Source organism: Actinoallomurus soli, assembly GCF_024055715.1.
Classification (GTDB): Bacteria; Actinomycetota; Actinomycetes; order Streptosporangiales; family Streptosporangiaceae; genus Actinoallomurus; species Actinoallomurus soli.
The window spans coordinates 1-51,561 of record NZ_JAMXMV010000037.1 but is presented as its reverse complement, the minus strand read 5'-3'; the positions used below and the strand labels follow the sequence as shown (position 1 = coordinate 51,561).

Genomic DNA, 51,561 nt, shown 5'->3' with positions numbered 1-51,561 from the left:
AGGTCAAGTCCAAGGCACGCCCTCAAAGGACGGCCAGATCACTGGAGAGTCAACCCAGATCGCCGGGCACCGAGCCTGACAGCACTCCACCCACAAGCGCCACCCAAACACTCACAGATCACTGGCGTTCACTGCTCATAGAGGACAGTGGGCGTCAGTGATCATCCCGCCTGGTGGCCATCTGAACGGTCGCGATGCGGTCACCGATCGTCAGGGGCCGCTCAGGCGGAGCGGGCCAGTCCTGCGCTGCGAAGTCCGTCGCGTACCGCCTCGTACACGACTTTGGACCATGCGGTCAGGATCGGAGCGGGATGAGTTGCCGGCTCGCTCGGACGAGAGCGGCTCATGGCGCTTCAGATCCGCCGCAGCGACGTCCTGGCTCATGTCCGTCGTGTCGTACTGCTCGGCGATCTCGTTCAGCTCCCTGTCTGACCGCCGGTCTGTCAGATGCAGTCCAGCCAGTACTGCTGCAGCCGAATGATGGCCTGCTCCCGGCTCATCTCGGCGACCTCCTTCTCCGAAATGCCGACCCGGGTGATCAAGAGACGCACCATCTCGGCGGGAAGGGAGTCTTTGACCGGTGGAGGAGCTCCTCGGTCGGGTTTTTGGCCGTCGCGAACACAGGCCCAGAACTCCTCATCCGAGACACCGAGCTGGTCACGGAGGATATGCGCCCACAGGCCCTTGCCGTAGCCACTGCGGTCAACCGGGTGAGAGATCCTCGTCCGCAGGATCGAGCCGTCGGGCAGGTCGAGTTCGTAGGTGGCGTGATGTGTTCCAGCGCGTCCACGCGCATCGCGCACCCGGTGCCATCCTTCGGTCACGCAGAAGCACTCATGATCCTTCCGGGTGGGCTGAGGCCAGGTCATGTGCCCTCCCCGGTGAGCCAGTCGCGTAGCTGGTCGTCGCTGCTGAGATCGATCAGCTGGACCAGTCCCCACTGCTGGCGATGATTCGGGGCTTCACGCAGCCGCTCCTGCCAGTCGGCGGCATACTCACGGAGGGCATCGACCATCTCGGCGATCGCCTCGTCGAACGTGGCGCCATCGGCGGAGATGGGCAACCCGGGGAGGAAGACCGACCAGCCGCCGTCCTCGGCCACGACCTGCGCCCGAACCGGACTCACAACGGCGAGGAAATGCCGCAGCCGATCAGCGTCGACGACGGCCGCCCTGGAGGACTCACGACGTACGGTCGCCGTGCATCCGAGCTCCGCTGCGTCCAGGAGATCCTTCAGATGCGCGCGCGCCTCCGTGTAACTGTTGAAGTGCACAGACGACATGATGCCACTCCCTGTCACCGGTCATGCCGTTTTTGTGACGACGGCAGGTACGTCAAGTACTTAACGTACCTCGCTGGGTGGCGATCCTTGCCTGTAGCGACGCCGAGAGGTCTCCGGGCCTGGCGGCCCGGAGACCTTCCCGGTCAGGACCAGGCGAGCATGCGCATGGGGTCTTCGAGCATGGCGCCGATCTCGCGGAGGACGGCGGAGCCGAGTTCGCCGTCGACGATGCGGTGGTCGAACGACAGTGCCAGCGTCGTCACCTTGCGGATCTTGATCTCGCCCTCGTGCACCCAGGGCATGTCCCGGATCTGGCCGAAGGCGAGGATGGCCGACTCGCCAGGGGTCAGGATCGGGGTGCCCGCGTCGACGCCGAAGACGCCGACGTTGGTGATGGTGATCGTGCCGTCGGACAGGTCGGCCGGGGTGGCCTTGCCGGCCCGCGCCGTGGCGGCGAGGTCGGCGAGCGCCCGGGCCAGGTCGGGCAGCGACAGGTCGTGGGCGTCGCGTACCTTCGGCACGATCAGCCCGCGCTCGGTCGCGGCGGCGATGCCCAGGTTCACGTAGTGCTTGACCACGATCTCCTGTGCGTCCTCGTCCCAGACCGAGTTGATCAGCGGGTTGCGGCGGACCGCCAGCAGCACCGCCTTGGCGACCAGCAGCAGCGGCGAGACCTTGACGCCCTCGAAGTCCGGCAGCTCGCGCAGCCGCTTCACGGCGTTCATCGTCTCGGTCACGTCGACCTGCAGCCACTCGGTGACGTGCGGCGCGGTGAACGCCGACTGCACCATGGCCGCCGCCGTGTGCTTGCGCACCCCGCGGATCGGGATGCGCTCCTCCCGCCGCTCGCCCGCCGTACGGACCGGGGCCGTGGGTGCCTCGACGGCCTGGCGCACGTCGTCGCGGGTGATCGACCCCTGCGGGCCGGTGCCGGTGACGGCGGTCAGGTCGACGCCGAGGTCCTTGGCCAGCTTGCGGACCGGCGGCTTGGCCAGCACCGCGACCCGCGACCCGGCGGGCCGGGAGGCGGGGACGGCCTGCGCCGCGGGAACAGCCTGCGCCGGAGCGGCGGGCTCCGCCCGTACGGCCGCTGCGGCGGGCTCGGCCGGTGCGGACGCGGCCGGGACCGGTCCACCGGTGGCCGGCGTCTTGCGCGGGCGGCGTTTGGTCGAGCCGGCCTTCACGCCGTAGCCGACCAGGACCGGGACGCGCTTCTGCTCCGGAGCGGACGGGTCGACCGCCGGGGCGGGGCTGCCGACCATGCCCGGCTCCTGCGCGCCCTCCGGCGGAGCGGCGGTCTCCTCGGCGGGCGGGACGTCGCCGCCGACCGCGACCGAGATGATCGGGACGCCGACGTCGACGGTCGTGCCCTCCTCGACGAGGAGCTCGGCGACCGTCCCCTCGTACGGGCAGGGGAGCTCGACGACGGCCTTGGCCGTCTCGATCTCCACGATCGTCTGGTTCACCTCGACGGGGTCGCCGGCCCGTACGTGCCACTTGACGATGTCGGCCTCGGTCAGGCCCTCGCCGACGTCCGGCAGTTTGAACTGCTTCAGCTCGCCCATGCTCACCACGCGAAGGTCCGGTCGACGGCGTCGAGGACGCGGTCGAGGTCGGGCAGGTAGTGGTCCTCGAGTCGGGACGGCGGGTACGGCGTGGAGAACCCGCCGACCCGCAGCACCGGTGCCTCCAGGTTGTAGAAGCACTTCTCGGTGATCCGGGCGGCGAGCTCGCCGCCGTACCCGTTGAAGACCGGCGCCTCGTGGACGACGACGCACCGGCCGGTCCGGCGTACGGACTCCAGGACCGTCTCCTCGTCGAGCGGGTTCAGCGAGCGGACGTCGACGACCTCGATCGAGTGCTGCTCGTCGGCCTGCGCGGCCTCCAGCGCCGTCTTGACCATCGGCCCGTACGCGAGCACGGTGACGTCCTCGCCGGGGCGCGCGACGACGGCCTTGTCGAACGGCACGGCCTTGGACAGGTCGCGGTCGACGGGGGCCTTGTCCCAGTAGCGGCGCTTCGGCTCGAAGAAGATGACCGGGTCGGGGCACTCGATGGCCTGCTGGATCATCGTGTACGCGTCGGCCGGGTTCGAGCAGGCCACGACGCGCAGGCCACCGGTGTGGGTGAAGTACGCCTCGGGCGACTCGCTGTGGTGCTCGACCGCGCCGATGCCGCCGCCGCACGGGATCCGGATGACGACCGGGAGTTCGAGCGTGCCGAGCGAGCGCATCCGCATCTTGGCGAGCTGCGTGGTGATCTGGTTGAACGCGGGGAACACGAACCCGTCGAACTGGATCTCGCACACCGGCCGGTAGCCGCGCAGTGCGAGGCCGATGGCCGTGCCGACGATGCCGGACTCGGCCAGCGGCGTGTCGATGACGCGCGCCTCGCCGAAGTCCTTCTGCAGACCGTCGGTCACCCGGAAGACGCCGCCGAGCTTGCCGACGTCCTCTCCCATGATGAGGACCTTCGGGTCGTTCTCCATGGCCTTGCGAAGGCCCTCGTTCATCGCCCTGGAAAGAGTCAGCGTCTCAGCGCTCACCGTCGCACTCCCCTCCGCGCGTACCCCCGGCCGGAACCGGCCGCCCCCTCATCGGGACACATCCTCGAACGATGCCAGGTACGAGGTGAACTGGCCGCGTTCCTCCGCGAGCAGCGAGTGCTCGGTCGCATAGACGTTCTCCCAGATCGCCGTCGGCTCCGGGTCGGGCAATTCTAGACACCGTCTCCGCAGGTCCGAGCCGACCTCTTTGGCCTCGGCGTCGATCGCGTCGAAGAATTCGCGATCGGCCAGCTGGTTCTTGACGAGGTACGCCTTGAGGCGCTCGATCGGGTCCTTGAGCTTCCAGGACTCCAGTTCGGCCTGGAGCCGGTAGCGCGTCGGGTCGTCGGTGGTGGTGTGCGCGCCCATCCGGTAGGTGAACGCCTCGATGAGCGTGGGGCCCTGCCCGCTGCGGGCGTTGTCGAGGGCCTTCTGCGTGACGGCGTGCACGGCGAAGACGTCGTTTCCGTCGACGCGGATGCCGGGGAAGCCGAAGCCCTCGGCGCGGCGGTACAGCGGAATGCGGGACTGCTTCTCCAGCGGCTCGGAGATGGCCCACTGGTTGTTCTGGCAGAAGAAGACGATGGGGGCGTTCTGCGCGGCCGACCAGACGAACGCCTCGTTGACGTCGCCCTGGCTGGTCGCGCCGTCGCCGAAGTAGACGATGGCGGCGTTCTCGGCGCCGTCGCGCTGGATGCCCATGGCGTAGCCGGTGGCGTGCAGGGTGTGGCTGCCGATGACGATCGTGTAGAGGTGGAAGTTGTGCGCCTTCGGGTCCCATCCGGCGTGGTTGACGCCGCGGAAGAGGCCCAGGAGGTCGAGCGGGTCGACGCCACGGCACCAGGCCACACCGTGTTCCCGGTAGCTCGGGAAGGCCATGTCGTCCTGCTTGAGGGCGTGCGCCGAGCCGATCTGCGCGGCCTCCTGGCCGAGCAGTGAGGCCCAGATGCCGAGCTCGCCCTGACGGGTCAGCGCGACGGCCTCGGTGTCGATCCGGCGGACGATCACCAGGTCGCGGTACAGACCCTTGATCTCCTCGGGGGTCAGGTTCACGTCGTACTCGGGATGCTCGACGCGCTCGCCCTCGGGGGTGAGCAGCTGGACGAGTTCCGGTGGGGGAGACTGTGCGTCGGTGCCCAGGGGCGCACCGCGCGCGGCGTCGACGATCACGTGCCACTCCTCGTGCGTTCAGGGCCGTCCGCGGGATCGCCGCGGTCGGCCTGGTTGCGCGTCGCCCTTCCCGCGGATCCCGGCGAGTACGGGAGACGTAGTCGTCATCGTGACAGAGGCCACGTACCCGGGCGCAAGCCTTTGCTCCTACGGAAACGTACCCGGAAGGTTGTGCCCTGCCACCAACGCGAATCACGCCGTGATTCGCTAGGAGTGGATCACTCTCGGGATAGGACGCGGGTCGCGCCGGCGGCGACGGTCAAGCCGAGAATGAAGCCCGCGGCGACGAGCGCGTCGGATATCCACAGGTAGATGCCGTGCGGCGCGAACTCACCCTCCTGACCCAGCGAGCCGACCGGCAGCAGCAGGTCCAGGGTGTACAGGAACGGGTTGAACTGCGTGTTGTGCCCCGGCTCCTGGATCCGCGGATGGTGGTGCTGGAAGACCGCCGTGCCGATCGCCAGCAGCGCCACGAGCCACGCGGCGGCCAGGAACGGCCGGTACCCGTAGCCGACCGTCCAGTCCTGGGCGTACCCCCAGATGCGGCGCGTCACCGGCTGGGTGTCCCGGCGCGCCCGCTGCTTGGCCAGGAGGACGCTGCGCCGCTCGCCGTCGTGCCCGAGGGCGCGGTAGGTCTCCGCCAGCTTCTCGTACGGCTGGGGGATGTAGCCGTCCGTGTCGCGGGCCACCCACTTGAGCCGCTCCTTGGCGGTCAGCGGCGGGTCGATCATCTCGTACGTGAGGCCGTCGAGCTGGTACCTCGGCGCCCAGGACAGCGGGTCGTCGCGCATGAGCTTGATCCGCGCGTAGCTCAGGTCGACGACGCCCTTGATCGGCTCGGCGGGTCGCAGCATCACCTCCTCGGCCTGGGCGCGCTGGAGGTTCAGCGCGACACCGGCCGGGTTGGCGAGCCGCCCGCCGCGCAGGTTGAACAGGCCGCCGATGTGCACGCCCGCCAGGCTGACCACGCCGTCGGAGCGGAAGCCGTCCGAGCAGTAGATGTCGGTCTCGATGCTCATGTCGTCGCAGTTGAGCGCGGTACGGGCCGGGTTGGACACGGTCGCGCCGACCATCGAGAGGTACCCGCCGATCCGCGCGCCGCGCAGCCGGATCTCCCCTTCGGCGCTGAACCCGCCGTCGCAGAACATGTTGGCCGCGACCGTGAGCCGGCTCGCGTACAGCGCCTGGCCCTTGGGGTTGCGCAGCCGCGCGCCGCGCAGGTTGAGCAGGCCGCCGATGTTCGCGCCGGGCAGGCGCACCTCGCCCTCGGCGGTGAAGCCCTGGTCGCAGTAGACGTTGTTGTCGACGATGAGACGGTCGGCCAGCAGCGGCGAGTCGCCGTTCGGGTGCGAGAGGTACGCGCCGGTCAGGTTCAGGATGCCGGTGATGTGGGCGCTGTCGAGCCACACGCCGCCGTAGATGTGGCTGCCCTCCAGCCACAGGTGCCCGTCGATGCGCACGCCCGAGGCGACCAGGCCGGGCAGCCGGCAGCGCATGAGGTGGACGCTGCGCAGCCGCGCCCAGTACAGGTGCGGCGCGTCGGTGAGCTGGCAGCCGGTCAGCGCGAGCGGGACACTGACGTGGGCGTGCCCGAGGTTGAGGGTGCCGGTGATCCGCGCGCCGGTCAGGCGCACGGCGGCGACCTGGCCGGGCTCGGTCTCCCGCGCGCCGAGCAGCAGCGCCGAGATCACCTCGGCCCGGATCGTACGCTCGGGGCCCCAGGCGTTCGTGGCGTCGAAGTCCTGGTCACCGCCGGACAGGTCCACGGTCTCCCCGCGCGGGAACGCGTCCCAGAGCACCCGCTCGGGCTTGGTCAGGTCATCGATCAGCATCCACGGCTCCGGGGCGACGACAGAACTCTCATGTATAGCGCGCCGGCGACCCGCTCGGTGTGATGGCTTACACGGAAACGAGACGCACCCGATCACCGCAGAGTTTCGCCATGTCGTCGATATCCGAGGGGAGAAGGACGACCGGACGTCGCCGCCGTACGGCCATCTCGGCCACGGCCGCGTCGATCGCGTACTTGTGGCCGTGCAACCCGGCGTCGATCGCCCCGGCTCCGGCGGCGCGCGCCTGAGAGCAGTGCCGCGATCACCTCGGCCCGTACCTCGCCCCGGCCGCCGAGGTCGACGGTCCGCGCGGCGGGGAACGCGTCCCACAGTGCCGACTCGGGCTCGGTCAGTTCCTCGGCGCGCATGACGATTCCTCCGGGGGGATGATCGGGCCCTACGATCCCACCGGAGGAGGCGTCGCGTCATCGGCCGCCGGCCGTGCCGTACGCTTCGATGCCGTAGCTGCAGATCAGAGGGGGTCAACCATGGCGCGTTTCATCGTCGAGGTCATGCTCAAGCCGGAAATTCTCGATTCCCAGGGCCAGGCGGTCGCTCGGGCGCTGCCGCGGCTCGGTTTCGAGGGTGTCACGCAGGTGCGGCAAGGCAAGCGGTTCGAGATCGAAGTCGAAGGACCGGCCGACGAAGCGGCCACGGAACGTGTCCGGAAGATGGCCGAGACGCTGTTGGCCAACCCGGTCATCGAGACGTTCGAACTCCGCGCCGAATAGTCGCTCAAAGTTAGCTCGGTCGAGCGATTACGCCAGTTTCCACCGGGGAAGCCTTAGCTTCGTTGAAAGAATCGCGAAGACGGGGTCGACCCCCAGGTCAGGGGTCAAAGATGACACGAGGTGACCGGTGGATATGAAGTTCTCACTCGACTTGCCGCGTGAGACTCTCAGCATCCCGGTGATCCGCCGGGTCCTGGGCGATACGCTGCGCGGACTGGGGGTTTCGGAAGCCTGTATCGCCGACCTTCTCGTGGCCGCATCCGAAGCCTGCACGAATGTGGTGCAGCATGTCGATTCGGCGAGTCACTATGAGGTGATCGCCAGTATCGCCGGAGATCACTGCGTCCTGAAGGTCGCGGACACGGGCCACGGCTTCACGGGCGACGCGGAGAAGAACGCGGGCCTCGATTCGGAGTCCGGGCGCGGAATCAAGATCATGCGGGCGCTCGTCGACGACGTGACGTTCGACAGCCGCCCGGACACCGGGACCGTCGTCTACCTCCAGAAGCGGCTGAGCTGGCAGGAGGAGTCGCCCATGCGGCTCCTGGAGCCCCAACTTCTGAAAACCGCAGGCTGAACGCCGGATAAGCTAGGGCACGTCCCGAGTCCGTTCTTGTATCGGAGTGTGCCCATGTCAGCCCGTGTGGGCGTGATCACCTTCCCCGGGTCGCTGGACGACCGGGACGCCGCACGAGCGGTGCGCCTCGCGGACGCCGAGCCGGTGTCCCTCTGGCACGCCGAAGGTGACCTGCTCGGTGTCGACGCCGTCATCCTCCCCGGCGGTTTCTCCTACGGCGACTACCTCCGCGCGGGGGCGATCGCGCGGTTCGCGCCGCTCATGGAGAAGCTGGTCGCCGCCGCCCGCGACGGCCTTCCCGTCCTGGGCATCTGCAACGGCTTCCAGGTGCTGTGCGAGTCGCACCTCCTGCCCGGAGCCCTGACCCGCAACGTCGGTCTCCACTTCGTCTGCCGCGCCCAGCGGCTGCGCATCGAGAACGTCGAGACCGCCTGGACCTCCGATTACGAGGAGGGGCAGGAGGTCGTCATTCCGGTCAAGAACATGGACGGCTGCTACGTCGCCGACGAGGAGACCCTCGAGGAGCTGGAGTCCTCCGGCCGGATCGTGGCCCGCTACCTCGACGTCAATCCCAACGGTTCGCTGAACGACATCGCCGGCATCTGCAACGAGGCCGGGAACGTCGTCGGCCTGATGCCGCACCCGGAGCACGCTGTCGAGGCCCTGACCGGTACGTCCACCGAGGGCCTCGGCTTCTTCACCTCGGTCGTCAAGAAGTTGGTCCACGCATGAGCGAGCGGAGCGAGCGAATCAGCAGCACAGCGCCTCTGGTCACTCCCCCGACGGAGGAGGGCGCATGAGCGAGCAGAACATCGACGAGAAGGGCCTGGAGCCGACCGGCGCCGGGTCCGCGGAGGCGGCGACCGAGCCCACGCCGGTCCGGCCGGTGGAGGTGGACTCCGTCGCGCGCGCCGCGCAGACGCCCGAGCTCCCGCTCCCGTACGCCGAGCTCGGCATGAAGGACGACGAGTACGCCCGCGTGCGCGAGATCCTGGGCCGGCGGCCGACCTCCGCCGAGCTGGCGATCTACTCCGTCATGTGGAGCGAGCACTGCTCGTACAAGAGCTCGCGCGTCCACCTGCGGCAGTTCGGCGACAAGGCCCCGCAGAGCGACGCGCTCCTCGTCGGCATGGGCGAGAACGCCGGCGTCGTCGACGTCGGCAACGGCTGGGCCGTCACCTTCAAGATCGAGTCGCACAACCACCCGTCGTACGTCGAGCCGTACCAGGGCGCCGCCACCGGCGTCGGCGGCATCGTCCGCGACATCCTGTCGATGGGCGCCCGCCCGGTCGCCGTCATGGACTCCCTGCGGTTCGGCCCGCCGGACGCCCCGGACACGCGCCGGGTGCTGGACGGCGTCGTCAGCGGCGTCGGCGGCTACGGCAACTGCCTCGGCCTGCCGAACATCGGCGGCGAGGTCGTCTTCGACGACTGTTACGCCGCGAACCCTCTGGTCAACGCCCTGTGCGTCGGTGTGCTCAAGCCCGAGGACATCAAGCGGGCGATCGCGCCGGGGCCGGGCAACAAGGTCATCCTGTTCGGCGCGGGCACCGGTCCGGACGGCATCGGCGGCGCGTCCGTGCTGGCCAGCGCGACCTTCGACGAGGAGTCGCAGGCGAAGCGCCCGTCGGTGCAGGTCGGCGACCCCTTCATGGAGAAGCTCCTCACCGAGTGCTGCATGGAGATCTTCGCCGAGGATCTCGTCGTCGGCATCCAGGATCTCGGCGCGGCGGGCGTCTCCTGCGCCACCACCGAGCTGTCCGCGGCCGGCACCGGCGGCATGGACATCGACCTGAACAAGGTCCCGCTGCGCGACGCGACGCTGCGGCCCGAAGAGATCCTGATGAGCGAGTCTCAGGAGCGCATGATGGCCGTGGTCGAGCCGGCCAAGGTCGAGCGCTTCCTCGAGGTCTGCGCCAAGTGGGACGTCCCGGCCACGGTGATCGGCGAGGTCACCGACACCGGGCGGCTGCGGATGACCTGGCACGGCGAGACGATCGTCGACATCCCGCCGGGCACCGCCGCCGACGAGGGCCCGGTGTACGAGCGGCCGTACGAGGTGCCGGCCGACCTGGCGCAGCTGCAGGCCGACGGCCCCGGCCGCCTGCCGCGCCCGGCCACCGCCGAAGATCTGCGCAACACGGTCCTGTGGCTGGTGGGCTCGCCCAACCTCGCGGACAAGTCGTTCGTCACCTCGCAGTACGACCGGTTCGTGCTCGGCAACACGGTGCTGGCCACGCCGGAGGACGCCGGGCTGATCCGCATCGGCGACGGGCCGCAGGGCATCGCGCTGGCCACCGACGGCAACGGCCGGTACGCCCGGCTCGACCCGTACGCCGGTGCGCAGCTCGCACTGTCCGAGGCCTACCGCAACGTCGCGACGACGGGTGCCCGGCCGCTCGCGGTGACCAACTGCCTCAACTTCGGCTCCCCGGAGGACCCGGGCGTCATGTGGCAGTTCGCGCGCGCCGTCGAGGGCCTCGCGGACGCCTGCCAGGTGCTGGGTGTCCCGGTGACCGGCGGGAACGTCAGCTTCTACAACCAGACCGGCACCACGCCGATCAACCCGACCCCGGTGATCGGCGTCCTCGGCGTCCACGACGACGTGAACCGCCGGGTGCCGATGTCGTTCATCGTCGAGGGCACCACGCTGCTGCTGCTCGGCGAGACCCGGCCGGAGTTCGGCGGCTCCGAGTGGGCGCACGTCGTGTTCCAGCACCTCGGGGGCCTGCCGCCGCGCGTGGACCTGGCCGCCGAGGCGGCGCTCGCGTCGGTGCTCGTGGCCGGAGCGCACGAGGGCGTGCTGAACGCCGCGCACGACCTGTCCGACGGTGGCCTGTCGCAGTCGCTGGTCGAGTCCTGCCTGCGGGGCGGTCTCGGCTGCGTGATCGATCTGCCGGACGACCCGTTCACCGAGCTGTTCAGCGAGTCCGTGGCCCGCGCCGTCGTGGCCGTCTACCCCGAGCACGAGGAGCGGGTCACCGCGCTCGCGCAGGCGGCCGGGGTCCCCGTGCGCCGGCTGGGCACGGTCGGCGGCGACGCGTTCGAGGTCCAGGGACTGTTCTCGATCCCGCTGAGCGAGCTGCGCGAGGTGCACCAGGGCGCCCTGCCCGCCCTGTTCGGCTGATCGATCCGCCGCGCCGGGTCCCACGACCCGGCGCGGCGCACGGCCTGAGCCGTTTCAGTAGGCGAGTTCTCCGATGCCGCCATCAACGCGCAGGACGGTGCCGGCGGTGTAGGCGGACTCGTCAGAGGCGAGGTAGACGGCCGCCTTCGCCAGCTCGGTGGCGGTGCCGATGCGATGGAGGGGCACGGTCCGCCGGAGTTCCTCGTAGATGGCGGCCTGGCGCTCCGGGCCGAGCGGTTTGAACGTGTCCGTGACGGTCGGCCCCGGGCTCAGCCCGTTGACCCGGACGCCCCGCTCTTTCAACTCATAGGTCAGCCCTCGGGAGAAGGACAGCAGGCCGGCCTTGGCGGCACCGTAGACCGCCGCGTTCTCGTGCCCGATGAAAGCGGAGACAGAACCGACGAGGATGACCGAGGCCTGCCGCGAGAAGAGCGGCAGCAGGGCCTTGATCAGGAAGAACGGTCCCTTGAGATTGGTGGCGACCAGCCTGTCGAATGCCTCCTCGGTCCATTCTTCGATCGGGAGATGGGTGACGTCGGCGGCGTTGCTCATCACGATGTCGAGCTTCGGCCACTCCTCCTGCAGCCGCGCCGCGAGCGCCGCCTGGCCGGGCACGTCGCCGGCATCGCTGAGGATGGGCAGCAGCGGGCCGTCCAACTGCCGGGCGGCCTCATCCAGCCGTTCCTGCGAGCGGCCGGTGATCGCGACGGTCGCTCCCTCGGCGAGGAACTCGCGGGCGGTCGCGAGCCCGATGCCGCCCGTCCCGCCCGTGATCAGTGCGTGTTTTCCCGTAAGACGATCCATCGAAGTCGATCTCCTCACTCGCGCCAAGGCGCATGGTTCTGGTAGCAGTGGTTCTGGCACCGATGACGGGCCATCCCCGCCATCTCGGAGAGCGCCGCACCGCCTTCACCGTGTCGGCGGCAGGCGTGTCCCGGGTCAGATGGCGGTCCGGCCGCCGTCGGCGGCGACGACGGCGCCGGTCACGTAGCTGGCCTGGTCGCCGGCGATGAAGGCGATCACGTGGGCGACCTCGGCCGGGTCGGCGGTGCGCTTCAGTGCGGTCGTCAATCCCATGCCGCCGAGGTCGGGGCCCATGGCCGCCACCACCTTGGAGGTGGTCATCGGACCGGGCGACACGGCGTTGACGCGCACGTTCGACGCGGCGAACTCGGCCGCCCAGGTGCGGGTCAGGGACTCGAGTGCCGCCTTGGTGGCGCCGTAGACCGCCATCGGCGGCATGCCGAGGCCGGCGGCGGTGGAGCTGACGTTGACGATGCTCCCGCCCCCGCGCGCGGCCATCTTCGGCGCGAGGTGGGCGACCAGGATGAATGGCGCGCGCACGTTGACCGCGAAGGCGGCGTCGTAGGCGGCGAGGTCCTGGTCGGCGGTCGTGCTGAACGGGACGACGCCCGCGTTGTTGACGAGGATGTCCACAGCCCCGGCATCCTCGGCCAGCCGCTGCACGGCCTGTGGGTCGGCCAGGTCGGCGGGAATGAAGCGCGCGGAGCCGGCCGCGCCTCCCCGCACGTCGTCGACGACCTGGGCGCCGCGGTCCGGGTCGGTGCCGGTGATGATCACGTTGGCCCCGCCGGCGGCGAGGATCCTCGCTGTCGCGTGCCCGAGCCCGCCGATGGCGCCCGATCCGGTGATCAGCGCCGTCTTTCCCTCGAAGTCCATGTGGTCCTGCCTCTCGTCCGCAACCCGATCGACTTCTGTGTCAACGTTCAAGAAGTCGTTGGTCGTCACCGTACGGCCTTTTGTGCATGCGGTCAAAAAGTCGTACCGTGGCGTCATGGCACGGACAGGACGCCCCCGGGAATTCGACAAGGACCAGGCCCTGGAGCGCGCGCTCCTCCTGTTCTGGTCTCGGGGCTTCGGAGCGACCTCCGTCCAGGACCTCGTCGAGGCGCTGGCCTTGGAGCGGGGCAGCCTGTACGGCGCCTTCGGCGACAAGCGGAGCTTCTACCTGGCGGCGGTCCGGCTGTACTGGGAGACCTACGAGCGTCAGCTGGTGACGGCGCTGGAGGCCGGGCCGGTGCTGCCGGCGCTGCGCGAGGTGCTCGCCAATCCGGCCCGGGCGCAGGAGTACGCCTCCGACGTCGGCGTTCCGCAAGGGTGCATGATCGGCAACGCCACCGCCGAACTTGTCCCGCAGGATGCCGAGGCGCGCGAGATCGTGGCCCGCGCGCACGCCCGCTTCATCCAGATCGTCGCCACCGGCCTGCGGCGCGCGCAGGCCGACGGCGAGGTCAGCCGGGACGCCACCCCCGAGGCCCAGGCGCAGCTCCTGCTGTTCACCGTCCAGGGCCTTTCCCTGGTCTCCCGCGCAGGACTCGACACGGCCTCCGCGCTCGCCGCCGTCGATGCCCTGATCGACGCCCTTCGCGCTTAAGGACCTGGGCGACCGGCTGCGGGAAACGGGTCGGCAGGGCCGGCCGGGGCACTGGCGACGCACTCCCCGTGGCGGGTCCTGCCGGCTGTGGCGAGGGTGCTCACAGTGGGCGCGCTCAGGCCGTGCCCCGCGCGGCGGCCGCCGCTGCCGCCGTGGCGAGCGCCGTTGTGATGGCCGCGCCCGGGACCGTACGCGGTGGTCAGCTGTGGGGGGCCAGGGCCCGGACGCCCGCCACGAACAGGTCGACCCCGAGGGCGACGTCGGCGTCGGACTCGTCGATGGAGGCGAGCGCGGTCGCCGCCTTCACCAGGTGGCCGTACCGCTCGGGGGACAGCGTCTCGAACATGACGCGTTTGCGCCGGAGGGCGTCCGCCATCTCCTCGGAGGTCATCTTCGGCGGCATCTTCGGGTCGCCGACCGCCAGCATGGTCGCCGTGCGCAGGCCGTAGCGGCTGATGGCGGCCGCCTGCTCGGCGGTGAACCCGCCCTCGGCGAGGAGCGCCAGGGCCACCTCCATCGAGTCGTAACAGTACGGGGCGGCCTCGAGGTTCGCGGTCATCATCAGCTGGGCCGCACTGGGATGCGTGCGCAGCACGAACACCACGGACGTCATCAGGACGTGCAGCCGGGCGTGCCACGGCGCCTCCGGGTCGACGTCCGGGTCGACCAGTGACCACAGCCGGTTGACGAGCGCGGTCTGCAGCTCGTCCTTGTTCTTGAAATGCCAGTACAGCGCCATCGGTGTGACGCCGAGCCGCTGGGCGAGCCGCCGGATGGTCAGCCCGTCCAGGCCCTCCTCGTCGACGAGCGCGAGCGCGCCGTCCACCACCGTCTCCCGGCTGAGCCGGGTTCGTTCGTCTGTCGCGGCCACTTGACAACTATACGCCGTACAAGCAGGCTTCCCTATACGGCGTACATGTACGCCGTACAAGAACGATGTACAGGAGCGGGAAGCGATGGAATCGAGTCGACGCTGGTGGACCCTGACCGGGGTCGCGCTGGCCACCTTCATGACCTTTCTGGACAACAACGTCGTCAACGTGGCGCTGCCGTCGATCCAGCGCGACCTGCACCTGACGCTGTCCGGGCTGGAATGGATCGTCAGCAGCTACATCCTGGTCTTCTCCGGCCTGATGCTCGTCGGCGGCAGGCTCGGCGACGTGTACGGCCGCCGCCGGCTCTTCATCACCGGGCTGGCGCTGTTCACCGGCGCGTCACTGCTCGCCGGGCTCGCGAACAGCGAGAGCATCCTGATCACGGCCCGCGTCCTGCAGGGCGTCGGAGCATCGTTGTCGGTGCCGTCGACGCTGGCGATCATCTCCTCGACCTTCCCCGACGCGCGGGAGCGGAGCAGGGCGGTCGGCGTGTGGAGCGCCGTCAGCGCGCTCGCCCTGGCGCTCGGGCCGCTCACCGGCGGCTTCATCAGCGACCACTGGCACTGGGGCTGGATCTTCCTCATCAACGTGCCGGTGGGCGTGGCGACGATCGCCATCATCGCGGTCTCGATGCGCGAGACCACCGAGGACGTACGCCGCCGCCTGGACCTCCCGGGCCTGCTGACCTCCGCGGTGACCCTGCTGTCCGTCACCTACGCGCTGATCGAGGGATCGGACCGCGGCTGGACGTCCGCGCTCATCCTGGGGGCCTTCGCCCTCGCCGCGGTCACGGGGGCTCTGTTCATCGTGCTCGAGACCCGCGCCGCCGACCCGATGGTGGACCTGTCGCTGTTCCGGAACCGGGTCTTCAGCGGCGGCGTCGGCGCCATGGTCCTGTGGGGCTTCGGCGTGATGGGCGTCTACCTGTTCACGGCCATGTTCCTGCAGAACATCCTGGGCTTCTCCCCGACCAAGGCGGGTGCGTCGATCATCCCGATGGCGCTGATGATGATCGTCATCGCGCCGTTCGCCGGGTCCGTCGCGCGCCGCCTGGGCACGCACCTCACCGTCGCCGCCGGCCTCACCCTCAACGTCGCCGGCCTGGTCATGGTGTCCTTCGTCGGCGAGGGCGCCCACTTCCTCGATCTGATGCCGTCCTTCGTCCTCTTCGGGATCGGCTCCGGCCTGACGATGATGCCGCTCACCGACGCGGTGATCGGGGTGCTCCCGTCCGACCGGGCCGGCGCCGCCTCCGGCGTGCTCAACGCCACCCGTGAGGTGGCCGGCCTTCTGGGCGTGACGATCATCGGCGCGATCCTGACCTCCCGCCAGTCCGCGGTACTGCGCGGCGGCTCCACGCCGACCCACGCGTTCCTGGCGGGCTACCAACTCGCCCTGCTCGTCGGCGCCGCGATCGTCTCCATCGGCGTCCCGCTCAGCCTGTACGCCCTCCGCACCGGCCGGAGCGCGCCGCGAGAGACGGAGCCGGTGCTGGAGCCGGTGGCCTGACCCCTTGTTCCACGATCCCTGGTGTCCGCAGCCCTCTACGGGCTGAGCCAGTCGATGGCCGTGTCGATGTCCGGAGCGGTCTGGGTGAGGTCCAGGACGGTGTCCTCGACGCGCGTGCGCGGCGGCGACCGCACGGGATGCCGCCGGTCGGCCAAGTGCATCGAGAAGTGCACGTGGATCCCCGGTGCCGCCACCGGGCGACGCCGTCCGTCCGGAACCGTCACGTGGACGACCGCGGAAGGCCGGTCGGTCAGGCCGTACAGCTCGGCGGCGGTCTCATGACTGAGGACGGCGTCGGGGCAGTGCCGGACACCGGGTTCGAGGCGGGGCCTGCGGCTGCACGCCAGGACCGCCGCCCACAGCTCCGCGGTACGTCCGAGGTCGCCGCTGAAGGTCGCGTGAACGCCCGGATGCCGGACCGTCCACCGGCCGGAGTCGAGGAGGGTGCGTATGGCGCTGTCCGGCACTCCGTGCTCGCGGAACTGCCACCGCGCCACCACCCCGGCCTGCGCTCGAATGAGCGCGACGAGGTCGGGCCCCATCGGCGGACGACGTCTCGGCATGCCCACCACATTGAACCCACTGGCGATCCAGGTCGGCATGGCCCGGAAACCCGAGGATGCTGTACGGGCCGAGCATGCCGGGGTGCGCGCCCCGCTGATATGGCATCACCTGAGGCCGATGTAGATCTCGTACTGGTGTGGGACGACGTCTCGGTAGGCGTACCACCATCCCCGTTTTCGGGCGTCCTTGGCGAGTTGGACGAGCCCGTCCCGCCGGCCGGGTTCGGTGACGCCGTACAACTCCACCATCAGGCGGACGTCGTTCGGGTGCGGGGCCGTGCGGCCGGTCTCGATGCGGAAGACCTTCGTCTGGTGCCAGTCCAGGCTTTCGGCCACCTGTTCCTGAGTGAGTTGCGCGGTTTCGCGGAGGCGCTTCAACTCGGCGATGAGCTGACGGCCCCGGATGCTCGGGCTGTGACCTGCGGGCATGAACGAGAGAAATCGGAGGGTGCGCGATGACGGCTGACGCGACGCGTTATCGGCTGCTGACCGCACTCGCCTGGCACCTCGCGGCGCTGAAACGGACATCGCTGATCGTCGTACCGAGCCACGGAGAGCCGGTCCTGTACCTGCCGAGGCGAGACGGGACCAAGCTCGGCATCGCGGCGGGGCAACGGGACGACGGCGTGTGGGACTTCCTCTGGGGCCGCACCGGCCGGGCGGGAGCCGAGCCCGTCATCGCCGCCGCCTACCTGATCGCCAAGGCGGCCGCGTGATGGCTGCGGGCATGCTGGGAGCGATCACCATCCAGGGCCGTCCCGAAGCCGCGCGCGGCGGCACGTACTGGTTCGAGCTGTGAATCAGGCTCCCGTGTTCATCCTCCTGGCGATCGCCGCGCTCTAGCCGCACTGTTCGCCAGGGATCTCGTCGTTCCGCAGTCCCCGCCGGCAACATGCATTCGCCGCGGCGACGTTTCTGTCGGTGACCTCGGGTAACGTCGCGCGGACGCGCAGCCGAGGAGCGGAGGACCATGGCCGACCGCAAGCATGGGCGGCCCGCGCCGCCCATCGAGAGCACCATCCGCTCCGAGGACTGGGACGGCCGGGACCTGTCCGGGCAAGAGCACACGCGCGTGGAGTTCGTCGACGTGGACCTGACCGAGACGTCGGGTCAGGGCGTGGCGTTCACCGAGTGCGTGTTCCGGGGCGTCCGGTTCAACGTCTCCTCGTACACCGACGCGGCCTTCATCAACTGCACGTTCGTCCGGTGCTCGTTCTTCGACGCCACCCTCACGGGATGCAAGCTGGTCGGCAGCGTGTTCGACGGCTGCACCTACGGCCTGTTCACGGTGGAGGGCGGCGACTGGTCCTTCACCGCCCTGCCGGGAGCCGACCTGCGGGGGTCCTCGTTCCGCAGGGTACGGATGCGGGAGGCCGATCTCACGGGCGCGCGGCTGCAGAAGGCGTCGTTCCGCGACGTGGACCTCTCCGGCGCGTCGCTGCAGAAGGCGGACCTGTCCGAATGCGACCTGCGGGGCAGCGACCTGTCGTCGCTGAACCCGCACGTCACCTCCCTGACGCGCGCGGTGATCGACCCCTACCAGGCGATCGTCATCGCGCAGGCCCTCGACCTCGAAGTGAAAGAGCCCTGAGTCGGGCGTCAACCGCTCACGGGGCGCAGCGCCTTGGTCGTCGCGACCCTGAGCAGCCGCTGCGCCGTTGAGTACGTGCCGGCGGTCGGGCGGATCGTGGCGGCCGGACGGTACTCCACGTCGAGCAGTACGTTTCCGCACAGCAGCACGATGCTCTCCCAGTGGTTGGCATCCGCTTCCGAGGGCACCAACCCGACCCGCTCGTGGCGCCAGTCACAGGGCCGGGCGGCGGGGTCGACGTCTGGGTGGCCGCCCGGGTCGTTCATCTCCCCGGCGAAGTCCTGGACGGCTACATCGGAGGCGTTGAGAGAAGGGGTGGACGCCGCGGTCAGCGTGGCCAGCCCCAAACGTGAGCCGTTGGCCGTGTGCCAGCTGCACCACGTAAGGGCCCTGTCCGCGGTGTGGGTGTCGAACATCCCACCGTCCACGGGCGGGTCGAGGTCCCGCGTCGGGACACCACCCAGCGCGGCGGTCAGGGCCGGTGCGTCCAGCAGCGAGCAGGCGGAGGGCGTCGGCAGGTAAGGCCCCGAAGGGCGCGCCATACGGCCGATGGTCCCGGTCAGACTCACGGCCGCCGCCGCCAGCACCGCACCCGCCAGCAGCGGGGCCGGCCACTGGGCCGGCAGCGCAGAAGACCAGGACGAGGCTTCTACGGGAGACGCCCCGGGGCCGGCCAGGTGGTCGAGCAGCCGGGCGTGACGAAAACGGTATGCGCCCCCGGAAAGGCGCAGTACCCCGCGGTTCCTGGCATCCTCGAGGAAGCTCAGGCTCCGCCACGGCAGCCGCCGGGTCGCGACCAGCAGCACGCGCGCGATGGTGAAGCGGCCCCATGCGGAGGCGGTGAGGCCGTAGAGGAAGGTGAGGGCGGCTGCGGCGCCGCCGGCGGCGGCCCACGCGGCCGCCCCGTTCCTGCCTGCGCCCGCATGGTCCTGCCACGTGACCAAGAGCGGGATCGGCAGGAGGACCAGTGCCTCCAGACACCAACGGCGCGGTCCGGCCACCGCCAGGTTGAAAGCGGTCGTCAGCGCCGAGGCCCGGTCAGTGCGCAGCAGCGCCCGCGGCGTGCCCGCAGTCACGTCGGTGGCGGCCGTCGGTGTCGCCCGGACCACGAAGAACACCGCGAGCACGAGCGCGAAGGGCACCGGGAAGCCCGCCGGATATGGATCCTTCGAGGTCGGCATGGTAGACAACCAGGCCAAGCCCACCCCGGCCGCGCCGGCCACGGTGCGCGCCGTGATCCCAGGCAGGCGTGACCTGAGGCTCAGCCGCACCGGCGCGGGTTCCGCGAGGTGGACGTCCGTCAGGGCAACGGCCAGCGGCAGGGCGCCCGCCAGTGCCAGGGCGACCCAGAACGGGCAGCTGACGCCTAGCCACCGCACCTTGCCGTGCAAGGGCAGCGCGGCGGTGAGCGCGACTGCCGCAGCGTAGACGATCACGACAGCGCCGGCCGTCGCGGCGGCCGTCTGCCGTCGATACACCCGCCACCAGGCCAGCTCTCCACCGGGGGCGTCGCCGCGGACCGCGTCCCCGGCAAGGCCGCGAAGCCATCTCTCCGCGTCCTTCGCTCGCCAGCGCGGCGGCGGCCCCACGTCCGGCGGCGGGCTGTAGGCCGCTGGGACGAGCCGTCCTAGTAGGTGACCCTCGATCCGCGCGCGGGTGGGCAGGGCGGCCGCGTCCAGGAGTTCGTCCGGGTTCGTGTCCGCTGACGCGTAGACCGACCGCGCCAGGCCCAGCATCAGCGGCGAGACGAGCACGGCGCGCAGCCGCTGCGCGTGCGCACTGGTTCCGTCCTGCAGACACGCGATCACCCTCGACCACAGGCCGGAACCGTCCTGTGTCGTACGCCGGGTGCTGGTGCGCAGGTACTCGACCACCTCGGGAACCGACAGCGGGCGCAGTTCCACGGCAGGCGCGGCGCGCAGCACGTCGACCGCGTGCACCGCCCGCCGGTACTCCTCGGTACGGCTGGTCAGCACGAAGTGACTGTGTTCGTCGACTCCTTCGTTCAGGGCCGTGAGCGCGGCGGGCCGCCGGGGTCCGGGGATCTCGTCGAAGCCGTCCAGCACCAGCAGCAGTCGTTCGGGCCGGGCCACCTCGTCCGCCAGTGTGGTGCCCGCACCCGTTGATGCCGCGAGTTCGGGGTGTTCGGTGGTGAGCCGCTCAGCCACCCACCGCCACAGGCCCGTCTTCCGCGCGTCCCAGGACGCGACGGGCAGGACCACCGGTAGCCGGTCGTGGGCATCGCGCTCTTCCAACAGGCGTAGTGCCAGCCGCAGCGCGGCGACGCTCTTCCCCGCCCCGGGCGTGCCGAGGATGACCAGCCGGCGGGACGACACTCGGGTGAGGACTTGGTCGAGATCGACCACGTCACCGTCGAGATCCAGCGGGGCATCGTCGGCCGGGCCGCGAATGTTGGCCCAGTGGTCGAACAGGTCGGGCTGCGCGGCCCGGCACGTCACCGGCAGCAGCAGGCGGCCCTGCACGCGGCGCATCACCAGTTCCTCACGCCACTGCCGCATCTGTTCACGGGCCAAGCCTTCCAAGACGGCCTCGACCCGACTGTGAACGTCGTGGTGACGTTGGTCGTCGGCCCGAGCCCGGTCGGCGACGAGGCCGTAGGCGGTGAGGGCCAAGCCGGCCACGGCGACGAACAACCCCAGCACGCTGGCCAGCTTGTCGGCCTTGTCCAGCCCGGCCCGGACCAGATAGACACCGAGCCCCGCTGCGGCCACCACCGTCACCGCAAGGCCGATTCCGATCAGCGCACGCCTCGCCATAGCGACATCATCGCCTCACCAGACGGCGAACCCACGCCATGCCGGGGGAAGTGTCCACTCCCTGCCACGAGGCGGCGTGCGGAATCCTCCGCCACCATGAGCGCTCGGTCGTCACTAGTCCAGCGTTCGGGCCGCGGCCCGTTCTCGGCCGCCCGCTCCCCAGTAGCAGGGCCCGGACGTGGAGTGGACCTCGATCCGCCACCCGAGTCGTTCGAGTCGTCGTTCGAGGTCGGCGGGCTCGTAGGGAACTTTGACGATCCGGTAGGCGGTGCCGTCGTCGAGCCGGCGCCGGATGGTCGCGGACCGCTCGCCCTCGACGAGTTCGTCGGTGGTGCGGTACGCGTCGTCGACGAAGAACACCCGCCCCTCCGGCTTGAGGCAATCGGCCACCAGCGACCAGAAGGACTCGAAGCGCTCTGGCGGGACGTGGGACAGCCAGAAGCCGAAGAAGACGACGTCGTAGCGGCGGTCCGGCCGCCAGCGGAACAGGTCGGCCGATAGGAAGCGCACCCGTTCGGCGCCCACCCGCGCCGAGGCGAGGGCGAGCATCTCCGGCGACGCGTCGACCGCGGTGACGTCCGTGGCGTGACGGATCAGCCGAGTGGTCCAGATGCCGGGGCCGCAGGCGAGTTCGAGCACGCTCCCCGCCGGGCGGAAGGCGTCCAGCGCCTCCGGCAGCTCAGGGCCGAGGGGCCACAGGGCACCCGCCTCGTACTCCGGAGCCCTCGCCCGGTAGTAGGCGACCTGCTCGGCGAGCACGTCCTCCGGGCTTTCCTCAGCGGCCGACCCCATGCCTTGATCATCACCGAGCCCTCACCACCCCGCAACCCCACGCGGCCACCGCCACGTCCGGAGGCCTCGTACGCGAAGAGGCCGCCGTCCCGTCGGGGCGGCGGCCTCTTCGCGTGATCAGGTCAGAGGGTGCTCTTGTAGAGCAGGCGGTTGTGGGTGCTCGTCTTGTTGTGGATGATGACGTTGTTGGTGGCGTGGTCGTGCATCCACGTCTGGATGGTGCCGAAGGACTTCTGGCCGTACGCCGACTTGTACAGCGCCGCGACGCCGGCGACGAACGGCGACGCCATGGAGGTGCCGTCCATGAACGCCGTGCCGCCGGGGTAGGTCGACTTGATGCCGTAGCCGGGGGCGTAGATGTCGACGCACTTGCCGTAGTTGCTGAACGTCGCGCGCTTGTCCTTCGACGTGCTCGCCGCGGCGGCCTCGACGCTCGCCGCGCTGGCCGGGGAGTACTTGCAGGAGTCGGCGCTGTCGTTCCCGGCGGCCACCGCGACGAACACGCCGGACTTCGAGAGCGCCGTCACCGCGTTGTTCAGGGCCGTGGACTTCGGCCCGGCCAGCGAGAGGTTGGCCACCGACAGCTTGGCGTGGTGCTTGGTCACCCACTTGACGCCCGCGATCACGTCGGAGTACTCGCCATCACCGTTGCAGTCCAGCACCTGCACGGCGTGCAGCCTGACGCCCTTGGCCACCCCGTAGGTCTTCGACCCGATGATCCCCGCCACGTGCGTGCCGTGGCCTTCACAGTCCCCCTTGCGGCCGTACACCGAGTCCGCGCGCCCCTGGAACTGGCTGAGGGTCGTGTCGATGCCCGTGTCGATGACGTAGGCGTCGACGCCGGCACCCGTGTGCGTGTAGGTGTACGAGTGCGACAGCGGAAGCTTGTGCTGGTCGATGCGGTCCGGGCCCCAGTTCGGGTTCGTCTGGGTGGTCGACTTGGGGGGCGGCGGAGTCGTCGGGGGCGGGGTGGTCGAGGGGGTCGGCGAAGGGGTGGGCGAGGTGGCCTGGATGTGGACCTTCTGGTCCTGCTCGATGGCGGCGACGTTCGGGTCGCTCTGCACCTTCTTGAGCTGAGCCGGCGTGAGCTTCGCGGCGAAGCCGTCGCCGTAGTCGTGGATGCGCTTGAAACCGGACAGCTTCGACGAGTGCACGCCCGTGTGCTTCAGCGTGACGATGTACTGCCCGGGAACCGCGGCGGCGGAGACGGAGGCGGAGGCCACGGCGACGTGCGGCGTCGGCTCGTTGATGGCGGCGTACGCCGGGACCGCGGCCGCGGCCAGCACGACGACGGAGGATGTGATCACGAGTCTTCTGGCTCGGACCCTCACAGGGGGGCTCTCCTTAGATCGGGGGGCATGCGCCGGGAGGGGGCACCGGCTGCGCAAAGCCAAACTGCCACAAGACCGTACTCCTGTGGCATATGAGATTAAGTGGCATATGGGTGACTAGGGCAATTTAGCGGGTCGAACGGGGGGGAAGGGGTGTCGTTCGAACCCGGTAGCGTCTGTCCCGTCATGGCCAAACCCACAGCCGAGCGGCTGCGCGCCGCGCTCGACGACCAGCTCGCCGCACTCGGCGAGGAGCCCTACGCCGGTCCGGCCACTCGCCTCGCGGACGCCCTCGTCGACGCGGTCGTCACCGCGTACGCCGCCGGTGCCGAGCCCGAGCGCGCCGCCGCGCGCCTGGCCGTGAAGCTGCTGCTGGAGCGCCTCGCCGGGCAGGCGCCGGGCAAGTCGGTGGAGGTGCGCGTGCCCCCGTACGCCGCCGTGCAGTGCGTGGAGGGTCCTCGCCACACGCGCGGCACGCCCCCGAACGTCATCGAGACCGACCCGAGGACCTGGATCCTGCTCGCGACCGGCCGGCTCGCCTGGGCGGACGCCGTCGACCGGATCTCCGCGAGCGGTTCGCGGGCCGACCTGTCGCCGTACCTGCCGGTCGACCCGTACGGACGCCGGTAGGGGCGCGCAGCCTCCTGCGGCGGGTTCCGGACACCGGTAGGGCCCGCAGCCCCTGCGGCGGGCCCTGACCCGGGTCAGTTCCGGTCGAGCAGCTCCAGCCGCTCGGCCATCGCGGCGAAGAGCGCCTCGTCCTCGTCGGGGACGGTCGAGCCGCACCCCAGGCAGAACGTCACGGCGTCCTCGACGACGAAGTACTCGCTCACGTGCCAGCTCCGGCCGGCGTCATGCCGTACGCAGTCCAGCCGCGTTCCCGCCCGCCCGGCGACGGTCACCTCGCTGACCGCGAAGTCGACGAAGCGCAGGTGCGCGAGCGAGTGCCGCGCACCCTCGGCGATCTCTGCGGCGGAGCGCCCGGGCCGGGTCGGCTGCCGGAAGACGATCAGGCTGTGCCGCCGGTCCTGAGGGTCGACGAACCGGGCGGTCTCCCAGGGGCTGTTCCTGAGATTCGGCTCCCGTTCCTGCCAGTCCCGGGGGACCTGGACGGCGTAGCCGAAGTCGGGTTTCTCGATGCGCTGGGCGCTGGATCGGCGCCCGCCGTCATGCTCGCCCCACGGACCTACCTTGTCAAGGAACGCCCGGTTCCGTGCCCTCGTCAGGGGGTCGGGCGGGGCTTCAGGAAGGGGACCCGCTCCTGGAGGCACCGGTCGCGGTCCGCCTTCGTCGGGTAGCGGGTCCGGTCCGCGCAGGGCTCGATGCGGCCGTAGAACCACACGGCGAAGCCGATCGCGATGATGAGCGTGACCGCCGACAGGACGATGCCCGCGACCGCCATGCCGCGGCCGTTCCGCTGGACGACCGCGACGATGCCGATGACCAGGCCGGCGATGGCCAGAATCACGCCGATCCCGCACAGCAGCAGCGTCAGCAGCCCCGCGATCCCGAGCACCAGCGCGGCGATGCCCAGCCCCCTGCGCTGCGGCTGCGTCTCGCGCATCGGCGGATACATTCCGTGATCACCCCCGTGCTCATCGTGCTCGATCGGCGGGCGGCCGGTCGCCGCGGCGCGCCGGTCATCGTGGCGTCGGCGGATTCCGGCAGGACCGGTGATCGGGCGAAGTCCCGTCCGGTATGGGCGGGAGCTCGGCGAATGCCGCACTACACTGGGCGTGTGCCGCATGGAGACGGACGTCTGAGTCACGACCTCGACCCCCGTGATCGAAGCCCCCAGGACGCCTGCGGGGTCTTCGGCGTGTGGGCGCCCGACGAAGAGGTCAGCAAGCTCGCCTACTTCGGGTTGTACGCCCTTCAGCACCGCGGCCAGGAGTCGGCCGGCATCGCGGTCAGCGACGGCGCCCGGATCGTCGTGTTCAAGGACATGGGGCTGGTGTCCCAGGTCTTCGAGGAACCCGTGCTGAACACCCTGCGCGGGCACATCGCGGTCGGTCACTGCCGCTACTCGACGACCGGGTCCAGCGTCTGGGAGAACGCCCAGCCGACGTTCCGCTCGACCGAGACCGGCAGCCTGGCCCTGGGCCACAACGGCAACCTGATCAACACGCCGGAGCTGGCCGCGCGCGTGCCGGCGGGTGAGCTGACCGCCACGACCGACACCGAGGTGCTCACCGCCCTGCTGGCCGACGGGGAGGGCACCGTCGAGGAGACCGCGTTGAAGGTGCTGCCGCTGGCCCGCGGCGCCTACTCCCTGGTCTTCATGAACGAGCGCACGCTGTACGCCGCGCGCGATCCGCAGGGCATCCGCCCCCTCGTGCTCGGCCGCCTGGACCACGGCTGGGTGGTCGCCAGCGAGACCGCGGCCCTGGACATCGTCGGCGCGACGTTCGTCCGCGAGGTCGAGCCCGGCGAGCTGATCGCCATCGACGAGGCGGGCGTGCGGTCCACGCGGTTCGCCGTCGCCGAGCCGAAGGGCTGCCTGTTCGAGTACGTCTACGTGGCCCGGCCCGACACCTCGATCGCCGGCCGCAGCATCCAGGCCACCCGCGTCGACGTGGGTCGCCGCCTGGCCCGTGAGCACCCGGTCGAGGCCGACCTGGTGATCCCGACGCCGGAGTCCGGCACGCCCGCCGCGATCGGGTACGCCGAGGAGTCCGGCATCCCGTACGGCCAGGGCTTCGTCAAGAACTCCTACGTCGGCCGGACGTTCATCCAGCCGTCGCAGACGATCCGCCAGCTCGGCATCCGGCTCAAGCTGAACCCGCTGCGCGAGGCGATCGCGGGCAAGCGCCTGATCGTCGTCGACGACTCGATCGTGCGCGGCAACACCCAGCGGGCGATCGTGAAGATGCTCCGGGAGGCCGGGGCCGAGGAGGTGCACGTCCGCATCTCCAGCCCGCCGGTCGCCTGGCCCTGCTTCTACGGCATCGACTTCGCGACCCGCGCCGAGCTGATCGCCGGGAACCTCTCGGTCGAGGAGATCCGGCAGTCCCTCGGCGCCGACTCGCTCGGCTACATCTCCCTCGACGAGCTGATCGCCGCGACACAGCAGGACAAGAGCACGCTCTGCCGTGCCTGCTTCGACGGCGTCTACCCGATCGACGTCGCCGACGACGCCCGCGGCAAGCACCTGCTCGAAGAGGCCCGCCGGTGACCGACGAGTCCACCGGGACGTCCTACGCCGCCGCCGGCGTGGACATCGCGGCCGGCGAGCGCGCGGTCGAGCTGATGAAGTCCCGCGTCGCCGCGTCCCACCGGCCGGAGGTCGTCGAGGACGTCAGCGGCTTCGCGGGCCTGTTCGACGTCTCGGCGCTGAAGCGGTTCGAGCGGCCCCTGCTGGCCACCTCCACCGACGGCGTCGGCACCAAGGTCGACCTCGCCCGGCGCCTCGGGGTGTACGACACGATCGGGCACGACCTCGTCGGCATGGTCATCGACGACCTGGTCGTGTGCGGCGCCGAGCCGCTGTTCATGACCGACTACATCGCCTGCGGGAAGGTCGTCCCCGAGCGGATCGCCGCGATCGTCGGCGGCATCGCGGAGGGCTGCGCGCTGGCGGGTTGCGCCCTGGTGGGCGGCGAGACCGCCGAGCACCCGGGGCTGCTGGGGCCGGACGAGTTCGACGTGGCCGGGGCGGGCACCGGCGCCGTCGAGGCGTCCAAGGTCCTCGGCCCGCACCGGGTGCGCCCCGGTGACGTGGTCCTGGGCCTGGCCTCGTCCGGGATCCACTCCAACGGCTACTCCCTGGTCCGGCACATCCTGCGCGAGACCGGCCTGGAGCTGGAGGCGACGCCGCCGGAGCTGGGCCGGACGCTGGGTGAGGAGCTGCTCACCCCGACCCGCATCTACGCCAAGGACTGCCTGGCCCTGATCGACGCCGCCGAGGTGCACGCGTTCGCGCACATCACCGGCGGCGGGCTCGCCGCCAACCTCGCCCGGTCGCTGCCGAGCGGGTGCGACGCGGTCCTGCGGCGCTCTTCCTGGACGCCGCCGCCGATCTTCGGGCTGCTGGAGGCGTACGGCCGGGTGCCGCGGGCGGAGATGGACAAGACGTTCAACATGGGCGTCGGCATGGCCGCCGTCGTGGCCGCGTCGGACGCCGACGCCGCGCTGCGGACCGCGGCCGAGCGCGCTCTGCCAGCCTGGGTCATCGGCGAGATCGTCGAAGGCACCGGCCAGGCCCGCCTCATCTGACCGATGGGACCGGCCACGCGCGCCTGATTCGATGGTTCTGGCTCAGTCTCCGTGCCGCGCGGAGCCGGACGGAATGGTCCCCGCTCACCAGCCCACGCAAGCCGTCCCCTTCTCCGCCGCTCTTTGCTCTGCTCACGCGGAGTATGCACTGGTCCGGTCCAGTGCATACTCCAGGTGAGCAGAGCAAAGACCCTGCGAGAACGTGCGGGCTTGGCCGAGCCCGGACACCCCCCGGACACCCCCCGGACGCCCCCGGGACGACCGCCGTCGCGACCATCATGGAATCTGAGCCAGAACCGATCGAAGTGATCGGTCACGTTCGGCTGGTCTGACCGATGGGACCGGCTAGCGGATCCGGACGCCGCGCGAACTCGGCGGCCGATTCGGGCATCTTCTCTGGTATGAGGCGGTTCTGGAGTGGCGTCTGGCGCTGCAGGGCGCCGCTGGCCGTCCTCGGCGCGCTCGGAGGGTACGCGCTGTACCTGCCCGGCGCGTGGATGTACGCCGAGGCGGGCCACTACCGGACGGACCTCGCGCACGCTCCCCGGACCACCGTCGGGATGATCTTCGGGGCGGGTGCCGAGAACGGTAAGCCGTCCCGGATGCTGTACGAGCGGCTGAAGCTGGGCGCGGCGCTGTACCGCGCGGGCAAGGTCCGGGTCCTGCTCGTCACCGGCGACAACAGCCGCAAGGACTATGACGAGCCGTCGGTCATGCGCGACACCCTGATCGCTCAGGGCGTGCCGCAGACGCGGATCGTGCTGGACTACGCGGGCTTCAGCACCTGGGACTCCTGCGCCCGCGCCAAGCAGATCTTCGGCGTGGACCGCGCGATCCTCGTCACCCAGAACTTCCACCTGCCGCGCGCCCTCACCCTGTGCCGCGCCGCGGGCATCGACGCCTGGGGCGTCGGCGACGACAGCGGCCGGTACGCCGCCACGGCCACCGAGTCCCTGTACGTGCGGGAGATCCCGGCCGTCCTCAAGGCGACGTACGAGGTCGCGCTGCGTCCCCGGCCGTACTACCTCGGCCCGCGCGAGGCCGGGATCCGCCGGGCGCTCGACGCGGCGGGAGGAGACTGAGCAGGCCGGTCAGGGCCCATGGGGAGCCCTGACCGGCCAGATCTCATCCGGTGCCGGCCGGTTCCGCGATCCGTACGGAGGAGGCCTCGTCCCGCTCGCGGTGCTGGGCGGCCCAGGACTCCAGTGCCGTACGGCAGGCGTGGTCGAGGTGGCGCAGGCCGGACAGGTCGAGGTCGACCGCCCGGCCGTGCGGGATCCTCTCCAGGGCGTCGAGCACCTTGGGCAGGCGCAGGAACGTCGCGTTCCCGGTGAGCCGGATGACGAGCGGGTCGGCCCGGTCGTCCACATGGATGTGGATATCCGAGACGTCCCACGCCGTCTTCACCACGGCCAGCAGCAGGCCGATGAGGACGCCTTCGAACAGGTTGGTGACGACGATCGCCACCGCCGTGCCGGTCAGGACGATCGCCTCGCCGCGCTCGGTCCGCCAGAGCCGGCCGACCTCCCGCAGCGACAGCAGCTTCCACCCCGCGTGCACGAGGATGGCGGCCAGGGCGGTCACCGGGATGTAGCCCAGCGCCACCGGGAAGATCGCCGTGAAGGCCAGGAGCCAGACCCCGTGCAGGATGCGGGACGCCTTCGTGCGGGCGCCGGCCTGCACGTTCGCGGCGCTTCGTACGATGACGGCGGTCATGGGCAGGGCGCCCAGCAGCCCGCAGACCGTGTTGCCGGCGCCCTGCGCCATCAGCTCCCGGTCGTAGTGGGTGCGGGGGCCGTGGTGCATCCGGTCGACGGCCGCCGCGCTGAACAGGCTCTCCGCCGAGGCGATCAGCGCGAACGCCACCACGGTGCCGACCGCGCCGACCGACAGCAGCCCGCCGAGGTCGGCCGGGTTCGGCGGCTGGATCGAGCCGAGCAGGCCCTTGACCTCGATGCGCTTGACCGGCAGGTCGAAGGCGGCCGTGACCAAGGTCGCGAGCGCCACCGCGACCAGCGCGCCCGGGATCACCCGCAGCCGCTTCGGTGCGTACTTCCAGCAGACGAGGATGACGAGCGTGCCGATGCCGATCCCGCCGGCGGCGAGGGCGGCGGGTTCGTTCGCCGAGTCGGTGAGCAGGTTCGGCAGCCCGGCGAGGTTCGCCATCGCCGCGCCGGGCGACCTGTTGTCGAACAGGCCGTGCACCTGACCGGTCACCAGGACGAGCCCGATGCCGGCCAGCATGCCGTGCACGACCGAGATCGAGATCGCGCGGAACCAGCGGCCCAGCCGCAGCGCGCCCATCCCGAGCTGGATGAGGCCCGCCGCGAGCACGATCAGCCCGAGGGACCGCAGGCCGTACTCCCGCACGGCCTCGAACACGAGCACGGTCAGACCGGCGGCCGGGCCGCTGACCTGCAGGCTGCTGCCCGGCAGGGCGCCGGCGACCAGGCCGCCGACGATCCCGGTGATCAGGCCGAGCTCGGCCGGGACGCCGGAGGCGACCGCGACGCCGATGCACAGCGGCAGGGCGACGAGGAAGACGACGATCGATGAGAGAAGGTCCTGCCGGACGTGACGGAAGGCGCCACGTCCGGTGAAGGGCGGTGCCATGTTCACCTCGTTCCAGGGTCGGGAGGGTCAGAGCGGCAGGAAGACGCCGGTGTCCGGGCGGTGGGCGCTGACGACGCCGGTGTCGATGGCGTAGAACCAGGCGTGCAGCGCGAGCCGGCCGTCCGCCATCCGCGTCGCGACGCTCGGGTGGGTACGGAGCCGGTCGAGCTGGGTCAGCACATGCCGCTGGACGGCAGAGGTGATCGCGGGTCCGTCCGCGTCGGTCACCGCGTCCCGTACGGGGTCGTGCGGCTCGGTGTGGGTGAGCCAGCGCCGGACCGTCGGAAGGGCCGTCAGGTCGTCGGCGCGCAGGAGCGCGCCCACGGCTCCGCAGTGCGAGTGCCCGCAGACGATGACGTTGGCGACCTCGAGCACCTCGATCGCGTACTCGATGGTGGCGGCCTCGGCGGTCCCCCGTTCGGCGTCGTGGACCGGGACGATGTTCCCGGCGGTGCGGAGTTCGAAGAGCTCACCCGGACCGGCGCCGGTGATGAGCGTGGGGACCACACGGGAGTCGGAGCAGGTGACGAAGAGCGCCTCGGGGCGCTGGCCCTCGGCGAGCCGACCGAGGTCCGTACGCCGGTCGGCGGCCCGCTCCGGGAAGAGACGGGCGTTGTCGATCAGCGACTGCATGGCACAGCCCTTTCTGTGGTCGCCGGCACGGAACCGGCGAGAACGGACGGGTACTGGCGAGCGTTCACGCGCACGCGAGGCACGGCGCCGGGCCGTCGCGGGCGGCGTCGATGAGATGGCGTCGATGAGATGACCGGTCAGATGACGTCGGTCAGATGACGTCGATCAAGGCGTCGATCAGGTGGCGTCGGCGACGACGCCGTCTGCGGCGAAAAGGGAGATTCCGGGCGGCGCTGGGTCGCCCTGGGCGGCGTCGATCAGCAGCGGAAGACCTGTAGCGACGCGGGAGTGCGTTCGAGCGGGTGCCAGGCGAGGCCGCGATCGCTGGTCGCGACGGCCGATCCGGCGGCCGGACCGGCGGCCATGCCGGCGGTCGGTGCGGCCTGGCGGGTGTCCTGGTCGGGCGGCAGGCCCGGCATCCGGCGACGGCCGAGCGCGACGTGGGCGGTGACGGAGGCGGGGTCGGCCGACTCCTCGCCGGCGAGGTCATCCTGCCCGGCCGCCGACGTGGCGGCCGCGGCGGGCGCCTGCGCGTGGCCGGCGGTCAGGAGATCCGGACCGCCGAGGAACGCCAGCGCGATCAGCAGCACAGCTGCGATCAAGCCTCCGCGTGCCCTCAGCACGATGCCCCCCGACTCGGATCCTGACTGAATTGACCAAGGCCAGCCTAACCCGAGACCCTCCGTGATGAGGAGACCGCGTATGGTGCTGATTTGCCCGATGGCCAGCGACTTCTCGGTACGTTCTACCCCAATCTGGGACGGATCCCCCTGCTCGGCCAGGACAATTAACCGGGAAGTTACAGATCTTCCACGGACGGTGATCGCCGCGAGAAGGCGTACGGGCCGCGGGGAGACCCGCGGCCCGTACGCCTCATCTCGTGACCGGTTCACCGGTCGGGGCGGATCCGCTCAGCCGCAGGCGTGATCCGGTCTGAGCGCGAAGTCGGCCGTCGTGGACGCCAGCTTCACGATCTTCACGGACCTGGTCTGCGGCGCCCAGCCGTCCTTGGCCGCGATCAGGGTGAGCGGGTTGTTGCGGACGTCGAGCCAGAGCACGTACTGGCCGTTCTTGTCGGTCTTGAGCGTGTAGCCCGCCGTCCAGCTGTCGATCTGCACGGTCGCCCCGGCCAGCGGCGCCGGTGAGCCGGTGCAGCCGGCGCCCGTCACCGTCCCGGTGATCTTCCCCCAGGTCGAGGGCGGGTTCACCGTCAGCGTCACGGGCACGGAGGTCCCGCCGTACGGCGTCTTGGCGTCGACCGTCAGCTGGGCGGTGAACGTCCCCGGCTGGGTGATCGCGGCGACGCTCGCGTCGAACTTCACCGTGACCTTGGCGCTCTTGCCCGGCTGGATCGTCACCTCGGTCGGGTCCTCCGACAGCCACGGAACGTCCGCCGTCGCGACGCACTGGTCGTATCCGGGCAGGGTCTCGGCGCTCTTGACGGCGTTGAACCCGCCGGTGGAGCCTCCGACCTTGTACAGGCCGCAGGCGGCGCCGCCGCGGTACAGGGTGTTGTTGGAGTTCGGCAGGGCCGTCCACGCGTCGGAGTCGGGGTGGTAGGCGAAGCCCTGGTTGGTCAGCGTGCTCGTGCCGTCGGTCACGCCGCCGGACACCAGCAGCTGGCCGCCGGCCGTGGCGTAGCCCATCGCCCACAGGTCGATCGGCAGGTCGGCGATGGCCGACCAGGTCCCGCTCGACGGGTCGTAGGCGAAGGCGTGCCTACTGCTGACGCTGGCCGACGAACCGCCCGCGCAGTACAGCTTCCCGCCGATGCCGCCGCAGGCGAGCCAGGCGGTCTTCTCCGGGTAGGCCGCCGCCGAGCTCCAGGAGTTCGCCGCCGGGTCGTACACCTGCACGTCGGTCGCGCCGCAGGCGTCCAGGCAGCCGCCCACGACATAGATCTTGCCGCCGAGGACGCCGACGCCGGCCCCGGCGTACGGCTTGGGGTTGTCCGCCCCGGCCGACCAGGCGCCGGTCGCCGGGTCGAAGACCTCCGTCTTGGCGACCGCGTCACCGGTGGAGCCCCAGCCGCCGAGGACGTAGATCTTCCCGCCGACCGTCGCCGCCTGCGGGGCCTCCCGCGCGGTGCCGAGGTTCGCGATGGGTGACCACGCCTGGCCGGCCGGGTCGTAGACGTACGCCTTGTTCAGGACGGACGTGGCGTCGACGCCCGCCAGCGAGTAGACCTTGCCGCCGGCGTTCACGACCGCGTTGTCCATGATCGTCGACGGGTAGTCGGCGATGCTCGTCCACGGCGGCGCGTACGGCGCCGCGGCGGCCCTGGCGGCGGCCTTCGTACGGGCCGTGGCGCTCTTGTCCGCGCGGAACCGGCCCGCCGCGTAGTCTCCCTTCACCTTCTGCAGCGGCGCGCCCTGGGCCGCCGGGTGATAGTCGCCGCTCTGCTCGCCGACCTTGGCGGTCACGGGCGCCGAGCCGGTGTTCTTCAGGGTCAGGGTCGCGCTGCCCTGCCCCTGCCAGGCCACCGTCTTCTTCAACTCGGTCGGCGTCACCGCGAGCCGGGCCGCGGGCAGCGCGAAATCGGCCGCCGTCGCCCAGCCGGCCGCCACGTTCACGGTGGCCTCCTTGGCGGAGTAGCCGCTCGCCGACGCGGTGAACCGGTGGCTCCCGGTCACCGAGGAGAACAGCCAGTAGAAGCCGTCGCCGAGGTTCGGGTCGTCCGGCGTCGCCGCCGAGGTCGCCTTCTCCGCCGGCCGGTCGGCCGACGTCACGGTGGCGCCGTTCACACCCGCCCCGGTGTTGCCGTCGAGGACCTGGCCGACGACGAGGGCGCCGGAGACCGGGTCGCACGTGCGCTCGCCGAGGAACACGTCGTCGACCTGCCACCAGTACCCGAACTTCCCGGTGAAGTGGAAGCGCACCTGGACCGCGCTCTTGCCGGCCGCCGCCGACAGGTCCACCGTCTCCGTCCGCGGACCGCGGGCGCTGGCCGCGTGGTGCGAGACCGTCGTCCACGTCTGACCGCCGTCGGCGCTGAGGTCGACGTCGCCGGCCTGGCCGGAGTAGTGGTAGTAGTCGCTGCGGAAGGACACGATCGGGTGCGTCGTGCCGCTGAAGTCGAGGACCGGGCTGACCAGCGACGTGTCCTGGGTGTTGCCTGATCCGTACTTGTCGCTGTCGACGATGGCGAAGCCGCCGGACCCGCCGGTCTTGTTGCCGCGCGCGCCCGGGTCGTCGAACACCCACGTCTGGCCCTTGCCGGCCTTGTCGTCGACCGTCCAGCCGGCGGGCGCGGCGGTGCCGTCGAAGCCCTGGGTCGCGCCGGAGTAGGTGAAGCCGTACCCGGGGGCGCTGCACGTCGTCTGGTCCACGAGCGTGCCGACGTCGTGCGTCGTGTCGGCGGAGCCGACGCGCACGTCCTGAGAGTCGGACCGGTAGCCCGGGTACAGCGGATCGACCTGCAGCGTGTACGTGTCGTCCGCGGGCAGGCTCAGGGCGTACCGGCCCGTCTTCGGATCGGTGTAGGTCACCGCGGTCGGCTCGTCCTTGACGCCCACGGTCGCGTACATCGGCCAGCCGTGGCCGGAGCCGTCCCGTACGAGGCCCGTCACGTTGACGCGCGCCTTCGCGGTCAGCGCGAGGTTCTCGGTGACCGTCTGCCCGTCGGCGACCTGCACGCCGCTCACGGTCCTGGCGGTGTAGCCGAACTTGCTCGCCGTCACGTCGTACGTCCCCGGCGGGACGCTGAGCGTGTAGTTCCCCTGCCCGTCCGTCGTGGTCGTGACCTCGCCGGCCGTGACCTTGGCGGCGGCCAGCGGCGCCGCGCCGTCCGTGACCGTTCCGGTGACGATGCCGTGCGGTCCGGACCGGAACGCCCCGACGCCCTTCGGCGTGCCGAGCCCGGTCGGCCCGTCGTACCCGGTCCCCGCCGTGCACAGGTACGCCGGGCTGCAGGTGCCGTTCGACCCGCTGGTCACGTCGTTGAGGTCGCCCGGGTGGGCGTACGGCAGGGCGTTCGGCGAGGAGCCCGCCGCCGGCGTGCCCGCGAGCGCGTAGACCGAGGCGATGATCGGGGCGGACGCGCTCGTGCCGCCGTAGACGTGCCAGCCGCCGTTGTAGACGGCGACGCCGGTGTTCGGGTCGGCCACCGCGGACACGTCGGCGATCGCCCGCCGGGCGCAGCCGCCGTCCTGCTGGAACGACGGCTTGGCCTCATAGGCGGAGCATCCGCTGCCCGCCCCGTCCCACACGCTCTCGGTCCAGCCGCGCGCGGAGGAGTCCTTGACGAGCGACGTGCCGCCGACGGCCGTGACGTTCGGCGACGCCGCCGGATAGCTCGTGCCGTACCCGTCGTCGCCCGTGCTGGCCGTGATCACGACGCCGGGGTGGTCGAAGTAGGCGTCGTCCGCCTGGCCCTCGTCGGAGCCCTCACCGCCGCCGTAGCTGTTGGAGACGAACTTCGCGCCCTGCGCGACCGCCTGGTTCACCGCCGCGCCGAGGTTGTCCATGTAGTTGTCGTCGGCCTCGACCAGCAGGATCTTGCAGCTGGGGCACACCGCGCTGACCATGTCGACGTCGAGCGCGATCTCACCGGACCATCCGGAGTCCGGCGGCGGATAGGTGGTCCCGCCGCGCTGGTCGATCTTCTTGAAGCAGCCGTTGGCGGTCGTGCACGCCGGCAGCCCGTACTGCTGCCGGTACACGGCCAGATCGGCCTCGGCGTTCGGGTTGTCGAACGCGTCGACGATCGCCACCGTCTGCCCCGCCCCGGCGTCCGGAAGGGCGTACGCGTCGACCAGGTCGGCGGGCGCCCATCCGGCCGGGGTGCTGTCCGGCTGCACGCCCTTCGGGCCGACGGCGTCGTCGCGGACGAACGCGAGGCAGGCCATCTCCCCGGCCCGGCTCGGCTTCGCGCACGCCCGGCTGGTCGGATGAAGGCCCGGGGAGGTCGGTCCGGACGCCTTGGTGTGCGGTGCCGGCCGCTTCGCCGGGAGCCCGGACGCGGAGGCCGCCGGAACGGTGATCGCCGTGAGCACGGCCGTCATGAGCGCCACGATGAGGGCGCCCACGCGCCCGCCCACGAGGGGTGGGGGGAGGCGACGAGGCCGCCGCCGGGTGGGAGGTTGGGACATGTACGTCTCTCCTGGCGGGGGTGGCTGGGACCCGGATCGCGGGTCTCGAACACGCCGATCGTCGCCCAAGAGACGGTAAAGATCACGTCCGCATTTGGCCGAGAGTCAAGGCCATTGTCAGCTTGAAAACTCCTGAAAAAACGCTCAAAGCGTTAGGAACTTACGAAGAGTGAGCTTTTTGGCGGTTCGGCACATTCGTCTGGAACGTGCCAGTGAGAACCCCTACAAACCCGGGCCCCCAATCTTGGCCTCGTCCGCCCCGTCCCCGGGCGCGCGGACCGGTCGGGCGGGCGGAGGGGCGGGGCGGGCGGAAGGCTCGGCGAACGCCGCTGGAGTCGCGTCGCGAACGGGGCGGGGTGAGCCGGCCGCTGTGCCGGGGTGGTGCGGACGTTACGAAAAGCGCCCCCGCCGTGTGGCGGGGACGCTTTTCGGTCGTACATCCCGGCATACCCCTCCGGCCTCGGTCGGCCGGGCGACCGGGTGGCTCAGACGCCGAGACGGCACTCAGCTCTTACTCGTGCCGTCCTTCTTCTCGTCGTAGTCCTCGGCGTAGTCCGCATAGCGCGCTGCGAGGTCTTCGTACGACGAGTCGTCGTCGTAGGGGTCATGGTCATCCTGCGAGTTCTGGTTGACGCCCAGCTCGCCGCGCAGGCGATCCAGGTCCGTCCCGCCGCTGTTGTACTTCAGCCGGCGAGCAACCTTAACCTGCTTGGCCTTGGCTCGGCCGCGCCCCATTGGCTCGACCCCCTCGATGGTCGGGGACCCGTCGTATCGGCCCCACTTACGCTCGCTTACGCATCCGCAACCGGGCGCGACAACACGCCACGCACCGGCTACGGATACAACCGTACCCGTTTTGCGCCTAGCTCGGTACGTCGTCTGCACGGCAGCGGCTGGTCTAGAGCTTAACCCACCGATCCGGCGCGCGCTCCGGTGGCCTTCTCCGGCGGGAGGATCCGCAGCGTGCGCCGATCACGGGTTCAGCAGGATGCCGCGCAGGCGGCCGATTTCGGACATCCGGCGCTCGGCGAGTCGATCCGCCGCAACGGCGGGCGGTACGCCCTCGTCTGCGGCGATTGCGAAGATTCGCCGGGTCGTCTCGAAGATGCCGCTCGCCTTCTGCTTCGCCCGATCGAAGTCGAATCCCTCGATCTCGTCGGCGACCTGGATCACCCCGCCGGAGTTCACGACGTAGTCGGGCGCGTAGAGGACGTCACGGTCGTCCAGCTGCTTCTCGATGCCGGGGTGGGCGAGCTGGTTGTTGGCGCCGCCACAGACGACCTTGGCGCCCAGCACGGCCACCGTCTCGTCGTCGAGGGCCGCGCCGAGCGCGCAGGGGGAGTACACGTCGATGTCGGAGGCGATGAGGGCCGCGTGGCCGTCGACCGTGTCGACCTCCGGGTGCCGGGCCCGTACGCGCTCGACGGCGGCCGCGTCGACGTCGGTGATCACCACGTCCGCGCCGTCCTCCCGGAGGTGCTCCACGAGCCGGTGGCCGACCTTGCCGACGCCCTCCACACCCACACGACGGCCGCGCAGCGTCGGCGAGCCCCACACGCGCTCGGCCGCCGCCCGCATGCCCTGGAACACCCCGAACGCGGTGAGGATCGACGAGTCGCCGGCGCCGCCGTGAGCGACCGTACGGCCCGTCACGTACGCGCACTCACGCGCGATGACGTCCATGTCCTCGGAGAACGTGCCCACGTCGCAGGCGGTGAAGTAGCGGCCGCGCAGCGACTGAACGAAGCGCCCGTACGCCCGCAGCAGCGCCTCGGACTTGTCCGTCGCGGGGTCGCCGATGATGACCGCCTTGCCGCCGCCGAGGTCGAGATCGGCGAGGGCGTTCTTGTACGCCATGCCCTTGGAGAGGTTGAGGACGTCGTCGAGGGCCTCGTCCTCGGAGCCGTAAGGGTAGAAGCGGGTGCCGCCGAGCGAGGGACCCAGGGCGGTCGAGTAGATCGCGATGATCGCCTTGAGGCCGCTGGCCTCGTCGTGGCAGAAGACGACCTGCTCGTGGGGTGTGCCGAAGACCTTCGTCACTGTGGTGGCTCCTCTCTGAGCACACGCTGCTCATGACCGGGGTGAGGCATGAGCGGAATACCCGGTGCGGCCGCATCATCGTGGATCGCACGATCGGGACCGGCGCCGGGGCATGAGTCCGACAGGATCAGGGTAGGCGTCTCACGGTCGGCGTGCGGGCAACGGCGCGGTGACGGGCCGAACAGGTCTCAGGAGCGTCTCGGCGGCCCCGGCGACGAGCGTTTTCCGTACGGTCGTGTAACGATGCGATCGTGTTGCCTTACGCCGCCTACCTCCGGGTGTACGAACCGCTGACCGCCTACCCCGAGCCGGAGCGCTCGCGCTGGGAGGCGTACGCCGACTCGCAGGAGCGGCCACGGCGGGTCGGTGCGCTGGGCGTCGAGCATACTCGTGCGCTCTGGCGGATGATCGCGGTTCCGCCCATCGTCGCGCCGACGCGGGAGAGCGGTGACGCGTACGTCCGGCGTGTCGAGGGCGTGACATATGTCTGTCCCTGGGAGACGCGCCTGCGGTCGTGGCTGGCGTTCGACCGCTTCCGCGCGGAGATGCCCGAGGGGCTGGCGGAGATGTTCGTGCCGGCGCGCGTCGCCGCGCAGGCGGACGAGGCGTTCGACGGCTGGAAGCGCGCGTCCGGATCGCTGACCCCGCACATCCTGTCCAGCACGTGGCAGGTGCCGCTCGCCTGGTTCGTGCCGTTCGTGGCCAAGGAGCGCTGGCTCGTGCTCGGCGGCCAGGGGGAGCCCGGATCGGGCGGCCCGACGACCGCCACGCCGACCCGTACGTTGATCTACGTCACGCCGATGGCCCAGGCCCGCCGCCGTGTCGCGCGCGCCCGTGGCGTCCTGCGGCGCCAGGTGGGCGACGAGCTGGACCTCGGGGACATCGAGTCGGTGGGCCGCTGGCTCGAGGAGTTTCATCCGCACTCTTTGGTGGAACTCGACTACGGCGGACTTGTGCACCTGCTCGACGACGCGGCGTTGCGGGCCGATGAGTCGGTCGGAGAGATCGCCGCTGCGATCATGGGACTGGAGACCGGGCAGGCGGAAGTCGCCCTCGCGATGCACAAGCGCGTGACCGCCCGCTGGCGGGTTGTACGAGCTCTTGAATCCGCCAACTGAGCAAAATTAGCCGAATCACCGCGCGATGCGACTATACGTGTCGCTAGAATCACGCAGCGTGACTCGACCACCAAAAATCACAGAGTTGCTATCAGGGACTTGCCTGTTGCGCTCAGTGGTGGCATGGTTACGTCTTGTGATGTCAAAGTGGTCCATCCAGACCATAAGAGACATCAGTGGCACGCGCGAGGTTCAAACGCTGGATCGCTGTCATCGGTCCACGGAGGAGAGGCCGCACAAATGTCAGCTCGTACGCCAGAGGCCGAGCCCCTGCTGACGCCGGCAGAGGTGGCGACGATGTTCCGCGTCGACCCCAAGACCGTCACCCGTTGGGCGAAGGCCGGGAAGTTGACGTCAATCCGGACGCTGGGAGGGCATCGGCGCTACCGCGAGGCCGAGGTCCGCGCTCTGCTGGGGGGGATCCCGCAGCAGCGGTCGGAGTAGTCGGAGGACCCCGATCAGTCGTCGGTGACCGGTACGGACCCGCCGGCGACGTTCAACTGGGGGGCGCACGGCCGGCGGTCGCCGGGCGTGTGCGTGAGCCGCGAAGAGGCGGACGTCCGCCGTTCGCGGGAGGTCGGGGAGCTTCCGTGAGGTTCGACCGGTCCCGCTTCTTCGGGACCGAGCCGGGGGGTTGCACGGACTCCAGGTGATGGATGCCCCGCCCGAGACCGGGCGGGGCATCCACGCTGTCCGGTGTGTCGCCGGACAGTCACGGTGCCGTCAGGGCATCCAGTCGTCCGGTGTGTCGCAGGCCGTCGACTCGTCCGGTGTGTCGCCGGGCGTCAGGCTCGTCCGGTGTGTCGCCGGTGTCCGCGGGCCTGTCGCCGGTGAGCGGGCGGGCTCGTCGGCGTGTCGCCTGTCCAGGGGGGATCAGGTGGCGCGGGACTCGCGGGACAGCCGGTCGATGAGCGCCGCCACCTGCGGATCGTGCCGGGCGGCGACGTCCAGGAGCACGACGTGGTGGTCGATGAGCAGGCGTTCGAGCTCGTCCCGGGGGATGTCGCGGTGTTCGAGCCAGTCGAGGCCGGCGGTCTCCACCGAGGCCATCCACGACCGCAGCGTGATGCGCAGGATGGGGCCCGGGTCGTCCGCGCCGATCGTGGCGATGATGCGGCTCATGACGAAGTTGCGGATGCCCTCGATCACCTCGCCGATCTCGCCCGTCCGGTACGCCGGGCCGCCCCGCAGCAGCGCGACGAACGCCGCGGCGTAGTGCTCGACGAAGTCGAAGTAGCGGTGCAGCGACACGGCCAGCCGCTCCAGCCCCCGGCCCTCCGCCGGCGGGTCGAGCAACTCGCCCAGTTGCTTGGCGGCGCTGTGCAGCGCGGCGAGGTAGAGCTCCTGCTTGCCGCCGAAGTAGTGGTAGACCAGCGCGCGGGAGGCCCCCGCCGCGTCGGCCACGTCATCGATCGAGATCTCCTCGGGCGGCCGGTCGCTGAACAGCTCCAGGGCGGCGGAGATCAGCTCCTCGCGGCGCTCGTCGACGCTCAGCCGGCGTCGGCCCGGTCGCCCGCCCGCCGAACGCCGGGCCTGCTCCGGTTGTTCGTCCGGAGCGGTTGCGCGATCACCCACAGTGGAAGCGTATCGGAGCGGGCTTTCCGGCGGTGGTTCGGTCAATTGCTGGTCAGCGCATGGCCCCGTTGTAGTGACCGGCCCGAAATGCCTCTCGGGCATGCCCATTACTGACTGTCACGGGCGAGAAAGGCGATGGGAGGGCATCATGGCATCTCCTCCCTTGCGGCGGTCCGCCGGTATCTGTCCCTGATTCAGGCGGTCGCTGGGACAGGAGAACCCCCATGCCCGAGGACCCACGCCAGGAGGCGGCCGTGCCCAAGGTGCCGGCGGCGAAGCCGACCATCCGTAATGTGGCGGAGCGCGCCGGCGTGTCGAAGTCGCTCGTCTCGCTCGTCATGCGCGGGTCACCGCACGTCAGCGAGGCGCGCCGGCAGGCGGTGCTGAAGGCGGCCCGCGAGCTCGGCTACCGTCCCAACGCCGTCGCCCGCAGCCTGGTCGAGGGACGCACCCGGCTGATCGGCGCGCTGGTCGCCGACCTGCACAACCCGTTCTTCGCCGAGTTCCTCGACGGACTGCAGGAGAGCCTGCACGGCGCCGGGCTGCGGATGCTCGTCGGCAGCGGCCGGTGGGACCCGCAGTTCGAGGCCGAGGCCGTCGAGGCGTTCCTGGAGATGCGCGTCGACGGCCTCGTGCTGCTCAGCGTCGTGCCGGAGACGCTCAGCGACACGGCCAAGACCGTGCCCGTCGTCGTCGTGGGCGAGCGCGACATCGAGGGCGTGGACATCGTCGTCGACGACGACGAACTCGGCGCGCGGCTCGCGGTCGACCACCTCGTCGAACTCGGCCATCGCCGGATCGCCCACATCGAGGGCGCCCCCTCGACCACGGCGCACTACCGCCGCGCCGGGTACGAATCGGCGATGCGCCGGCACGGCCTGGAGGACCGCATCGTCGTCGAGCCCGGCGACTTCACCGAGGAGGGCGGCTACAGAGCCGCCCGCAAGCTGCTCGCCCACCCCGAGCCGCCGACGGCGATCTTCGCCCCGAACGACCTCGTCGCCACCGGCGTCCTGTCCGCCGCCGACGAGCGCGGCCTGCGCGTCCCGGCCGACATCTCGATCGTCGGATACGACAACACCCACCTGGCCGCCATCCGCCACATCGCGCTGACCAGCGTCGACCAGCCCCGCCGCGACATGGGCCGGGTCGCGGCCGAGCGCCTGTGCGCGCGCATCGACGACCCGTTCCGCGCGCCGGAGCAGACCCTGGTGGTGCCGCACCTGGTGAAGCGCTCGACCACTGGTCCCGCCCCGAGCTGAACCCCGGCCGGACCACCGCCGGACCACCGGTCTCGTTCCGCACCGGGGCCGGCCGGGATTCCTCCGCCCGTACTCGGCCCGCACCCGGCCCGGCGGAGGATCTTCGTACGGCATCGCCGATCTACCTTCGGGCGTCTCGCGTCCCGCCGGGGTCTCCGGTCGGTAAGGGGGTCGTCAAGCTCCACCGAACCCCCGTACCCACGGTCGGTGCGCCCGCCTTAATGGATGCGTGACCGCCGCCCGGCGGTCCATCGCCGGGAGTCGCCGCCGGCCCTGTTCGGGGGGACGGCCGGGGCGCGGACCGGGACCGCCGGGCGGCGGACGGGCGGAGCCGAGAGATGCCAGGGGGCGATCGTGCGTGATCCGGAGCTTGTGTCATCCGCGCAGCGCGCGGCGAGTGAGCTGGAGCGCGCCTGGTCGCAGTGGCGGCACGCACGGGGGCTGATCGAGGAGGTGACGGAGTCCGTCGCCGGATACGTCAGCCACTCGATCGATCATCCGTGGGGACGGCCCCGTGTGGTGCTCGGTCTGGACGCCGACGAGGCCAGAGCCCTCGCCGTCCTCCTCGGCAAGGAGAGCGCGGTGCGCTGACCGCGAGGCCGTCCGACCGCAGGCGTGGCCGCCGCCGCCCGACTCAGCGCGGAGAGAGCGGCGGCGGCCACTCGCCTGTATGGGCCATGGCCTCCACGCGGCCACTCGCCTGCATGCGACCACTGGCCTCCACGCGGCCGGCCGCGTCGATGGTGCCCACTCGCCGTCCCCGCGGCTCTCGCGTCGCGGAAAACCCGGCTGTTTTCGGGGGTGGGACGTCGCACTTGCCGACGTTTGGCAGACTGGTCGTGATGCGTTGTTCGACGGTTCGCTCCGGCAGGGCACTGAGCGCCCTGGTCATGACCGTGCTCGCGGGTGGTCTCACGGCCTGCGGGTCCGGAGGCTCGTCCTCGGCGTCGGCGGCTCCGCCGACGGCGTCGGCCGCCTCCCACCACTCCGCCCCGGCCTCCTCCGGCGCCCCGTCGCCGACGAGTGGATCGAGCGGGCAGGGTCCGCTCGCCGGGAAGGTCATCGTGCTCGACCCGGGGCACAACGGCGGTAACGCCGAGCACCCCGAGGTCATCAACAAGCTCGTCGACATTTACAACGGCAAGAAGCCCTGCAACACGACCGGCACCGCGACGAACGACGACTATCCCGAGCACGCGTTCACGTGGGACGTCGCCAACCGCCTCGCCAAGATCCTGCGGGCGAAGGGCGCCAAGGTGATCCTCACCCGGCACAGCGACACGGGCGTCGGCCCGTGCGTCGACGAGCGCGCCCGGATCGGCAACCGCGCGCACGCGGACGCGGTCCTGGCCATCCACGGCGACGGCGCGCCCGCCAAGGGCCACGGGTTCCACATCATCGAGCCGGCGAAGATCAAGGGCGGCCACAACGACGCGATCCTCGCGCCGTCCCGCACGCTGGGCAAGGACCTGCGTGATGCGTACCACGAGGGCACCGGCATCCCGTACTCCACCTACCTCGGCAAGGACGGCATCGACGTCCGCGGCGACCTCGGCGGTCTGAACGTCTCGACGCGGCCGGCGGTGTTCATCGAGGCGGGCAACATGCGCAACGCGGGTGACGCGGCCAAGATGAAGAGCCCCCAGGAGCGCGAGCGGATGGCCGAGGCCCTCGCGAACGGCTTCGTCAAGTTCCTGGGCTGAGCGTGACCGTCGACCGGGGCGCCGCCGCGCGCGTGCGCGGGCTGTTCGAGCACGCCGACTACACCGTTGCCGGGGTCCGGCACCTCCTCGGGCCGGTCGCCGGGGCCGCGTTGGCCCGCGATGAGATCGTTCCGGCGCTGCGCGCCACGCGGGACGGCACGCCGCTGGAGAGCCTGGTCCGGCTGTTCTGGCTGCAGGTGCCCGTGCCGGAGCCGGCGCTGCCGGCCGACGACCTGGCCGCCCTCGGCCTGGTCGAACGCTCCGGCGGTGAGGTCCGCGCCCTGCTGCACGTCGAACCGGTCGAGTCCGCCTCCGGCGCCGGCGATCCGCCCTCGGCCCGCGGCCACGTCGTCTCCGACCTGAAGGCACGGCCGGGCGGCGTCCCGTTGCGGCCCGACCACGTCGTCGGGCAGGGCGGCGCGTCGAACAACCTGGCCCAGCTGGTCGTACGCGGCCCGGTCGGCGACGTCCTGGACCTCGGGACGGGATCGGGCGTGCAGGCCGTGCATCTGGCGGACCGGGCCCGGAGCGTCACCGCCACCGACGTCAGCGCGCGCGCCCTCGACCTGGCCCGGCTGAGCTTCGCGCTGTCCGGGATCGACGCCAAGCTGCTGAAGGGCTCGCTGTTCGAGCCCGTCGAGGGCCGAACGTTCGACCTGATCGTGTCGAACCCGCCGTTCGTGATCTCACCCGATCTGCGGTTCGAGTACCGCGAGACGGGGCTGCCGGGCGACGAGCTGTGCCGGCGCCTGGTCCGGCGGGCGCCCGCGCACCTGGCGCCGGGCGGCTGGTGCCACCTGCTGGCGAACTGGCTGCACGTCGAGGGCGAGGACTGGCGCGAACGCGTCGCGGACTGGATCGAGGGCGTCGACGGCTGGGTCGTCCAGCGCGACGTGCAGGATCCCGCGGAGTACGCCGAGCTGTGGCTGCGGGACTCCTGCGACGTCGGCTCGCCGGAGTACCGCCGCCGCTACGACGCCTGGCTGGACTACTTCGAGGCGCACAAGGTCACCGGCGTCGGCTTCGGCTGGATCAGCCTGCACGCCTCCGGCGGGGAGGACGTACGGGTCGAGGAGCTGCGGCACGCCGTCGACCAGCCCGTGGGCGCGTACGTCCGGGACGTCGTACGCGCGCGGCCGCGCCTCACCCTGGAGACGACGCTGCGCACCGCGCCGGGGGTCGTCCAGGAGCAGATCGGCCCGCCGGGCGCGGAGGATCCCGAGCGGATCGTGCTGCGGCAGTCGTACGGGCTGCGCCGCGCCGCCCAGGTCGGAACGGTCGAGGCCGCGCTGGCCGGGGCCTGCGACGGCGACCTGCCCCTCGGCCCGCTGCTCGACGCGATCGCCGAGCTGACCGGCGCGGACGCCGGCACCGTACGGGCCCGGGCCCTCGCCCTGCTGCCCGATCTGGTGGCCGACGGGTTCTTTGACATGATTTGAGCCATGGTCCCGATCCGTACGCTCACTCTCGGGGTGCCCGAGCCGCACCCGCTGGCCGCGGACGTCGTCGCGAAGGGCGCGGACGCGCTGCGCCGCGCGGAGGCGGTGTTCCGCGACGCCGGATACGAGGTGCAGACGCTGCGCCTGTCCACCCGTCCCGTGTTCGGCGACATGACGCCGACCGCCGCGTACGCGCGCGACCTGCAGGCCGCGCTCGACGACGCCGGCCTGACGTACTGCTCGCTCGGCCCGGCGACCTCGGGCGTCGAGACGATCCCGGACCTGCTGATCGGCAATGACGCGCTGAACTGCACCGTCCGCCTCGACGGCAACACGGCGGCGGCCCGTCCGGCGGCGGAGGCGATGCTGCGCCTGGCGGAGGAGACGGAGGAGGGCTTCGGCAACTTCCGGTTCGCCGTGCTGGCGTGCGTCCCGCCGGGCGGCCCGTTCTTTCCCGCCGCCTACCACGAGGGACCGGCGAACCTCACGGTCGGTCTGCAGGGCGCGAGCATCGCGGTCGCCGCGGCCACGGGCGGCCTGGACGGCCTGACCGAGCGGGTCGCCGCGGCCGTCACCGAGGAGGCCGCGCCGGTCGTACGGCTCGCCGAGCGGGTGGCGGCCGAGCTGGGGGTGGCGTTCGGCGGGATCGACCTGTCGCCGGCCCCGAACGGTCCGGACTCCATCGGCGCGGCGTTCGAGGAGATCACCGGCGAGTTCGGCGCGCCCGGAACCCTCGCCGTCGCCGCTGCGCTCACCGCCGGCATCCGGAGCACGGACCTGCCGACCTGCGGCTACAACGGGCTGATGCTGCCGGTGATGGAGGACGTCGTGCTCGCCCGGCGCTGGGAGGAGGGCCGGATCGGCCTGCACGACCTGCTGGCGTACTCCTCGGTCTGCGGCACCGGCCTGGACACCGTTCCGCTGCCCGGCGACAGCTCCGCCGACGCCATCGCCCGGCTGCTGCTCGACGTCACCGCCCTGGCCGTACGGCTGCGCAAGCCGCTGTCGGCCCGGCTGTTCCCCGTGCCGGGCACGCGCGACGGCGACCGTACGGCGTTCACCTCCGAGTACCTGACGAACACGACGGTCAGGTGGTGACGCGCCGGATCGCCTCCAGCGTCGTCGCGACGTACGTGCCGGGGTCGGCGAGGAAGACGTCGTGGTCGTCGTCGATCTCGAGCACCTCGGCGTCGAGGCGGCGGGCCATGCCGTACTGGTCGCCGGGCGGCACCGCGCGGTCCCGTGTCGTCACGACGACGGCCGTCGGCAGCCCGGCGAGCTGCGGCGCGTGCCGCCGGAAGTCGAACTCGTACTCCGCCAGCATCGTGTCGATGACCGCGCGGGGATGGGCCCGTACGAGCTCGCGGCGCAGCCAGGGCCAGAGCCGGGCCGTCTCCGGGCTGCGCTTGCGCGTGTCGCTGAAGTAGCGCAGCGGCGCCGTACGGCCGACGTCGAAGCGGGTCAGCGGCCGGAGCGCCTTCAGGAGGGGCCGCGTGACCCGGTCGGCGGGGCTGTCGAAGCGCAGGGCGGTGGACTGCAGCACCAGGCCGGCGACCCGGTCGGGGTGGCGGCGCGCGAGCTCGAGGGCGACCGGGCCGCCCAGGGAGTAGCCGCACACGACGACCTCGTCGATGCCCAGTGCGTCGAGCAGCGCGGCCTGGTCGTCCGCCGCGGACTCGATGCGGAACCGTCCGGGCCGCGTCGGCCCGCGCCCGTGCCCGTGGTGGTCCATGGCCACCATGCCCTGCGACAGGTGCGGCATGAGGTGACAGAAGTTCACGTCCGCGGTCAGGGCCCAGCCGTGCAGGAGAAGGACGGGCGTGGGGCCCTCGACGACCCGCACGGTGACCTCGCCGCGCCGGGGCAGCGTGAGCACACGGGCGGGGGGCAGGTCGGGTTCGACGATGTGTTCGCGTGACCTGCCGACCGGGCGGACGAACGAGAGTCCACGCCGGAGATCCGCCTGCATCGAACTCATGATCCGAATGGTGGCACGCCCGGGTGTCGCCGAGGTATGAGACCGTCGTCACATCTGTGTACTCCGGGCTTGACTACGCTGAATTCGATGGAACGCATCCTCGTCAGCTCCTGTCTCGTCGGCACTCCGGTGCGCTACGACGGCACCGGCAAGCGCAGCGACCACCGTCTCTTCGCGCGGTGGCGGGACGAGGGGCGCCTCGTGCCGGTCTGCCCGGAGGTACGGGGCGGGCTGCCCGTCCCGCGGCCGCCCGCCGAGATCCACGGCGGACTCGGCGGCGACGTGCTGGACGGGCGGGCGCGGGTGCTGACCCCGGACGGCGCCGACGTCACGGCCCACTTCCTCAAGGGCGCGCGGCACGCCCTCGACCAGGCGCGCGCGTACGGCGTGCGGATGGCGATCCTCAAGGAGCGCAGCCCCTCCTGCGGCGTCGCGCGGATCTACGACGGCGGCTTCAGCGGCACGACGGTGCCGGGCGAGGGTGTCACGACGGCCCTGCTGGAGCGCCACGGGATCGCGGTGTTCGCCGAGGACGACGTCGACGCGGCGGCGGCCCACCTGGCCGACCTGGAGCGCCGCCGGTAGAAGCGCCCCCGGCGAAGGCGGCCACGGTAGGGCGCGCGCGGTTGAACGCTTGTGAGAGGTAACGCGATATGTCTTGACCTCTCGACGTCTACGCGATATATCTTCTCTGAAACCGAGCAAAAAGACCAGAGGAGAAGTCATGACCGCGACCGACGAGTCCCGGATGGGCGTCGGCACCTCGGCGGGGTACCGCTGGCGGTGGGTCGCCCTGTTCGTCATCCTGGCCGCCGAGGTCATGGACATGCTCGACGCCATGATCACGAGCATCGCGGCACCGTCGATCCGCGCCGACCTCGGCGGCAGCGCGAGCATCGTGCAGTGGCTGGGCGCCGCCTACACGCTGGCGATGGCGGTCGGCCTGATCACCGGCGGGCGGCTGGGGGACGTCGTCGGCCGCCGGCGGATGTTCGTGATCGGCGCGCTGGGCTTCACGGCCGGCTCGCTGCTGTGCGCCCTCGCGCAGGACCCGGAGATGCTGATCGCCTTCCGCGGCCTCCAGGGGCTCTTCGGAGCCGTCATGCTCCCGCAGGGGCTCGGCATGATCAAGGAGATGTTCGCCGAGGAGGAGATGGGCAAGGCGTTCGGCGCGTTCGGCCCGGTGATGGGCCTGTCCTCGGTCGGCGGCCCGATCCTCGCCGGCTGGCTCATCGACGCCGACCTCTTCGGCACCGGCTGGCGGATGATCTTCATCATCAACCTGCCGCTCGGGCTGCTGGCCGTGCTCGGCGGGCTGCGGTTCCTGCCGGCCTCCCGGTCGCCGGAGGCGGCCAGACTCGACCTCGTCGGCGTACTGCTGGCCGCGCTCGCCTCACTGCTGATGGTCTACCCGCTGGTGCAGGGCCGCGAGCTCGGCTGGCCGGCGTGGACCTTCGCGATGATCGCCGTCGGCGTCGCGGTCTTCGGGCTCTTCGGCTGGTACGAGGCCCGCACGAAGCGCGCGGGCGGCCATCCGCTCGTCGTGCCGAGCCTGTTCCACAAGCGCGGCTTCACGGGCGGGCTGGTCGTCGGCACCGTGTTCTTCTCCGGCATGGCCGGGTTCTCCCTGGTCTTCAGCCTGTTCCTGCAGATCGGCCTCGGATACTCCCCGCTGCGGGCCGGGCTGTCGACGGTGCCCTGGTCGGCTGGCGTGGTCATCGGCTTCGGCGTCGCGCAGGCGGTGCAGAAGTTCGGCCGCCGGGTGATCCACGGCGGGACGCTGGTGATGGCCCTCGGCGTCGCGGCCATCGTCCTCACCCTGCACCTGGCCGGCACGGGCGTCGGCCCGTGGGACTTCGTCCCCGCGCTCACGCTCACCGGCATCGGCATGGGCCTGCTGATGGCGCCGTTCTTCGACACCGTGCTGGCGGCGGTCGAGCCCCACGAGACGGGTTCGGCGTCCGGCACGCTCACCGCCGTCCAGCAGTTCGGCAGCGCCCTCGGGGTCGCCGTCCTCGGCACCATCTTCTTCGGGGTCCTCGGCGGCCAGGTCGCGTCGGCCACGGACGCGGCGGCGCCCAAGGCGTTCGCCGCGGCCGGGGTGTCCGGACCGGCCCGGGACCGGCTCGTCGCCGGGCTGCGCGACTGCGGCCACGACCGGGCGGTGGCCAAGGACGCCGAGGCGGTCCCCGCCTCCTGCCTGCGCGCCGAGGGAGAGGTGCGCGCCGCGGGCGTCCCGGCCCAGCGCGCGGCCGCCGACGTCGGCCGTACGGCGGTGAAGAGCGGGTTCGTCGAGACGATGAAGATCGTGCTCTGGGTGGAGGTGGGCCTGCTCGGCCTGACGTTCCTCGCGGCGTTCCTGCTCCCGAGACACGCCCGCGACCCGAAGTGAGACGCGAGGGGTGCTAACCCTCGAGCCTCCGGCGCCGTGCCTCGGCGTCGGAGGCTCTGCGCTGCACCCCGACCCCGCCCCAGAACGCGAAACCGGTGACGATGATCTTCGGCGCCCCCGCCGCGCCCACGCCGCTCGCGCGGTGGTCGAAGCCGCCCATGATGCCGATCCCGTTCACGTGGACCTCAGCGTCCTCGGGAACGATGATCTCCACGCCGCCCATGACGGCGAACGCCCGGATGGTCACCACGGGCGCCTCGAACGTCGCGTCCCGCAGGTCGAGCTGCCCGCCGCCCCAGAACGCCACGGCGGTGAACTCCTCGGGAACGACCCACGTGCCCTTGCGCTGGAACCCGCTCATGATCCCGAACGCCGCCCGGGATCCGGGCGTCCCGCCGAACCGGTCCCCGCGCGCCGCGGCGGCCGGCCGGGCCGCCGGTTCGGGCAGGTCACGGGTGATGGGCTCCAGGTCGCCGTACGTCTTGGCGGCGTAGACTGCCGTGAGGCGCTCGTCGAGCTCCTCGAGGTCGAGCCGGCCCTCGCCCGCCGCCTCGCGCAGGATCGCCGCGACCTGGTCGCGCTCGGCGTCGGAGATGCGCATCTCGCGCCGCTCCGGAAGATTCGTCATGGCGCCACCCTAGATCGCCCGCGTCCCGGTGCGTAGGGTTCGTGGTGGTGCCGAACACCGCTGGGGGTGCTCATGAAGCCGCATCGAACCGCCCTTATCGCGTCGCTCGTCCTCGCCGGCGGAACGGCCCTGACCGGCCTTGCGCCCGCCGCGCAGGCGCAGACCTTCGACCCGTGCTCCGCCGCGAACCACGGCAGGCTGCGCTACACCACCGGGTCGGCCGCGCACGTCGTGTTCGCGATCTCCTCCTCGTTCGACTCGAACCACGTCGTGGTCACCGAGTGCGCGAAGCAGGGCAACGCGTGGAAGCGGGTCAGCGTCACCACGGGACGCGCGGGGACCGGCGCCTTCGCCCGGCCGGGCGCGAAGCGCGAGGGTGACGGCGCGACGCCGACCGGGTCGTTCACGCTCACCGAGGCGTTCGGGCTCGGCAACCCCGGGACGAAGCTCAAGTACCGCACCCTGCGCAGCAGTGGTGACTGCTGGGGCGCGACCCCGGGCAAGAGCCACTACAACGAGTACTACTCGGACCCGTGCCGCTCGACCGACGAGGACCTGTCGGCGATCGCGCAGCGCGGCCCGTACCACCAGGCCGTCGTCATCAACTACAACCGGCCGAACGCCAAGCCCGGACTGGGATCGGCGATCTTCTTCCACGTCGGCGGCGTCACCCCGACCGGCGGATGCGTGTCGATCGCCGAGTCGAGGCTGCGCGCCGTCATGCGCACCCTCGTCCCGAACGACCGCATGATCATGGGCCCGAGGAGCGCGCTCTTCCGCTCGTAGCCCTACGACCCGGCGTACGACCCATGACCGATGGCCCGGTGCCGTGCCGGCGTGCGTGAATGAGGCATGGACGAAACCCGGGTGAAGGCCTACCTGGCGCGCATCGGTGCGGACCTGCCCGCGCGCCCCGACGACGAGGCCCTCCGCGACCTGCACCTGCGGCACCTGCTCGCCGTGCCGTTCGAGAACCTCGCAATCCACCTGGGCGAGGACATCGTCCTGGACGAGGACGCCCTGGTCGCCAAGATCGTCGATCGCCGGCGGGGCGGGTTCTGTTACGAGCTCAACGGGGCGTTCGGGGCCCTGCTGTCGGCGCTGGGCTACGACGTGACGCACCTCGCCGCCCGTGTCCTCGGTGACGACGGACCGGGCATCCCGTACGACCACCTGGCCCTGCGGGCCGGGCCGTGGCTGGTCGACGTCGGGTTCGGCGACCACGCCCACCACCCGCTGCGGATCGACGAACGCGGCGAGCAGGAGGACCCCGGAGGAACCTTCCGGATCGCCGAGACCGCCGACGGCGACCTCGACGTGCTGCGGGACGGGCGGCCGGCCTATCGCCTGGAGACCCGCCCGCGCCGGCTGCGGGACTTCGTCGCCGGCTGCTGGTGGCACCGCACGTCCCCGGCGTCCCACTTCACCCGGTCCCTCGTGTGCTCGCTGCTCACCGAGACCGGCCGGATCACGCTGAACGGCCGCACCCTCATCCGTACGGTCGACGGCGAGCGACGGGAGGAACGGCTGGGCGACGACGCGGAGGTGCTCGCCGCCTACCGCGCCCACTTCGGCGTCGAGCTCGACCGCGTCCCGGAGGTCAGGGCGTCCTGAACCCCACGCCGACCAGCCGCTCGGAGGACTCCCAGATCCTGCGGGCGTCGTCCATGTCGCGCAGCGGAGCCCACAGCTCCTGCTGTGCGGGAGCGCCGCCGAGGCCGCCCGGTCCCTTGGGGCCGTAGAACCGGCCGCCCTGCGCGTCCGGGCCGGTCGCGGCC

48 protein-coding genes are annotated in these 51,561 nt (G+C 71.2%); 23 read left to right on the top strand and 25 right to left on the bottom strand.

The features are described from left to right. Positions 1–443: 443 nt before the first annotated feature. From NDW01_RS41050 to NDW01_RS41025, 6 genes are all read right to left on the bottom strand, one after another. Complete coding sequence (locus NDW01_RS41050; RefSeq protein WP_252829943.1) at positions 444–869, bottom strand: cytotoxic translational repressor of toxin-antitoxin stability system; 426 nt, start codon at positions 867–869, stop codon at positions 444–446. Next, positions 866–1,282: a type II toxin-antitoxin system HicB family antitoxin gene (locus tag NDW01_RS41045; protein ID WP_252784019.1), complete on the bottom strand. Its 417-nt coding sequence runs from the start codon at positions 1,280–1,282 to the stop codon at positions 866–868. Before NDW01_RS41045 ends, NDW01_RS41050 begins: the two co-directional genes overlap by 4 nt. 143 nt (positions 1,283–1,425) lie before the next feature. Further along, complete coding sequence (locus tag NDW01_RS41040; RefSeq protein WP_252829942.1) at positions 1,426–2,847, bottom strand: dihydrolipoamide acetyltransferase family protein; 1,422 nt, start codon at positions 2,845–2,847, stop codon at positions 1,426–1,428. A 2-nt stretch (positions 2,848–2,849) separates the two neighbouring features. Continuing rightward, positions 2,850–3,827 (bottom strand): alpha-ketoacid dehydrogenase subunit beta, encoded by a 978-nt coding sequence (locus NDW01_RS41035; protein WP_308211881.1) that lies wholly within the window; start codon positions 3,825–3,827, stop codon positions 2,850–2,852. A 48-nt stretch (positions 3,828–3,875) separates the two neighbouring features. Continuing rightward, positions 3,876–4,997, bottom strand: a complete 1,122-nt coding sequence (gene pdhA / locus NDW01_RS41030; RefSeq protein ID WP_252829941.1) for a pyruvate dehydrogenase (acetyl-transferring) E1 component subunit alpha — start codon at positions 4,995–4,997, stop codon at positions 3,876–3,878. A gap of 218 nt (positions 4,998–5,215) precedes the next feature. Continuing rightward, positions 5,216–6,829, bottom strand: a complete 1,614-nt coding sequence (locus tag NDW01_RS41025; RefSeq protein WP_252829940.1) for a hypothetical protein — start codon at positions 6,827–6,829, stop codon at positions 5,216–5,218. A 488-nt stretch (positions 6,830–7,317) separates the two neighbouring features. Here NDW01_RS41025 and purS point away from each other — a divergent pair, with 488 nt between their 5' ends. The 4 genes from purS to purL all read left to right on the top strand — a co-directional run bounded on the left by purS (position 7,318) and on the right by purL (position 11,264). Beyond that, complete coding sequence (gene purS, locus NDW01_RS41020) at positions 7,318–7,560, top strand: phosphoribosylformylglycinamidine synthase subunit PurS (protein WP_252784024.1); 243 nt, start codon at positions 7,318–7,320, stop codon at positions 7,558–7,560. Between the two features lie 133 nt (positions 7,561–7,693). Further along, positions 7,694–8,137 carry an ATP-binding protein gene (locus tag NDW01_RS41015; RefSeq protein WP_252829939.1) on the top strand — a complete coding sequence of 148 codons (444 nt, stop codon included), beginning with the start codon at positions 7,694–7,696 and terminating at the stop codon, positions 8,135–8,137. Between the two features lie 54 nt (positions 8,138–8,191). Further along, on the top strand, positions 8,192–8,869 hold the full coding sequence (gene purQ / locus NDW01_RS41010; RefSeq protein ID WP_252784026.1) for a phosphoribosylformylglycinamidine synthase subunit PurQ: 678 nt from the start codon (positions 8,192–8,194) through the stop codon (positions 8,867–8,869). 64 nt (positions 8,870–8,933) lie between these two features. Continuing rightward, complete coding sequence (gene purL / locus NDW01_RS41005) at positions 8,934–11,264, top strand: phosphoribosylformylglycinamidine synthase subunit PurL (RefSeq protein ID WP_256514404.1); 2,331 nt, start codon at positions 8,934–8,936, stop codon at positions 11,262–11,264. A 54-nt stretch (positions 11,265–11,318) separates the two neighbouring features. Here the strand turns inward: purL and NDW01_RS41000 are convergent, their stop codons facing one another. Both NDW01_RS41000 and NDW01_RS40995 read right to left on the bottom strand, forming a co-directional pair. After that, on the bottom strand, positions 11,319–12,068 hold the full coding sequence (locus NDW01_RS41000) for an SDR family oxidoreductase (protein WP_252829938.1): 750 nt from the start codon (positions 12,066–12,068) through the stop codon (positions 11,319–11,321). A 135-nt stretch (positions 12,069–12,203) separates the two neighbouring features. Further along, positions 12,204–12,944 carry an SDR family NAD(P)-dependent oxidoreductase gene (locus NDW01_RS40995; protein WP_252829937.1) on the bottom strand — a complete coding sequence of 247 codons (741 nt, stop codon included), beginning with the start codon at positions 12,942–12,944 and terminating at the stop codon, positions 12,204–12,206. Positions 12,945–13,059: 115 nt separating this feature from the next. On the opposite strand from NDW01_RS40995, the gene NDW01_RS40990 reads away from it, so the two are divergent. Beyond that, complete coding sequence (locus NDW01_RS40990) at positions 13,060–13,659, top strand: TetR/AcrR family transcriptional regulator (RefSeq protein ID WP_252829936.1); 600 nt, start codon at positions 13,060–13,062, stop codon at positions 13,657–13,659. A 199-nt stretch (positions 13,660–13,858) separates the two neighbouring features. Here NDW01_RS40990 and NDW01_RS40985 read toward each other — a convergent pair whose 3' ends face one another. Further along, a complete protein-coding gene (locus NDW01_RS40985) occupies positions 13,859–14,530 on the bottom strand; it encodes a TetR family transcriptional regulator (protein WP_252829935.1) in 672 nt (223 codons plus the stop codon). Between the two features lie 85 nt (positions 14,531–14,615). On the opposite strand from NDW01_RS40985, the gene NDW01_RS40980 reads away from it, so the two are divergent. Next, positions 14,616–16,043, top strand: a complete 1,428-nt coding sequence (locus NDW01_RS40980; RefSeq protein WP_252829934.1) for an MFS transporter — start codon at positions 14,616–14,618, stop codon at positions 16,041–16,043. Positions 16,044–16,078: 35 nt separating this feature from the next. On the opposite strand, the gene NDW01_RS40975 is transcribed toward NDW01_RS40980, so the two are convergent. Together NDW01_RS40975 and NDW01_RS40970 are read right to left on the bottom strand one after the other, a co-directional pair. Continuing rightward, positions 16,079–16,606, bottom strand: coding sequence for a type IV toxin-antitoxin system AbiEi family antitoxin domain-containing protein (locus NDW01_RS40975; protein ID WP_252829933.1), 528 nt, complete (start codon positions 16,604–16,606; stop codon positions 16,079–16,081). 105 nt (positions 16,607–16,711) lie between these two features. Continuing rightward, the gene (locus NDW01_RS40970) at positions 16,712–17,035 is read right to left on the bottom strand and encodes a helix-turn-helix domain-containing protein (RefSeq protein WP_252829932.1); all 324 of its coding nucleotides are present in this window, start codon (positions 17,033–17,035) and stop codon (positions 16,712–16,714) included. Positions 17,036–17,061: 26 nt separating this feature from the next. On the opposite strand from NDW01_RS40970, the gene NDW01_RS40965 reads away from it, so the two are divergent. Together NDW01_RS40965 and NDW01_RS40960 are read left to right on the top strand one after the other, a co-directional pair. Continuing rightward, complete coding sequence (locus tag NDW01_RS40965) at positions 17,062–17,322, top strand: hypothetical protein (RefSeq protein ID WP_252829931.1); 261 nt, start codon at positions 17,062–17,064, stop codon at positions 17,320–17,322. A 254-nt stretch (positions 17,323–17,576) separates the two neighbouring features. After that, the gene (locus NDW01_RS40960; RefSeq protein WP_252829930.1) at positions 17,577–18,197 is read left to right on the top strand and encodes a pentapeptide repeat-containing protein; all 621 of its coding nucleotides are present in this window, start codon (positions 17,577–17,579) and stop codon (positions 18,195–18,197) included. Between the two features lie 8 nt (positions 18,198–18,205). Here NDW01_RS40960 and NDW01_RS40955 read toward each other — a convergent pair whose 3' ends face one another. The 3 genes from NDW01_RS40955 to NDW01_RS40945 all read right to left on the bottom strand — a co-directional run bounded on the left by NDW01_RS40955 (position 18,206) and on the right by NDW01_RS40945 (position 23,073). Next, a complete protein-coding gene (locus tag NDW01_RS40955; RefSeq protein WP_252829929.1) occupies positions 18,206–20,974 on the bottom strand; it encodes an NACHT domain-containing protein in 2,769 nt (922 codons plus the stop codon). Positions 20,975–21,088: 114 nt separating this feature from the next. Beyond that, positions 21,089–21,766: a class I SAM-dependent methyltransferase gene (locus NDW01_RS40950; RefSeq protein WP_252829928.1), complete on the bottom strand. Its 678-nt coding sequence runs from the start codon at positions 21,764–21,766 to the stop codon at positions 21,089–21,091. A 122-nt stretch (positions 21,767–21,888) separates the two neighbouring features. Then, the gene (locus tag NDW01_RS40945) at positions 21,889–23,073 is read right to left on the bottom strand and encodes a S8 family peptidase (RefSeq protein WP_252829927.1); all 1,185 of its coding nucleotides are present in this window, start codon (positions 23,071–23,073) and stop codon (positions 21,889–21,891) included. Positions 23,074–23,283: 210 nt separating this feature from the next. On the opposite strand from NDW01_RS40945, the gene NDW01_RS40940 reads away from it, so the two are divergent. After that, positions 23,284–23,727, top strand: a complete 444-nt coding sequence (locus tag NDW01_RS40940) for a sterol carrier family protein (protein ID WP_252829926.1) — start codon at positions 23,284–23,286, stop codon at positions 23,725–23,727. Between the two features lie 74 nt (positions 23,728–23,801). On the opposite strand, the gene NDW01_RS40935 is transcribed toward NDW01_RS40940, so the two are convergent. After that, complete coding sequence (locus NDW01_RS40935; protein ID WP_252829925.1) at positions 23,802–24,368, bottom strand: hypothetical protein; 567 nt, start codon at positions 24,366–24,368, stop codon at positions 23,802–23,804. Further along, positions 24,320–24,661: a DUF4190 domain-containing protein gene (locus NDW01_RS40930; RefSeq protein WP_252829924.1), complete on the bottom strand. Its 342-nt coding sequence runs from the start codon at positions 24,659–24,661 to the stop codon at positions 24,320–24,322. Before NDW01_RS40930 ends, NDW01_RS40935 begins: the two co-directional genes overlap by 49 nt. A 174-nt stretch (positions 24,662–24,835) precedes the next feature. Between NDW01_RS40930 and purF the strand changes: the two genes are divergently transcribed. The 3 genes from purF to NDW01_RS40915 all read left to right on the top strand — a co-directional run bounded on the left by purF (position 24,836) and on the right by NDW01_RS40915 (position 28,394). Further along, positions 24,836–26,272 carry an amidophosphoribosyltransferase gene (gene purF / locus NDW01_RS40925; RefSeq protein WP_252829923.1) on the top strand — a complete coding sequence of 479 codons (1,437 nt, stop codon included), beginning with the start codon at positions 24,836–24,838 and terminating at the stop codon, positions 26,270–26,272. After that, positions 26,269–27,312, top strand: coding sequence for a phosphoribosylformylglycinamidine cyclo-ligase (gene purM, locus NDW01_RS40920; RefSeq protein ID WP_308211878.1), 1,044 nt, complete (start codon positions 26,269–26,271; stop codon positions 27,310–27,312). The genes purF and purM overlap by 4 nt, the downstream gene beginning before the upstream one ends. A 401-nt stretch (positions 27,313–27,713) precedes the next feature. Then, on the top strand, positions 27,714–28,394 hold the full coding sequence (locus NDW01_RS40915) for a SanA/YdcF family protein (RefSeq protein WP_252829922.1): 681 nt from the start codon (positions 27,714–27,716) through the stop codon (positions 28,392–28,394). Positions 28,395–28,437: 43 nt separating this feature from the next. On the opposite strand, the gene NDW01_RS40910 is transcribed toward NDW01_RS40915, so the two are convergent. From NDW01_RS40910 to NDW01_RS44160, 6 genes are all read right to left on the bottom strand, one after another. Further along, complete coding sequence (locus NDW01_RS40910) at positions 28,438–29,925, bottom strand: SulP family inorganic anion transporter (protein ID WP_252829921.1); 1,488 nt, start codon at positions 29,923–29,925, stop codon at positions 28,438–28,440. A 27-nt stretch (positions 29,926–29,952) separates the two neighbouring features. Continuing rightward, a complete protein-coding gene (locus NDW01_RS40905; protein ID WP_252829920.1) occupies positions 29,953–30,558 on the bottom strand; it encodes a carbonic anhydrase in 606 nt (201 codons plus the stop codon). Between the two features lie 257 nt (positions 30,559–30,815). Continuing rightward, positions 30,816–31,160 (bottom strand): hypothetical protein, encoded by a 345-nt coding sequence (locus NDW01_RS40900; RefSeq protein ID WP_252829919.1) that lies wholly within the window; start codon positions 31,158–31,160, stop codon positions 30,816–30,818. 309 nt (positions 31,161–31,469) lie between these two features. Then, entirely contained in the window at positions 31,470–35,561 is a 4,092-nt protein-coding gene (locus NDW01_RS40895; protein WP_252829918.1) for a carboxypeptidase regulatory-like domain-containing protein, read from the bottom strand. A 591-nt stretch (positions 35,562–36,152) separates the two neighbouring features. Continuing rightward, positions 36,153–36,383 carry a DUF3073 domain-containing protein gene (locus NDW01_RS40890; protein WP_252784062.1) on the bottom strand — a complete coding sequence of 77 codons (231 nt, stop codon included), beginning with the start codon at positions 36,381–36,383 and terminating at the stop codon, positions 36,153–36,155. Between the two features lie 237 nt (positions 36,384–36,620). Continuing rightward, complete coding sequence (locus tag NDW01_RS44160; protein ID WP_252829917.1) at positions 36,621–37,688, bottom strand: Glu/Leu/Phe/Val dehydrogenase dimerization domain-containing protein; 1,068 nt, start codon at positions 37,686–37,688, stop codon at positions 36,621–36,623. 251 nt (positions 37,689–37,939) lie between these two features. On the opposite strand from NDW01_RS44160, the gene NDW01_RS40880 reads away from it, so the two are divergent. Beyond that, a complete protein-coding gene (locus NDW01_RS40880) occupies positions 37,940–38,806 on the top strand; it encodes a hypothetical protein (protein WP_252829916.1) in 867 nt (288 codons plus the stop codon). Positions 38,807–39,046: 240 nt separating this feature from the next. Then, positions 39,047–39,250, top strand: a complete 204-nt coding sequence (gene bldC / locus NDW01_RS40875) for a developmental transcriptional regulator BldC (protein ID WP_141956617.1) — start codon at positions 39,047–39,049, stop codon at positions 39,248–39,250. Positions 39,251–39,679: 429 nt separating this feature from the next. Here bldC and NDW01_RS40870 read toward each other — a convergent pair whose 3' ends face one another. After that, positions 39,680–40,381, bottom strand: a complete 702-nt coding sequence (locus NDW01_RS40870) for a TetR/AcrR family transcriptional regulator (RefSeq protein ID WP_252829915.1) — start codon at positions 40,379–40,381, stop codon at positions 39,680–39,682. A gap of 224 nt (positions 40,382–40,605) precedes the next feature. On the opposite strand from NDW01_RS40870, the gene NDW01_RS40865 reads away from it, so the two are divergent. The 5 genes from NDW01_RS40865 (at position 40,606) to NDW01_RS40845 (ending at position 45,883) form a co-directional block, all read left to right on the top strand. Next, complete coding sequence (locus tag NDW01_RS40865) at positions 40,606–41,643, top strand: LacI family DNA-binding transcriptional regulator (RefSeq protein WP_252829914.1); 1,038 nt, start codon at positions 40,606–40,608, stop codon at positions 41,641–41,643. A gap of 354 nt (positions 41,644–41,997) precedes the next feature. Then, entirely contained in the window at positions 41,998–42,234 is a 237-nt protein-coding gene (locus NDW01_RS40860) for a hypothetical protein (RefSeq protein ID WP_252784072.1), read from the top strand. A gap of 251 nt (positions 42,235–42,485) precedes the next feature. Beyond that, a complete protein-coding gene (locus NDW01_RS40855) occupies positions 42,486–43,346 on the top strand; it encodes an N-acetylmuramoyl-L-alanine amidase (protein WP_252829913.1) in 861 nt (286 codons plus the stop codon). A 2-nt stretch (positions 43,347–43,348) separates the two neighbouring features. Beyond that, complete coding sequence (locus tag NDW01_RS40850) at positions 43,349–44,785, top strand: DUF7059 domain-containing protein (protein WP_252829912.1); 1,437 nt, start codon at positions 43,349–43,351, stop codon at positions 44,783–44,785. Between the two features lie 3 nt (positions 44,786–44,788). Continuing rightward, positions 44,789–45,883, top strand: a complete 1,095-nt coding sequence (locus NDW01_RS40845) for a DUF711 family protein (RefSeq protein WP_252829911.1) — start codon at positions 44,789–44,791, stop codon at positions 45,881–45,883. Here NDW01_RS40845 and NDW01_RS40840 read toward each other — a convergent pair. Further along, positions 45,873–46,763, bottom strand: coding sequence for an alpha/beta fold hydrolase (locus NDW01_RS40840; RefSeq protein ID WP_252829910.1), 891 nt, complete (start codon positions 46,761–46,763; stop codon positions 45,873–45,875). The genes NDW01_RS40845 and NDW01_RS40840 overlap by 11 nt on opposite strands. A gap of 87 nt (positions 46,764–46,850) precedes the next feature. Here NDW01_RS40840 and NDW01_RS40835 point away from each other — a divergent pair, with 87 nt between their 5' ends. Together NDW01_RS40835 and NDW01_RS40830 are read left to right on the top strand one after the other, a co-directional pair. Continuing rightward, positions 46,851–47,348 (top strand): DUF523 domain-containing protein, encoded by a 498-nt coding sequence (locus tag NDW01_RS40835; protein ID WP_252829909.1) that lies wholly within the window; start codon positions 46,851–46,853, stop codon positions 47,346–47,348. A gap of 139 nt (positions 47,349–47,487) precedes the next feature. Further along, on the top strand, positions 47,488–49,155 hold the full coding sequence (locus NDW01_RS40830; RefSeq protein WP_252829908.1) for an MFS transporter: 1,668 nt from the start codon (positions 47,488–47,490) through the stop codon (positions 49,153–49,155). A gap of 13 nt (positions 49,156–49,168) precedes the next feature. Here NDW01_RS40830 and NDW01_RS40825 read toward each other — a convergent pair whose 3' ends face one another. After that, complete coding sequence (locus tag NDW01_RS40825) at positions 49,169–49,783, bottom strand: DUF1707 SHOCT-like domain-containing protein (protein ID WP_252829907.1); 615 nt, start codon at positions 49,781–49,783, stop codon at positions 49,169–49,171. A 72-nt stretch (positions 49,784–49,855) separates the two neighbouring features. On the opposite strand from NDW01_RS40825, the gene NDW01_RS40820 reads away from it, so the two are divergent. Both NDW01_RS40820 and NDW01_RS40815 read left to right on the top strand, forming a co-directional pair. Next, positions 49,856–50,569, top strand: a complete 714-nt coding sequence (locus NDW01_RS40820; protein ID WP_252829906.1) for a L,D-transpeptidase family protein — start codon at positions 49,856–49,858, stop codon at positions 50,567–50,569. A 66-nt stretch (positions 50,570–50,635) separates the two neighbouring features. Next, the gene (locus tag NDW01_RS40815; RefSeq protein ID WP_252829905.1) at positions 50,636–51,397 is read left to right on the top strand and encodes an arylamine N-acetyltransferase family protein; all 762 of its coding nucleotides are present in this window, start codon (positions 50,636–50,638) and stop codon (positions 51,395–51,397) included. Positions 51,398–51,561 lie beyond the last annotated feature (164 nt).

What these genes read in the sequence shown, in the direction of transcription:
- NDW01_RS41050 (WP_252829943.1), bottom strand. Translation starts at nt 869, where the DNA reads ATGACCTGGCCTCAGCCCACCCGGAAGGATCATGAGTGCTTCTGCGTG.
- NDW01_RS41045 (WP_252784019.1), bottom strand. Translation starts at nt 1,282, where the DNA reads ATGTCGTCTGTGCACTTCAACAGTTACACGGAGGCGCGCGCGCATCTG.
- NDW01_RS41040 (WP_252829942.1), bottom strand. Translation starts at nt 2,847, where the DNA reads ATGGGCGAGCTGAAGCAGTTCAAACTGCCGGACGTCGGCGAGGGCCTG.
- NDW01_RS41025 (WP_252829940.1), bottom strand. Translation starts at nt 6,829, where the DNA reads ATGCTGATCGATGACCTGACCAAGCCCGAGCGGGTGCTCTGGGACGCG.
- purS (WP_252784024.1), top strand. Translation starts at nt 7,318, where the DNA reads ATGGCGCGTTTCATCGTCGAGGTCATGCTCAAGCCGGAAATTCTCGAT.
- NDW01_RS41015 (WP_252829939.1), top strand. Translation starts at nt 7,694, where the DNA reads ATGAAGTTCTCACTCGACTTGCCGCGTGAGACTCTCAGCATCCCGGTG.
- purQ (WP_252784026.1), top strand. Translation starts at nt 8,192, where the DNA reads ATGTCAGCCCGTGTGGGCGTGATCACCTTCCCCGGGTCGCTGGACGAC.
- purL (WP_256514404.1), top strand. Translation starts at nt 8,934, where the DNA reads ATGAGCGAGCAGAACATCGACGAGAAGGGCCTGGAGCCGACCGGCGCC.
- NDW01_RS41000 (WP_252829938.1), bottom strand. Translation starts at nt 12,068, where the DNA reads ATGGATCGTCTTACGGGAAAACACGCACTGATCACGGGCGGGACGGGC.
- NDW01_RS40995 (WP_252829937.1), bottom strand. Translation starts at nt 12,944, where the DNA reads ATGGACTTCGAGGGAAAGACGGCGCTGATCACCGGATCGGGCGCCATC.
- NDW01_RS40990 (WP_252829936.1), top strand. Translation starts at nt 13,060, where the DNA reads ATGGCACGGACAGGACGCCCCCGGGAATTCGACAAGGACCAGGCCCTG.
- NDW01_RS40980 (WP_252829934.1), top strand. Translation starts at nt 14,616, where the DNA reads ATGGAATCGAGTCGACGCTGGTGGACCCTGACCGGGGTCGCGCTGGCC.
- NDW01_RS40975 (WP_252829933.1), bottom strand. Translation starts at nt 16,606, where the DNA reads ATGCCGAGACGTCGTCCGCCGATGGGGCCCGACCTCGTCGCGCTCATT.
- NDW01_RS40970 (WP_252829932.1), bottom strand. Translation starts at nt 17,035, where the DNA reads ATGCCCGCAGGTCACAGCCCGAGCATCCGGGGCCGTCAGCTCATCGCC.
- NDW01_RS40965 (WP_252829931.1), top strand. Translation starts at nt 17,062, where the DNA reads ATGACGGCTGACGCGACGCGTTATCGGCTGCTGACCGCACTCGCCTGG.
- NDW01_RS40960 (WP_252829930.1), top strand. Translation starts at nt 17,577, where the DNA reads ATGGCCGACCGCAAGCATGGGCGGCCCGCGCCGCCCATCGAGAGCACC.
- NDW01_RS40955 (WP_252829929.1), bottom strand. Translation starts at nt 20,974, where the DNA reads ATGGCGAGGCGTGCGCTGATCGGAATCGGCCTTGCGGTGACGGTGGTG.
- NDW01_RS40950 (WP_252829928.1), bottom strand. Translation starts at nt 21,766, where the DNA reads ATGGGGTCGGCCGCTGAGGAAAGCCCGGAGGACGTGCTCGCCGAGCAG.
- NDW01_RS40940 (WP_252829926.1), top strand. Translation starts at nt 23,284, where the DNA reads ATGGCCAAACCCACAGCCGAGCGGCTGCGCGCCGCGCTCGACGACCAG.
- NDW01_RS40930 (WP_252829924.1), bottom strand. Translation starts at nt 24,661, where the DNA reads ATGCGCGAGACGCAGCCGCAGCGCAGGGGGCTGGGCATCGCCGCGCTG.
- NDW01_RS40915 (WP_252829922.1), top strand. Translation starts at nt 27,714, where the DNA reads ATGAGGCGGTTCTGGAGTGGCGTCTGGCGCTGCAGGGCGCCGCTGGCC.
- NDW01_RS40910 (WP_252829921.1), bottom strand. Translation starts at nt 29,925, where the DNA reads ATGGCACCGCCCTTCACCGGACGTGGCGCCTTCCGTCACGTCCGGCAG.
- NDW01_RS40905 (WP_252829920.1), bottom strand. Translation starts at nt 30,558, where the DNA reads ATGCAGTCGCTGATCGACAACGCCCGTCTCTTCCCGGAGCGGGCCGCC.
- NDW01_RS40895 (WP_252829918.1), bottom strand. Translation starts at nt 35,561, where the DNA reads ATGACGGCCGTGCTCACGGCGATCACCGTTCCGGCGGCCTCCGCGTCC.
- NDW01_RS40890 (WP_252784062.1), bottom strand. Translation starts at nt 36,383, where the DNA reads ATGGGGCGCGGCCGAGCCAAGGCCAAGCAGGTTAAGGTTGCTCGCCGG.
- bldC (WP_141956617.1), top strand. Translation starts at nt 39,047, where the DNA reads ATGTCAGCTCGTACGCCAGAGGCCGAGCCCCTGCTGACGCCGGCAGAG.
- NDW01_RS40865 (WP_252829914.1), top strand. Translation starts at nt 40,606, where the DNA reads ATGCCCGAGGACCCACGCCAGGAGGCGGCCGTGCCCAAGGTGCCGGCG.
- NDW01_RS40855 (WP_252829913.1), top strand. Translation starts at nt 42,486, where the DNA reads ATGCGTTGTTCGACGGTTCGCTCCGGCAGGGCACTGAGCGCCCTGGTC.
- NDW01_RS40845 (WP_252829911.1), top strand. Translation starts at nt 44,789, where the DNA reads ATGGTCCCGATCCGTACGCTCACTCTCGGGGTGCCCGAGCCGCACCCG.
- NDW01_RS40840 (WP_252829910.1), bottom strand. Translation starts at nt 46,763, where the DNA reads ATGAGTTCGATGCAGGCGGATCTCCGGCGTGGACTCTCGTTCGTCCGC.
- NDW01_RS40835 (WP_252829909.1), top strand. Translation starts at nt 46,851, where the DNA reads ATGGAACGCATCCTCGTCAGCTCCTGTCTCGTCGGCACTCCGGTGCGC.
- NDW01_RS40830 (WP_252829908.1), top strand. Translation starts at nt 47,488, where the DNA reads ATGACCGCGACCGACGAGTCCCGGATGGGCGTCGGCACCTCGGCGGGG.
- NDW01_RS40825 (WP_252829907.1), bottom strand. Translation starts at nt 49,783, where the DNA reads ATGACGAATCTTCCGGAGCGGCGCGAGATGCGCATCTCCGACGCCGAG.
- NDW01_RS40820 (WP_252829906.1), top strand. Translation starts at nt 49,856, where the DNA reads ATGAAGCCGCATCGAACCGCCCTTATCGCGTCGCTCGTCCTCGCCGGC.
- NDW01_RS40815 (WP_252829905.1), top strand. Translation starts at nt 50,636, where the DNA reads ATGGACGAAACCCGGGTGAAGGCCTACCTGGCGCGCATCGGTGCGGAC.